Genomic DNA, 57,671 nt, shown 5'->3' with positions numbered 1-57,671 from the left:
CCCGTATGCTTCTTTGGCCAGTGTTATGACACGCGATGTAGAAGATCGCAGTCAACTCGCTACAACACGTCAGGCCGGTTCCATCGGGGCCCAGCTCATTACGGGTGTCGCTTTTATTCCGATTGTATTGATGTTTGACTCACCGCAACACGGTTATCTCATTGCCGCGATTGTTATGTCTATTATCGGCGTGTTGGGGTTTGCTATCTGCTACTGGACAACGAAAGAACATGTGCCGGTAAAACGTAATACGAAAGCGGAAAGCAAAGTAAGCTTCAAAGATTATGTAAAAGTTGTTTTCACCAATAAACCACTCTTTTGCTTGATTTTGATGACTTTATTTACAATTTCAGCTATGAATACGAACAATGCGATGATGGTGTTCTTCTGTCAATATAACTTAGGCAACATCGCCTTACAGCCGGTAGTTAACGGCATCATGATGGGGTGCTCTGTTGTGGGTATTTTGATGATTCCTAAATTGGTAGCCAAATTTGGTAAAAAACGCACAGCTATCGGTGGTTTAGTCATTGGTTGTGCTGCTAATATGTTGAATTTCTTCATTCCTACCAATGTGTATTCTTTTATCTTATTAGTTACGATTGGTTATGTAGCTCTCGCTATTCCAAACGGTATTACTTGGGCTTTGGTATCTGACGTAATCGACTACAGCGAATGGCACAACGGGATTCGTAAAGAAGGCACAACCTATGCGGCTTTCAACTTCTCTCGTAAAATTGCGCAGGCTATGGCAGCGCTCGTAAGTGCTCTTATTTTAAGCTTAACCGGTTATGTAGCCAACGCGATTCAAAGCGAAATGACCTTGACCGGTATTAAAGCAGCTATGACTTTGTATCCGGGGGTGGCTCTCGGTTTGGCCGCTTTAATTCTTTGGAAATTATATGATTTATCCGATGAACGTTACAAACAAATCGTAGCCGATTTAAGTAATGGTTTATGGGAAAAAGGTAAAATTGAATAATTGAATTATGTAAATAATTAATTATGTGAAATAAGCATAATTGAAAAAAGGAATTTGCAATTACGATATAGAATTTAGATGTATCAGCAACTTTTGTTGACTTGTTAGTTTAGACGTATTAGTTTAGACGTATTAGGGAATTCAAGTGAATGAGAGGCTATACTATGCAAACTACGTATGAAAAAGTTGTTTCGGTTTGTTCGTATTGCGGTTCCGGTTGCCAGATAGAATTTACTGTCGATAAAAAGGCTAACCGCATAATTTCTGCAAAAGGCGCTCCGGGTCGTACCAACGAGGGGCGCCTTTGTTTAAAGGGTTTTTACGGTTGGGATTACCTGAATGACCCTCAGCTTTTGACGCGGCGTATTACGAGTCCTATGATTCGTAAAGGTGGTAAAGGCAGCCCGTTGGAACCGGTTAGTTGGGATGAGGCCATTGCTTATACAGCCGAACGACTCAAAGCTATTATTAAAGAGTATGGTCCCGATGCCGTGATGGGGGCCGGTTCGGCTCGTGGTCCGGGGAATGAAGCAGGCTATATTACGCAAAAATTTATGCGTGCCGTAGTGGGCACTAATAATGTAGATCATTGTGCCCGCATTTGTCACGCTGCCTCCGTAGCCGGATTGAAAGCCTCCATCGGTGAAGGGGCCATGTCAGTCAGCGTGCCTGAAATTGAAGATGCGGAGGTTATTTTCAATATTGGATATAATGGAGCAACATCCCATCCGATTGTGGCTCGCCGCATTATTAAAGCGAAAGCTAAAGGGGCGAAGATTATTTGTGCGGATCCTCAAATTTCGGAAACGGCTCGTATTGCGGATATTCATTTGCAGCAAAAAGGGGGCACCAATTTGTTGCTCCTCAATGCGTTGGCCTATACGATAATTGATGAGCATCTGACGGATGATGAATTTATCAAGGCACATGTGAACGGCTATGAAGAGTTTGTGCCTAAGCTTGCCAAATATGCACCGGAAGCGGTAGCCGCTGAAATCGGCGTCAGTGCGTCCGCTATTCGTGAGGCAGCAAGGCTTTACGCATCGTCGAAACATTCCGTTATTCTTTGGGGCATGGGGATTACTCAGTTCTCTCAAGGCGTTGATAGTGTGGCGGCTTGTTCCAACTTGGCACTTTTAACGGGCAATTACGGTCATTATGCGACGGGAGTAGGTCCGGTGCGTGGTCAGAATAACGTACAAGGCACCTGCGATATGGGCATTTTGCCGGATGTTTATCCGGGGTATCAGTCGGTGACGGATGATGCGGTACGCGCTAAATTTGAAAAAGCCTGGGGTGTTTCCTTACCGTCCAAACCGGGTATTAAATTGACGCAAGTACCGGATTATGTGCTTGGTGAAGCGGATCCTAAGAAGCGGATTCATGCCTACTATATTCTCGGCGAAGATCCGGCCCAATCGGACCCTAATTTGGAAGAAATTCGTGAAACCTTAAAACAGATAGATTTAGTTATCGTGCAGGATATCTTTATGAATCGCACGTCGGAATATGCGGATGTTCTTTTCCCGGCTACGGCGTGGGGTGAACATGACGCCATTTATACCTGCTGTGACCGAGGTTTTCAGCGGGTGCGAAAGGTGATTGAGCCGCCTGAAGGGGTAAAACCTGACTGGGAAATTCAGAGCCTTCTGGCAACGGCTATGGGCTATCCGATGCATTACAACAACACGCAGGAAATTTGGGATGAAATGCGTAAGTTATCGCCTAAATTCACCGGTGCTACTTATGAAAAAATCGACGCCTTGGGCGGCGTACAGTGGCCTTGTTATGATGAAAGCATGGACGATAAAGGTACCATGTTCCTTCATGAAGGTGGTCATTTTGCTACCGAGGACGGTCGTGGGAATTTGCTTTTCACCGATTATGAGCCGGTGAAAGAAGAAGTGGATGCAGAATATCCAATGTCCTTCTGTACTGTTCGAGAAGTTGGTCATTACTCGGCTCGGACTATGACAGGCAACTGCCGCATGTTGGCAAAACTGGAAGATGAACCGGGCTGGGTAGCCATGAATCCTAAAGACTGTGAAGAACTTGGGATGGCGCAAGGAGATTTGGTTCGGGTTCGTTCACGGCGCGGCAGTCTCATCACACGCTGCTTGCCGACGGAACGGGTTAAACCGGGTTCGACCTATATGACCTATCAGTGGTGGATTGGTGCTTGCAATGAATTGACGAATACAGCGCTTGACCCTAAGAGTAAAACGCCGGAATATAAATATTGTGCCTGTCGCGTTGAAAAACTGGATGACCAGGCTGAGGCGGAAGCGTATGTACAATCACAATATGCATTGATTCGGTCAAAAATGGGGATAGAAAAGGCAGGTGCCAACGTATGAATCGATTTGTAAAAGGAAATCCTTTATTTTGTATAGGCTGCCGTACTTGCATGGTAGCCTGTGTAGTAGCTCATCGCGGTAACGGTATTTTTACGACCGATCCTGAGAGCGAAGATTTTTATCCGCGCATTCATGTGGTAAAAACGAAAACTAAGACGATGACGGTGCAGTGTCATCAGTGTGAAAATGCGCCGTGTGTCAAAGTGTGTCCCGTAGGGGCTTTGGAAAAAGGCACTGACAGTATACTACTTCACGAAGAACGATGCATTGGCTGTAAACAATGCACTATGGCTTGCCCGTTCGGGGCTATTCAAATGAAATCGGTAGTCGATGAAGGTACGGTGCGGGTAGTGGCCAATAAATGTGACCTTTGTGCCAATACGGAAGAGGGCGTCCCGGCCTGTGTCAGCCATTGTCCGACTGACGCGTTGACATTTTACGAAATCGACAGTGTGCAGAACGCGGTGGATAAGAAAAATCTCCAAACAGCATTAAATGCCTGGGCTGTAAAGGAGGGACAAGTATGAATCAGTTTGTCTACTGTGATGTGAATCTTTGCATCGGTTGCGGCATGTGTGAACGACAATGCATCATGTCCCATTACGATTTAAAGATGACGGAAGTGAAACTCAATGACCCATTGCAAAGGGCTCGTTGCAAGACCTATCGTCAGCCGGAACTGAAAGCGGCGGTTCACTGCAAGCAATGTGACAATGCATCCTGTATGGCCGCCTGTCCGGTAGGGGCTATCAGCAAACGGGATGATAAGATGATATTCATTGATGAAAGCCTTTGCATCGGTTGTCGCGAGTGCGTATTGGCTTGTCCGTTCGGCGCCGTCCGTATGGCACCAGTAGCAGACGGTCGGGTAGTGGCTACTAAATGCGATTTATGCGTTGATACGAAGGCGGGCACACCGGCTTGCGTCAAAGGCTGTCCGAAGAAGGCCTTGACTTTGATGAACGACGAAACATTAAAGGCATGGCTTTTACATAAACAGGAGCATTCGGCATAACTGCATTTTCTTATATTTTGTTGTATTTTTGCTATACTGAGAATTATGTAATAAGGCTAAAAACGGCTCTCTTGTAAAGTACGCTGTGAGGCGACTATACAGGAGAGCCGTTTAGTTTTTATTGCTAAGAATTAAGGTTTATAAGGGTTATAGGCTTATAGGACAAAATTTAGTACTAGGAAGCATAGATTAATTTAAGGGTATAGGACATACTTTATTAGTTCTACAGAAGTCCTTTAATCCGTTCCGGATGGGTAATACATTTAAAGGAATCGGGGCGCAACACATTACAGAGGGTAATGTTATATTTTTGGGCCAATTCGATTCCTAGTTCCGTCGGCATGGCACGGGAACAGAAAATCGGTACGCCAATGCGATGCACTTTCTTTATCACCGACTGGGGCACACGGCCGCTGAAGATTAAAATTTTGTCGGATGTATCAATCTTTTGGGTGGTTATAATGCCTAAGAGGCGGTCCAGTACATTGTGACGGCCTACATCTTCCGCATAGGCTACCACCTTACCGTCTTTTACGAGGGCCCCTTCATGAACGCCGTGCGACGTATGATGCGCTTTCGTGATGGAATCGAGGAGACCACCGTAATTACAAATTTCATCGGCACTGACCGTTAAATTGGCTTTGGCTGCCGGCGGAATGACCGGGGCCGATTCATTATAATAGGCTGTATTGTGGTTTAAGGTTACATCGATGCGATGGGAATCTGAATCCATGGCGATGTGAGCAATATCCTCTAATTGGCTGATATGACCTTCCATGAGGCAATAGCCGATGATTAAATCGCGAAAATCATGCGGTGAGGCAATGAGCGTTGTTATACGCTTGTTTTCAATAAAAAGCTTATAGGCCACTTCGTCAGAGATAGTAAGCTGTTCTTCGACGGCGCCTTTGCCTTTTTGATAGGAGATACAATTGTGATAATTAGTGTCTGATAAAGAATACATAACAAACCTCCTTGGATGATTCGCACTATGCGGACAATGTACCGGTGAGAATGTACTTGATTACTTTATTATACATGACTTGAGCATGTTATACAATTTTTATAGGAATTTACACTGTAAAAATAGCATAACAAAAGCCCTAAGTGTGGAGACTCAGGGCTTTTGCCGTTTTGTGAAGAAGATGAAGTTTGTATAGACTATCCTGAGAGGATATATTACTAAAGTTTGAAAAAACTATCCTAAGAGGATACATTAACGAAGAGTAGGGTGACAGCAGGATCCTCAAGGAATAAAGGAATCGACTCCGTGCAAGCGGACAAGACATAAAGTGTGTCCGGTTGTATTTGGAGGTTACCTATTTGAGCCTTGGCAGAGGGATCAAAAGGTAAATTTGGAACATAGAGGAAGCTATGTTCGAGAGGATTAAGTTGAGAAGAAGAAGTTAACACAGAGTAGTTAACCTTCATTCCTTGTTGGAACATAACATTAAAATCTGTTGCTTTCCCCTTGGAGTAGGTGTGATAAGCACCATCGAAGTAAGCTACTTCGTACGGTTTTAATAGGTATGTTTCTGCTGTTTCTTTAAAAGATAGGTATAACTGATTGTTTAGCGGAGTAATTAGACGTTGATAGCCCGGAAGCAAAGTAAATTCAGACGATTCAACATCAACTGTAGCGGAACTTATCCGAATGGCAAAATCTCTCTGGCTATAAGAGCTTTGCGGAGGATAAATATAAAACTCAGTTGTAGAACCACCGGACCAATTCGATGTGGTGGCGTCTTTACGACTAATCGCTGTAATTTCCATAGCGCCTCCTAAGCGTTCTCATCTATTCGCTACATACAATATAAGTCAGTTACGTCTAAAAACTGTCAAAAATCAAAACTTTTTTCAAAATTTGAAAATTAGATGTTTTTTTGGTTATTCTTGATGTATATTAGACGTATAAATTTAACATTCCTAATATATGTACGGGAAATATATGTGAGGAATAAGTTGTATTTTTTGAATGGAGGCAATCATATGGCTAAGTTAGTAGAATTCGTTCCAAATTTTAGTGAAGGTCGCGATAAGGCAAAAGTTGAAAAAATCGTTGATGAAGCACGTAAAATTAAAGACTTGAAGATTCTTGATTATTCCAGTGATGCCGATCACAATCGTTCCGTAGTTACCTTAATCGGTTCCCCTGAAGCGGTAACCGAAGCAGCCATCAATATGGCGAAAGTAGCGATTGAACTCATCGACATGCGTACTCATGAAGGGGCTCATCCGCGTTTTGGCGCCGTTGACGTTGTTCCGTTTACACCGATTTCCGAAGTAACCATGGAAGAATGTGTGGAAATTGCCAATAAAGTCGGTAAAGCCTATGGTGAAATGGGGATTCCGGTTTATCTTTATGAAGATGCCTGCACTAAAGAAGATCGCCGTAACTTAGCCTCCGTTCGTAAAGGGCAATATGAAGGCTTCTTCGACAAAATTAAAGACCCTAACTGGAAACCTGATTATGGTCCTGCCGAAATGAATGAAAAATCCGGCTGCTCCGCCGTTGGCGCTCGTGTATCTTTGGTAGCCTTTAATGTTAACTTAAATACCAGCGATCTTGCCGTAGCTGACGCTATTGCCAAGAAAATTCGTCACATCGGCGGCGGTTTACGCTATGTCAAAGCTATGGGCGTTATGCTTGAAGAACGCAATCAGGTACAAGTTTCCATGAACCTTGTTAACTACCATAAATCCTCCGTATATCAAGCGTTTGAAATGATTAAAATGGAAGCCAAACGTTATGGCGTATCTATCGTAGGTAGCGAAATCATTGGTACCGTACCTATGGCAGCTTTAATGATGGCCGCTGAATACTATTTACAAGTTGAAAACTTTGACATGAACCAAATTTTAGAAAAACAATTGTTAGACTAATATAGCTTCCATGATTTACAACGATTAAATTGCGTATCGCTGTGCAATGAGAGTTGAAAAAAGTCCATATTTAGTGTAAATTAAAGGGTATAAAGTTATTTATCAAAGATTAACAGCCCTACAGGAGGTGCATTTATGTTCAGCGATATTGAAATTGCGCAAGCCAATCAGATGGAACCGATTACCAAAATTGCCGAAGAATGCGGCATTTTGCCACAAGAATTGGAACAATATGGTCATTATAAAGCTAAAATTTCCCTCGACGTATTAAAACGTTTGGAAGATAAACCGGATGGTAAATTAGTTCTTGTAACTGCCATTACGCCAACTCCGGCAGGCGAAGGTAAATCCACTACCAGCATCGGTTTGGCACAAGCTTTAAACAAAATCGGCAAAAAAACTGTAGTTGCTTTGCGCGAACCTTCTTTGGGACCGGTATTCGGTATTAAAGGCGGTGCTGCCGGCGGCGGATACGCTCAAGTAGTACCGATGGATGATATTAATCTTCATTTTACCGGTGATATGCATGCCATTACGGCAGCTAATAATTTATTATCCGCTATGATTGACAATCATGTACATCAAGGTAATGAATTAAACATTGATCTGCGTCAAATCAGCTGGAAACGTGTTATGGATATGAATGACCGTGCTCTTCGCAACGTTGTTGTGGGGATGGGCGGCAAAGTATGCGGCTTCCCGCGTGAAGACCATTTCATGATTACCGTAGCCTCCGAAATAATGGCTGCATTATGCTTGGCAACAAGTCTTCAGGATTTAAAAGAACGTTTTGGCCGTATCGTTATCGGCAGTACCTATGATGATCAACCGGTTTATGTACATCAGCTCGGTTGTGAAGGCGCCATGGCTATGCTCATGAAAGACGCCATTAAACCAAACTTGGTGCAGACTTTGGAACATACGCCGGCCATCGTACATGGCGGTCCGTTTGCTAACATTGCTCACGGTTGTAACTCCATTTTAGCAACTAAAATGGCTCTTAAATTGGGCGATATCGTAATTACGGAAGCCGGATTCGGTGCCGATCTCGGGGCTGAAAAGTTCCTCGACATCAAATGCCCATACGGCAATTTATTCCCTCATGCCGTTGTTATCGTAGCCACTATTCGTGCGCTCAAAATGCATGGCGGTGTTAAAAAAGCTGACTTAAACGAAGAAAATGTAGAAGCAGTTAATGCCGGTTTTGTAAACCTTGCTAAACAGGTTGAAAACATCCGAGCTTTCGGTTTACCGGTATTGGTAGCCATTAATAAATTCTCGTCAGATACACCGGCCGAAATTGAGAAGTTATTACAGAAATGTGATAGCTACGGCGTAGACGTAAGCCTTAACGAATGTTGGGAAAAAGGCGGCGACGGCGGTATCGATATGGCTAAACAGATTGCAACTATGGTAGAAGGTACCGACTTCAAACCTACCACTATGTACGATAAGGAAGAAAGCATTCCGGAAAAATTGACGAAAATTGTGCAGAAAATTTACGGCGGCGACGGCGTTGAATTTACAGCCAATGCTAAAAAACAAATTAAACAGTTGGAAGACTGGGGTCTCGATAAACTACCGGTTTGTATCGCCAAAACACAATATTCTTTGAGCGATAATCCGGCCTTATTGGGCGCACCTAAAGACTTTAATATTACCGTACAAGACGTGCGTATAGCTAACGGTGCGGGCTTTATCGTTTGCCAGACCAGCAATATCATGGTTATGCCGGGCTTACCGAAGAAACCGGCAGCCCTCAATATGGATATCGATGAGGACGGCAAAATCACCGGCTTATTCTAAAATCAGCTTGCAAAAATTCATGCATACTGAACTTAATTGGGAGGAAACACATGGAATTAAAAGCTTTATCCGTAGAAGCATTTATCAATGAAACAGGTTCCGATTCGCCGGCTCCGGGTGGTGGCAGCATTGCGGCCCTTAACGGCGCAGCCGGTGCGGCTTTAATCGAAATGGTGGCAGCGCTTACCATCGGTAAAGAAAAATATGCCGCTGTAGAAGCCGAAATGAAAGACATTGAGGCAAAAGCTCATGAAATGAAAGCTCGCTTCTTGGCATACATTGATGAAGACAGTGCAGCCTTCAATAAAATTATGGCGGCTTTCAAATTGCCGAAAGAAACGGACGAAGACAAAAAAGCTCGTTCCGCGGCTATTCAGGAAGCTACCAAAGGGGCTGCTTTGGTGCCGTATCATATCGGTGAATTGGCGAATGAATTATTGCCACTCGCTGAAGCTGTTATCGTAAAGGGCAATCAAAATGCGGTTACTGACGGTGCCGTAGCTACGATAAATGCCAGAACAGCTGTACATAGTGCGTTCTTAAATGTAAAAATTAATTTAGGCAGCATCAAAGACGAAGCTTTCGTTGCCGATTTAAATCAAAAAATGGCAGCTATCGAAGAAGCTATTGATGCCAAAGAACAAAGTTTATTACAAAAAGTAAATTTATAAGCCGTGAATAAATCATAGCCTATAGTTTTACTTGAAACTTGATGGCATGTGATTTTGTGCCATTTCAAAGTGATGATAAACTTTAAAAGTAAATGAACAGAGCGGTTTTTTATTAAATCGCTCTGTTTTTTTAGGTATTTTTAACAACTTCCGGACTAAATATGCAAAAATGTAATTTTAAATATTACTCTTTAGAGTGTAAAATAAGTATTATGATAAGCACAATAATCATGTAAGATTGGTAGAATCTATAGTGTTAGGTAACAGGATCGGTGTAGGGAGTTGAGGCTCGACTACGAGGTCGCAGCCGCATATTAAAACCGGTCACAGGTATTTAGGTCCATAAAGGAGTGAGTTCTCTTGTTTAAAATCGTAAGAAAAATCATTTTACATGCTAATATGTACCAGTATGATATCTTAGCCCCACGTTTAGCGGAGTCGGCATTACCGGGGCAGTTTGTAATCGTAAAACACGGCGAATACGGTGAACGTGTACCGCTCACTATTACCGATTATGATCGCGAAGAAGGTACTGTGAGCATTGTTTTCCAAACATTGGGTGACTCCACACAAAAACTTGCCAAATTGGAAGAAGGCGACTTTTTGACAGACTTCGTAGGACCATTAGGGAATCCGACCGATTTGGCGGAAATGTCCGACGAAGAATTGAAAGAGAAAAAGATTTTATTCTTGTGCGGCGGTGTCGGTACGGCGCCGGTATACCCGCAAGTTAAATATTTAAAATCTCGCGGCTGCTCCGCCGATGTTATCATTGGGGCCCGTAACAAAGATTTAATTATTTATGAAGAACAAATGCGCTCCGTAGCGGGGAATTTGTATCTGGCCACCGATGATGGTTCCACAGGCTTCCATGGTAATGTAGTGGCTTGTATGAAAGATTTAATCGAAAAAGGTAAAGAATATAACCATATCGTTGCCATCGGTCCGATGATTATGATGAAATTTGTTACCATTGCGGCTAAAGAATTGAACATCCCAATCGTAGTATCCTTGAACTCCATCATGGTTGACGGTACCGGCATGTGCGGTGCTTGCCGTGTTACTATCGGTAATGAAGTGAAATTTACTTGCGTTGACGGTCCTGAATTTGACGGTTACTTGGTAGATTTTGACAATGCTATGCAGCGTCAGACCATGTACAAGACGGAAGAAGGGCGTAAATTAATTCGTGAAATGGATAAAGCTATGCCAAATCCTGACTGTACGTGCCGTTCGGAAGAAAGTGCGGAAACGACGGAACTTACAGATAAGGCTAAACGCATTCCGGTACGCGAACAGGATCCTAAGGAACGGGCGACGAACTTTGAAGAGGTTTGCTACGGTTACAGTCAGACAGAAGCCATGCTGGAAGCACAGCGTTGCTTGAATTGTAAAGTACCGCGCTGTGTTGAAGCCTGTCCGGTTCACATTAATATTCCGGGCTTTATCCAAGCGTTAAAAGCCGGCGATATTGAAGAAGCGGGTCGTATTATTGCGCAGCAAAGTGCCTTACCGGCTATTTGCGGTCGTGTTTGTCCGCAGGAAGAACAATGTGAAGGCGCTTGTGTAATGGGTATTCGTAATGAAGCGGTGGCCATCGGCAAATTGGAACGCTTTGTAGCTGATACAAACCTTGCCAACGGTGTTGTTTTTGGTGAAAAAGAAGCACCTAAAGGCATTAAAGTAGCTGTTATCGGTTCCGGACCGGCCGGTCTAAGCTGCGCCGGTGATTTGGCCAAAAAAGGCTATGACGTAACGGTATTTGAATCTTTACATAAATTAGGCGGCGTTTTGGCATACGGTATTCCTGAATTCCGCCTGCCTAAAGATCGCATTGTAAATAAAGAAGTGGAAAACATTAAGAATTTAGGCGTTAAGTTTGAAACCGACGTTATTATCGGTCGTACCGTAACCATCGATCATTTGATGGATAAAGAAGATTTCAAAGCCGTATTTATCGGTTCCGGCGCCGGTCTGCCTAAATTTATGCACATTCCGGGCGAATCGTCGAACGGCGTATTATCGGCGAACGAATTTTTGACCCGTGCGAACCTTATGAAATCTTATGATGACAGCTACGACACACCAATTGCCATCGGCAAAGTGTGCGTAACAGTCGGGGCCGGCAACGTAGCCATGGACGCCGCTCGTACAGCCCTTCGTTTAGGATCGGAATCTAAGATTGTGTATCGCCGCAGTGAAGATGAAATCCCAGCTCGTGCCGAAGAAGTTCATCACGCTAAGGAAGAAGGGGTTGAGTTCAATTTATTGACCAATCCGGTTGAAATTCTTCATGATGATAAAGGCTGGGTAACCGGTGTTAAATGTGTCAAAATGGAATTGGGCGAACCGGATGCATCCGGCCGTCGTCGTCCTAAGGAAATTGAAGGCTCTGAATTCGTTATTCCTTGTGATACCGTCATTATGTCCCTTGGAACGAATCCGAACCCGTTGATTCGCTCTACCACTAAAGGGCTTGATACGGAGTCGTGGGGTGGTATTATTGCCGATGAAAAAGGTGCTACCACCAGAGAAGGCGTTTTTGCCGGCGGTGATGCCGTAACCGGGGCAGCCACCGTTATCTTGGCTATGGGGGCCGGTAAACAGGCAGCCAGTGCTATTGATGAGTATTTATCTAAATAAGTAAAAAACATATATAAAGTTGTATAAAAAGCAGTTTCTAAATTCTTGCGCTTACCTATAAGTTTTGTTTATTTTGTGTCGGCCGGGATTTAGGAACTGCTTTATTATTTTCAAGTTGATTCATAGTTATTTTGTCAAATTTTTGGTGATTTACGGATAATTAGCTAAAAAAGCCTAAAATTAATCAAAGTCATAAATCAAGTTGGGTTGGATTTTCTTGGACGTTTTTCAGATTAGAATTATTTAAAATACAAGTAAGAAGGTAGTAAATATACGCATTAGTGTAATTGTAAGTACCAATTGATGTATGACAAAATAATTTGTCGGTCGTAATTTTGCAAAAGGGGTGGACCTATGAATAACGCAACTGTTCAATCTGCAATGACAATCAAACTTGACTTCTCCAAGGGCTTACCGGCGAAGAAAACCTTCCAGGAAGGCATTCGTCGGGCACCTGATCGCGGTTTTCGTTTGACACCGGAACAAACCGAAGTAGCTCTTAAAAATGCGTTACGTTACATTCCGGAAGAATATCATGATGAATTGATTCCTGAATTTTTAGAAGAATTAACGACACGCGGTCGTATTTACGGTTACCGCTTCCGCCCTGAAGGTAATTTATACGGCAAACCAATTGATGAATATAAAGGCAAATGTGTGGAAGGGAAAGCGTTCCAAGTTATGATTGATAACAACTTGGACTTCGCCGTAGCCCTCTATCCGTATGAACTTGTTACCTATGGTGAAACCGGTAGCGTATGTCATGACTGGATGCAATATTTGCTCATTAAACGTTATTTGGAAGAATTGACACAGGATCAGACGCTTGTAGTGGCATCCGGTCATCCGGTAGGTTTATTCCGCTCCAAACCGGAAGCGCCGCGCGTAATCATTACGAACGGTATGATGGTAGGCTTATTCGATAACTTAAAAGACTGGGAAATCGCCGAAGAAATGGGCGTTGCCAACTATGGTCAAATGACGGCCGGCGGCTGGATGTACATCGGACCGCAAGGTATCGTACATGGCACATTTAATACGATTTTGAACGCCGGTCGTATGAAACTCGGTATTCCGGTAGACGGCGACTTAAGCGGTAAATTATTCGTTACGTCCGGCCTCGGCGGCATGAGTGGTGCTCAAGGTAAGGCAGCTGAAATTGCCAACTGCGTAGCTATCATTGCGGAAGTAGACTATTCCCGTATTAAAACTCGTTTGGATCAAGGCTGGATTTCCGGCGTGTCCGATTCCATTCCTGAAGTGATTAAAATGGCGCAGGATTCCATGGCAGCCAAAGAAGGTAAAGCCTATGCGTACCATGGCAACATCGTTGATTTACTTGAATACATCGCTGAACATGACGTTCACGTTGATTTGATTTCCGACCAGACTTCCTGTCATAATGTATATGACGGCGGTTATTGTCCAAAAGGCATCACTTTCGAAGAACGTACCCAAATGTTGGCTGAAGATCCGGCTAAATTCCATGGCCTCGTAAATGAAACATTGAAAGCTCATTTTGCAGCGCTAAAAAAATTAACAGCTAAAGGCATTTACTTCTTTGATTACGGCAACTCCTTCATGAAAGCCGTATATGATGCGGGCGTTAAAGAAATTTCGAAAAACGGCGTTGATGAAAAAGACGGTTTCATTTGGCCAAGCTATGTAGAAGACATCATGGGTCCTCATCTCTTCGATTACGGCTACGGTCCGTTCCGTTGGGTATGCCTCAGCGGTAAACCGGAAGACTTACATAAGACGGACCAAGCCGCTATGGAATGCATCGAAGTGGATCGTCGTTATCAGGACCGCGACAACTATAACTGGATTCGCGATGCTGAAAAGAACCAGATGGTAGTCGGCACGCAAGCTCGTATTCTGTATCAGGACGAAGTTGGCCGTGTACGCATTGCGCTTCGCTTCAATGAACTTGTTCGTTTAGGTGAAATCGGACCGGTTATGCTCGGTCGTGACCATCATGACGTATCCGGTACAGACTCGCCATTCCGTGAAACATCTAACATTAAAGACGGCTCCAATGTTATGGCCGACATGGCTATTCAGACTTATGCAGGTAACGCAGCGCGCGGTATGAGCTTAATCGCACTTCATAACGGCGGCGGTACCGGTATCGGTAAAGCCATTAACGGCGGTTTCGGCCTCGTGCTTGACGGCAGTCATCGCGTTGATGAAATCATCCGCTCCGCTTTATCTTGGGACGTTATCGGCGGTGTAGCTCGTCGTTCCTGGGCTCGCAACGAACATGCTATGGAAACAGCTGTTGAATTTAACAAAACTCGTGCCGGCGTAGGCCACATTACGATTCCGTTCGTAGCGGACGATGCGAAAGTAAAAGCCGCTGTTGCTAAAGTATATCCGACAGCTAAAGTGATTAAAGACTAATAGAAGTCTATCAGCAGGCGATTGGCAGTCGAATAGAAGTTCCATAGAGCTTATTAACAAACAAATGAAAGACTATATGAAGAACGAAAGGAGCTGAATATGGGAGACCAATTATTAATAAAAAATGCTGCCCAGGTCGTAACACCGCTAGGTCATACGGCGATTAAAGGGGCAGCCATGAAAGATGTTAAAGTCTATGAAAATGCCTCTGTTCTCATCGAAGACGGTCACATTGTGGCCGTCGGCGATGGGGCGGAATGGGCGAAAACCGTACCGGCTGACAAACAGATTGATGCCACCGGTAAAACGGTGCTGCCCGGTTTCGTAGATTCGCATACTCACTTTGTGTTCGGCGGTTACCGTGCCGATGAGTTCTTGTGGCGCATGGAAGGCATGACGTACATGGAAATCATGGAACGGGGCGGCGGTATCAACAACACCATGAAGGCCACTCGCAATGCCTCAGCGGAAGAGTTGATTGAACACAGCATGGATATTTTAGAGAAAATGCTCGCTTTCGGTATTACCACGGTGGAAGGTAAAAGTGGTTACGGTATGGACCACGATACGGAGCTCAAACAGCTGGAAGTCATGAAAGAATTGGAACAGCGCCAGCCCGTAGAAATCGTGCGCACCTTCATGGGGGCGCACTCCATTCCCCCGGAATACAAAGGCCGTAACGAAGAATTCTTAGAATTCCTCGTTAAAAAAGTTATGCCGGACGTTAAAAAAGCGGACCTCGCTCAGTTCTGTGATATCTTCTGTGAAAAAGGCGTTTTCTCCATCGAAGAAAGCCGCAAATACTTGCAGCAAGCCAAAGACATGGGCTTTGACTTAAAAATCCATGCCGATGAAATCGTAACCTTGGGCGGTGCCGAATTGGGTGCTGAACTGGGGTGCACCTCGGCGGATCACTTATTACATGCATCTGATGAAGGTATTAAAGCGCTGGCAAACAGCGATACGGTAGCGACCTTGTTACCGACCACCGCATTTTGTCTCAAAGAACCGTTTGCACCGGCTCGCAAAATGATTGATGCCGGTTGTGCCGTAGCACTCGCTACCGACTTCAACCCGGGCAGCGGGTTCACCAACTCTGTACCTCTTATGATTGCTCTCGGTGTTATCTATATGGGAATGACGGCGGAAGAAGCCATTACGGCGCTTACGCTAAATGGGGCAGCTGCCGTAGGGCGTGCGGATACAATCGGCTCCCTTGAAGCCGGCAAACAGGCCGACCTGGTAATTCTCCAATATCCGTCCTACAAATTCTTGCCATATCATACGGGCGTGAACATTGTAGAAACGGTTATTAAAAAAGGCAAAGTCGTTCACCAGGCATAAGAACAACTTTACCTTAACAAATCCTCTAATATAAACTTCAAATAAAACTTCAAACTTCTTTATACCTCGTTTAAAACACTCTTTAGTCGTTTTTGATAGCTAATATGTCAGGTTGGCTACGATAAAAACGGCTGAAGGGTGTTTTTTTGTGATTTTTTCTGTGTTGACTCATACTGTCAGTGCCAATGCGCACCATTGGTGGAATTAAGCAGGAATAAAAAAATAAATAAAGAAATTCTCTTTTGTAGCCGGGTATAAAGGGGGCGATTATGTTTCAGGTTGAATTAGAATTGGACAAATTGATTAGTCAAGCGGTAAGGGAAAATGCCAGTGATATCCATTTTGATGCCACAAAGGAAGGTTTATTAATACGCTTTAGAATTGATGGAGTACTGGATATACATGAAAAGATAGATCAGGATTCAGCAGATAAGTTAATAAACAGAATTAAAATTTTAAGTGGTATGGACATTAGTGAAAAACGGTTACCGCAAGATGGGCGTTGGTGTTGGCAGGGCAAAGATAAAAAAGATGTTATGCTTCGTGTTTCGTCATTGCCTTCTGTTTATGGGGAGACAATAGTATGTCGTATTGTAGGTAGCGAAAACTGTTATAAAAGTTTAGAGCAATTAGGGATGACGGAAGAAGTACGACAAATCGTAATTAATTTATTGCAAAGGCCGTATGGTTTGCTTTTAATTTCAGGACCGACCGGTTCCGGTAAAACCAGTACATTATATGCTTTACTTAGGTTATTAAATACGGTTACGGATAATGTAATTTCGCTGGAAAATCCTGTAGAAGCAGATATTCCGGGTGCGATACAGGTGCAAATAAATCCAAAAGCAGGATTAACTTTTCCTAAAGCATTACGTGCTGTTTTGCGACAAGATCCTGATACGATTATGGTTGGTGAAATTCGTGATAGAGAAACTGCAGAATTAGCAGTTCAAGCAGCATTAACAGGTCACCGAGTGTTGGCGACAATACATACTAATACAGCATTAGGTGTACGAGAACGGTTATTGGATATGGGAATTGAAGATTATTTGGTTAGAGCAACTTTATTAGGTGCTATAGCACAGCGTTTGGTACGAAGAAAAACGAGTTGTGGCTTTTGTGGCCGATTGGCACTGTATGAATTATTAGCTTTACCGGATAATTCGGTAGATTGGACACATTGTGAACAATATGTAAGACCTACTTTATTGGAATCAGGAACGCTTGCTGTAAGAAAGGGGCTAACTACAGTTGATGAAGTAAGGCGTAACGGCATTGAAATTCGGGGAGTTTAATATATTGAAGGTGAGTTACTATGAGTTTAAGTGAATTGTTGCAGCGAGCCATTGCTGAAGGGGCAACAGACGTTCATCTTGAACTGCATCAGGAGCCTTATTTTCGCTTAGGTAATGATATTGTTAAGTGTAATGGGATTAAGGTATCAGATGCTTTGTTTACAGAAATTTTAAAAGCAAGTGAATGCGGCAAATTAAATAATGAAAATAGGGATAATGGTCATTTGAATGTAGTTACGACTTTGGAACATAAAGTAAGCGAGTCATTAGAACAAGTGGCTGATGCACGTAAATTATATGCGGCATTTTCGAAAGACAGCGCTTTTTCATTTAAAAAGATTAGAGTAAGGGTTCATTTATATCAAGCTAAACAACAACGTTGTGGTACATTGCGTATTTTATATAATCAGTCACTGATGATGCCGAATGGGGAAGCAGGTAAGTTATTGCATCGAATTGTTCATTTACAAGAGGGCTTAGTCCTTGTTACGGGGCCTACCGGTTCAGGCAAAAGTTATACTTTGGCTACCTGTCTACAATGCATTAATGATGAATGTCATAAGCATATTATTACCTTGGAAGACCCTATTGAATTTACATTTGAAAATAACCAAAGTTTGATTCATCAGCGTCAACTGGGACAAGATATGGAATCAATGGCTGCGGGCGTTCGCGATGCGTTACGTGAAGATCCGGATGTAATTATGATTGGCGAATTGCGTGACCGTGAAACCTTGGAAGCTGCATTACATGCGGCTGAAACGGGACATTTAGTATTTGCTACTTTACACACACAAAGGGCAGTAATGGCTATTAATCGGATGATTTCGGTTTTCCCGGCTTCCCAACAGGAAGAAGTGAGAGCTCAACTATCTCAAGTATTAAGAGCTGTATTATGCCAGCGGTTATTAAGATTTGATAAACAATTTGTGGTAGTTAGAGATATTTTATTAAATACACCGGCTGTAGCAAATTTGATTCGTCAACGTAAAGAACCACAAATTGTATCAATTCAAGAAACACAACCGCCAATGCAGACAATGGAAATGGCAGTAGCAGCTCTTAAAGCTGAATGGGGAGAACGTAGTGAATTTAAGGAGGTTTTGGAACAGGCTTATGAAACAGTATAACTATAGGGCCTTTGACGCAAAGGGGGTGATACAAGAAGATACCATATGGGCTGAATCAAGTGAAGAAATAGTTCAAAAACTGCAATATAAAGGATGGCATATTATTGAAGTTGCATTAATAAAATCTTCTGAAGTAAATAGTGTTAAGTGGCGGTATAAAGATATTATAGAGTTTTCATATCGTATGTCTTTATTACTAGAAGCAGGTATTTCTATACGCCGTGTTATGCAATTTTTGAGCGCTAAGCCGATAAAGCATATTCCTTATGTGGTAATTAATGAAGCTATACAGCGAGGTAATCCACTTTCAAAGGTATTATCAGAGGTAGGGTTCCCTAATATCGGTTGCGCTTTACTGCAAGCCGGTGAGGCTGCGGGTACTTTAGCGCACAGTTTTTCTCAAATTAAAGAATACTATGAGAAACAATGGGCGTGGCAACGACAATTAAGTGGAGCAGCGGCGTATCCGGCATTTTTATTGTTACTCATGATGATATTCATAGGCGTGACGGTAGTGTTTATATTACCGGCTTTTAAAAAAGTATTCATGTCTATGCAAGTACCTTTGCCATTTATTACAAAAATATTATTTAGTTTCGGAGATTTTGTCACAACTCATGTAACTTTATGCATAGGTTTATTAGGCTTATTCATATTTGGGAGTTGGTGTATCTGGCAACAAGCTGATATTCGTTTAGTCGTGTTGAGATATATATGGCAACGCGGTAGTGGGCATGAATGGTTTGATTGCTTTTTTTTAGCCAGAATTACAAAGGTATGGGCTATTTTATTGGACAGTGGCTTAACAATTACAGATATGCTGATATTAACAAAGTCATTATGGGGTAATCCCTATGCTACTTTATTGCAAACACAAGTAAATAATTTATTAGCTAAAGGAACTACATTTGGAGACGCTTTAAAAAAGGCCAAATTGGGAAATGAATTTCTTTGGGAGTTAATTACTATAGGTGAAGAGACTGGGGATATGGTAGCCATGCTGAATCATGGTGCTTCCTATTATGATCGATTGACTTCCCGTTATATGGCAAAATTACAACAATTAATGGAGCCGATTATGGTATCTCTTATGGGGATAGGGGTAGCTATCTTAGTCATTGCTGTTATGTTGCCTATGTTTAATGCAGTGACGGCAATGCAGCATGTTTAGTAATCAGAGTGTTAGGAGGATTTTTTATGGATAATGTAACAAATATTTCACTTAGAGAACGCGTTAAACAGTGGTTAGCATCGTATCATAAGGCCTTACGTGATAAACGTAAAAAAGAAGGTGGTTTCACCTTAGTTGAGTTAATGGTGGTAGTAGCAATTATTGCTATTTTAGCTGCGGTGGCAATGCCACAATTTTTATCGGCCGGGGACAAAGCTCGTGAGGCTAAAATCAAAGCGGACACACAGACAATTGCAAATGCGGCTCAACTTTATATGGTTGATAGAGGGACTGATGAAGTTCCTTCAGTTGAAGATTTATATAAAGCAGGCTATTTATCTGAAGCTGTTAAAACACCAAAGGGTGGAGATTATGCGGTAACATCTGAAACCAATGCAGGTGGTACAGGTACTCATATTGTTGTAACAGCTACTGATAATACGAATGCAAATTAGGCGAGAATCAGAATTTAATTATGGGGATAGTTTAGAACGTCTAAAATAAGTAAATTGGTTAAATTGATTGATTAAACTCTATGAGTTTAATGGTATGTAAGCTCTGATGTATAAAAAAGGAACGTAGTGGTTAGTATATGTGGTTACAATACATTGTAGGTGGTATAAGTGGTGCATTGGCCGGATTAACCGGTTTCTATCTCTTAAAAGAAATTGTTATAGAACGAGAACGGCGTTCTATAATTTTGATGTTAATTTACATTCTTATAGGAATGCTCGGCGGATTAATTTGCAGCCATTTGACAGTAAATATAAAAGAAAGTCTTTTAATGATTATCTTCGGTTTCACTCTTTTTATGGGCGCTACCATCGATAAGTATTACCTGATTCTGCCTGATGAGGGTGCTGTTTTTTTGCTCATAGTTGGAATAAGTCGGATATGGTTATTGGGGATTTCTTTTTTTCAAACTGTTGAAATGGCAGGCATTGTATTAGTGGGAGGATATCTATTTAGTAAATTAACAAACGACGGTTTGGGTCTTGGGGATGTGAAATGGTGTAGTGTATTTACATTATGGTTATCACCATTGGCTTTGTGGCAAGCTATTTTATTGGCGCTTATCGGTGGAACCGGTTGGGTACTTTTGTACTATCTGTATTCAGGTAAGGTATTACGTATACTGCCATTTGGTCCTTTTTTATGTAGTGCAGCCGCTATTATGTATATTTGGGAAAATTTATGGTCAATATTATGAAACACTATATAAATAATTTGAGCATATATTATGGAAAAAATCATTGTAAGGGTGGATTTTTATTAATAGAAGTTTTGATTTATAGTACATTATTAATTTTATTATTGGGGATGGCACAGCTTGCTATATCAAAAACCATGAACGAAAACTGGCAATTTGATCGAGTGAGTAGACTATTTTATTACACAATTAAACGAACTCAATTACTTTCTTTTAATGGTGGTTCCGGAACACAGGGAAGACCACTTAATACAATATACGTAAGTGATTCGTCATATGAGGTGAATTTATATGCTACCTTATGGGGAGAACAAGAAATTTTTGTGCCTAATACTATGAAGTTGGTAAATAATTCGAGAACAAAACAATCGGCATATTTAGGTAAATATGATGGGCAGAGTGATTTATATAGTTTTGAAATCTATGATTATGTATTGCGAAAATATCGAAAATATATTTTTTCGCAACAAACACCGAGGATTCGTTGGATTGAAGGAACATTCTAAAGGATATTTATATGCTGAAACTTTAGGCGGTACAATGATTGTTGCCTTATTTATCCTGACTGTTACGGCGATGATGGGGACATTAATTATTCAATGGCGAAGCGCTAAAAGAGCACAAGTAATAGTGCCCATTGCTATTACAGCGATGGAACAGAGTAAATATAATTATCAACAATTTGGCGAACCGGGAGAACTTCCTAAGGTAAAAGCGCCATATAGATTAGTTAGAGCAATAAATTCTAAGCATGTGCATAATATGGAAGTTAAGGAGTTAGAGGTAACAGGATATTATGGAGATCAAGAAATACTTCATTTCTCAACGTATATTTGGCAGGGAATATCGGCTACTAATAAAGAGAGGTAATTCCGGATTTTTATTGGGTGAATTGTTAATTAGTACTACTGTTATTTGTATTGCCATGGGGGCCTTATTAAGCTTAATGTTAGTCTCTTTGCAATGGGCACAACGCTGGCAAATAGAAAATGAGGTTTTATTAGAAAGCATGACGATACGATTAACAATAGTTAACTTTACTAAACGTGCAGATAAGACTGTTACGGTTGGCCGTACAGGCCAATATATTCTATATGATGGTGTACGTTGGTTTGGTATTGAGGGCACAGAAGCCAAGCGTGTTTTAAGTGATGGTCAAAAACAAGCATTATCCTCACCTACTATTAGTCCTTCTTGGGGGAGGCTCATAGTGACACCTCTTATAGAGGGAAAATCGTTTGAACAATTTTCTCCAAAAAGTCCTATCCACATGAATTGGCAAGTCGAAGTAAAGGGAACACCTAATACAATGAATGCTAATCAATATAAGATAGGGACGGATATTACGGTACTTCCTAATTTAGACTATTTTCAATATTCGCCAACAAGGAGCTGATATATTGAAGAGTCCTTTTAAGTTTAAAAACAAGCCCTGTTACTATGGGCGAAGAAAGAGCAAATGCGCTAAGACTAATAATATAGGTGGTTTTTTCACATATATGGCACTTATTATAGGGACAATATTACTTTTATTTTGGTCGGCATTGAGTGATGAAATGAATATTATCGTGGGGATTACTCATGATGAAGTAGCATTAACGGCTATGAATTATAAAGCAGAGGGCATCATTGGTTGTTTGTTACGAGAATACAGCGAAAAAGGTGATTTAATGCCTACAGTTCAGGAAACAATATATGAAAATGATGGTAATTATACAGCGTCATATATATTAAACAGGCAGGCAAGTAGTAGTGAATTTAAGGTTCGATATCGTAATCGTGTTACGGGGCAAATCGTACAATATTTAGTAGTTTTTAGGGAAGACCCAGGGCCGTGGCCAAAAAATCTTAATGTAGAGTTAGTAAGATTTTTTTAACAGGCTGTTAATGAAGGGATGGTTAGCAAATGAAATCAGAATTTATAGGGGTTGCGATGGGAGAGACGCAAACAATTGCTATTAGTATGGCGAAGACTAAGAAGGGGATAATAATTCAAGATGCAATTGTTGAAAAACGCCAAGATTCATTAATGAATGATTGTAAGCACTTGGTAAGCAAATATTCCCTAGAAGATAAACCTATAGGTATAACGGCTCTTGGTGAATGTCAGGATAAAGTTATGATTATCCCACCACTATCACGTCTGGAGATTAATCAGATGCTACATTGGACAGTTCCTGAATTTGTTACATGGCCGGAAGATAGCTATTATTTTGATTTTGTAGCTATAAATTTACCAAATCAAGTTAGGTCTTCCGGGAATGATAAATTAGTATACGTAGTAGCATTAAAAAAAGAGCACATTAATGAATTGGCAACCGGTGTCTTAAAGGGTGGTGGAAACCTCAAAATTATAGATTATGCACCGGGACCGATAGCACATAGGTTTGTTGAAAAAGAAGGCGCTGTAATCGGGATTATACATGATGATATATTGGAATTAACAGCTTGGTATAAATTTGTATGTATTTGCAATCATAAAATTTCGCTTGAGTCGGTTGATATAATGAAAGAATTGGAAGATTTAGAGGTAGATTTATTCAGTTATGGTATAAGTGGAATTTCAGGATTTTATTTATACGGTGATATATATGGCAATCTATCGGACGATGATTGTGCAGCTGCTTATGAAAAGTATGGTAAGCTTACGGCTATTCCTTTTGAAGAAACAAAAGAAGTAGCGAAAACGGAAAAGATAATATTGGAAAAATCAGATCCTTTTTTGCGGGATATGGCGATAGGTCTGGCATATCGAGGTATACAAAAAATGAGAAATTAACAACCACGCATTGAATGATATATGAATCATTAATAGCTAAAAATATAGTTGGCAGGTGAAATGATGTGAATTTTTTGACTTGGCCGTTTCGGTGTGAACGGTACTGTAGGCATCATAAATCAGTAATCATACTGATTGGAATCTTAGCCTTGTTCTTAGTAATATTTCTATGGGGATTTGGTTTTTACTTATACTATGAAAGTCAGAAATTGCATGAAGATATATACGAAATGCAAGCGGTAGGCAGCGCTAACCACGAGGCAGTTCAAAAGTATGAAAAGGTTATTCAGCAACGACTGACAAGAGATTTAAAACATAGTACCGGTCAAAGTATATTATTGCACACTGTCGATTGTGCAAATTCACAGATAGTTCTGGATACAGTTAATTTTACTGATGATGGTTTTAACGTAACTGGTATATGTACAAAACCGGAGGTCGTATTGACGTATAGTCAACGGCTCAAGGGGAGTTTGAAAGGAGTTATTGTTAATGCAAAACAAGGAATTGATGCTACTCGTAAAATCCATACATTTCAATTATCTGGAAAGTTTGAAAAGGCTAAACCTCAACCCAAAAAGGATACACCAAATAGTCGGTAGCTACATGGTACTTACACTTTTAGGAGTTGGTATAGTTCTTTGGTTCCATCAGGAGAGAAATGACTTATTAGCGATACAGGAACAACAGACTTTACAAAATGAAGCAGAACAAGTTGTTGTGAGCAGTGAGGCTTACGAGATGATTATGGCGACCGATAAGAAAGAAATAACTGAAGAAGCCTTAAAGGATAAACTAATGAAATATTTGTCCGGTAAAGCGTTAACAATTACAGCGATGGAAGAAGCGGAGAATAAGAAGGGTAAGAGCTTATCTGTAGAAGTAACAGGAAATTTACGAGATTATTTCACATTGGTTGAAGAATTGAATGGAGATAGTCCTGAACTACAAATAGAGCCTAAACAACTGAATAAACAAAACAATCAACTTCACATTCAATTTGATATTATTTCTTAACCCAAGAGCCGTGACTTTTGTCATGGCTTTTTTTAATACGCTTTTCATCTAAACCTAAACATTTTATTAACTTCTTTAATTCCTATTCGTTTTATACTTTTACTAAATGCCGCGATGTAGTAGAATAGAATCAAATGGGTATCGTACATAATGAGAATGGAGTAACAGGTAATAGTTCGTTGTGATTATGTATGACACAATCTGTAATAGGCGGGATTAAGTAATGAAACGAAATATAATTTTAATCGGCACCATGGGGAGCGGCAAGAGTCATTTGGGACGCAATTTGGCGGAAGCTAAAGGTTGGCAGTTCGTTGATACGGATCGACTTTTGGAACGGCGCTATAATTTGCCCATAGCCGAAGTGTATGAGAAGCTGGGCGAGAAGCTCTTTCGTTCGGCGGAGCGTGAAATTTTAAAGAAAGTTTGCATGTATCATGAGTGTATTATTTCCGTAGGTGGTAATTTTCCCCTTGATGTACGGACGGTACGATATTTACAGCGGTATGCGTATATTATCGGTATTCGGGCTTCTGAATATCGCATCGTGAAGCGGGTGAATCGTCGTATTGGTAAACGGCCGACCATGGATTATGATGATGTGGCGGGCTTTGTAGAAACGATGATGCAACGCTGGAAACCGGTGTATAAGAAGTGTGATTGTGTCATAGATACGACGTATGGTCGCACTGAAAATTTAATTGATTCAATCCACGAAACGTTAGCACGTGAAGGTGTGGAGTTCAAAAAACGACGTCCTATGGGGGTAGAGCAACATGAAAAATATTGCGATTCTAACGAGCGGCGGTGATGCGCCGGGCATGAATGCGGCGGTGCGGGCCTTGGTACGTAAAGGGATTTACGAAGGTTTACACGTCTATGGCATTAGCCGCGGTTTTGAAGGGCTTTTAAAAAATGATTTTGAATCTTTGAATCGCCGTGATGTAGGGGCTATCGTTAATCGTGGCGGCACGATGCTCAAGACGGCTCGTTGTACGAAGTTTAAGGAGCTGGAGAACCAGGAAAAAGCGGCTCAGATTCTTCGGGACCGTGAAATTGACGCGCTCGTTGTTATCGGAGGTGACGGCTCTATGGCCGGTGCCATGGCGCTTGCCAAACAGGGGATTCCCACAATTACGATTCCCGGCACTATCGATAACGATATGTGCGGTACGGAGTATACCATTGGTTTTGACACGGCCCTTAATACGGTGGTTGATGCGGTTAGCAAGATTCGTGATACCACGACGGCTCATGACCGTGTAGCCATCGTTGAAGTTATGGGGCGCAGTGCCGGCCATTTGGCGGTGCGTGCCGGTCTTGCCTGTGGTGCCGAAATGGTGCTTATTCCCGAAAAGCCCATGAGTCTTGATGAAGTGTGTGATCAGCTTCGTATTTCCCATAATGCAGGCAAAACGAACAGCATCATCATGGTGGCCGAAGGGGCGTATCACAGTTTTGAAGTGTGCGGTTATATTAATAAACACCTCAATATTTCGCCGAGTGTTACCGTACTCGGTTATTTGCAACGCGGCGGGTCGCCGTCGGCTCGTGATGCGGCCATGGCGGCGCTCATGAGTGAAAAAGCGATTGATGCTCTCCTCGAAGGTAAGAGTAATTGTTTGACCGCTGTTTTAAACGGCAAGATTGAAATGGTGCCGTATGAAGAAGCCTGCACACGTTGTTATCCTATCAGTGAATCGGAATATGAGCTGATTTCGGTATTGGCTCGATAGGTTCATTAAGCACTCATTAGTGAAACCTATAATTATTATCGATTATACATATGAGCTGAAAAGCCCTTCTTTGCCGTATAGTCGAGAAGGGCTTTTTAATTATATGAAAATTGAGAGACCTGATTATTTTGTCTTTAAGTAAAGGAGTTAAGCACATGTGGCGGACAAAGAAATTTTGGGGGATCCTCATCCTCATATTACTGGTCTTGGGTGGCGCTTTTTATTATTTCAAAACAAAAGATAACACACAAGCGACCTCGTATACGACGGGGAAAGTAGAGCGGGGGAATATTGCCTCGGTTATTACTTCGACGGGTACTATCAACCCGACAAATTATGTAGATATTTCCACTAACGTGGCCGGCATGTTGGAACAGGTTTTGGTTAAAGAAAATGATCATGTAACGGCCGGTCAGGTGATTGCTACCATCGATGCCCGTCAATTACAGGCAACGGCTGATGATGCACGAGCTACGCTCGAAAATTCCAAAAATGATTTAGATCGTTACAGCACCTTGGTCGCGCAAGGGGCCATTCCGCAACAGACCTATGATACAGCCCTCATGAATTACCAGAAGGCTCAGGCTGCTTATGATCGGGCGGTAGCTAATTTATCCGATACGACCATTACATCGCCCATGGACGGTACGGTTATCGGTACGCCGTTAAAAGCGGGTCAGACTATCAGTACCGGGATTTCCACGCAGATGATTATCGCTACGGTTGCTGATTTGAGTAATCTTGAGATTTATTTGACCGTTGATGAAACAGATATCGGCAGTGTTAAAAAAGGTGCTCGCGTAGATTTCACGGTTGATGCTCATCCGGGCAAAACCTTTACGGGCTATGTCAGCGATATTGCCTTGGGGACCAAGGGTAATATGGGGACTACCAGCAGCAGTGTAGTGTACTATACGGTTAAGGTAGCCATTTCGCCGAGTGATGCTTCGAATTTCTTCCCGACTATGACGGCTCGTGCTACGATTTACGGCGATGAACGGACTAATGTATTGGTTGTGCCGTTGGCCGCCGTGCGTACCGATAAAGTGGGCGAATACGTGTATGTAATTAAAAACGGTAAACCGGAACGAACCAGTGTAACAACCGGTCTTACCGGCGAAACGACGATTGAAATTGCCAAAGGTTTAAATGAAGGCGATGAAATTGTTGTCAGTGGTGATGTAGGTTCCTCGTCGTCCAAACAGAGTAACTCCGGCGGGCCTATGTTCTAGGAGGAATGCAGATGAAACAAGCAGTCATTTCACTGGAAGGAATCACCAAGACTTATGTTAACGGTAAACTGGTAGTGCCGGTACTACACGGCATTGACCTCAATATTTATGAGGGCGAGTTTACTTCCATCATGGGTCCATCCGGTTCGGGGAAATCCACGTTTATGAATATTTTGGGCTGTTTAGACAGACCGACTTCAGGTTCCTATAAATTGGACGGCGAAGAAGTGGCCACGTTGAGTGATGATGAGCTCGCCTTCGTGCGCAATAAACGAATCGGCTTCGTTTTCCAGAGTTTTAACTTGTTGCCGAAGTTAACGGCCCAAGATAATGTGGCGTTGCCTATGGTCTATGCCGGTGTTCCCAAAAAGGAACGCAAAGAACGGGCCGCCTATCTTTTGGATTCGTTGGGGCTCGGTGAACGGCTCGACCATTTACCGGCGGAACTCTCCGGTGGTCAGCGTCAGCGTGTGGCTATCGCCCGTGCTTTGGCTAACGACCCGTCCATTATTATGGCCGACGAACCGACCGGTAACTTGGATTCCAAGTCCAGTGTTGATGTAATGAATATTTTTACCAATTTATATAATGAAGGGCGTACCATTATTTTGGTTACCCATGAACCGGATATTGCTACCTTTGCGAGCCGCAATATTGTGCTCCGCGACGGTTATATCGTAGAAGATAAGCAAAATCCGAATATGGCCGGCCTTCAATCGGTACAGGCTCCTACTGAATCGGTAGCCGTGTCGGCAGCAACGGAACAAAAGGCGGTTAAGTCGGTGATATCGAAAACTGTCACGGAAAAAGTAAATACGGAACAAACGAATAAAGGAGGGACGTCACATGTATAAAGAAGGCTTTTTGATGGCCTGGGCGTCCTTGGTGGCCAATAAGATGCGTTCGCTCCTTACCATGCTGGGGATTATTATCGGTGTAGCTGCGGTTATTGCCCTCGTATCTATCGGTTACGGTGTGCGCAGTCAAATACAGGACTCCATCTCCAGTTTGGGCAGTAATTTGCTCATGGTGTATCCGGGCGCGCCGCGGACGCCGGGCGTTCGGCCTACGGCGGATTCGCAGAAAACGCTTAAGCTTGAAGATTATACGACCATTTCCCATTTGCAGGATATCGATATGGCGTCGCCTGTATCGGCGGGCAGTTCGTATGTGGTTATTTATACGAATAAGAACTGGACGACCAGTGTTAACGGGGTCAATAGTGATTTCCAATATATTAACAATTGGACGGTTAAGTCCGGTCGTTTCATTACGGCGTCTCAGGTGGAACGGCGCGAACGTGTGGCCGTTATCGGGGCTACGGTAGCAACGAACTTATTCGGCACGGAAGACCCGGTGGGCAAGGATATTCGTATTAAAAATAATCCTTACAAGGTAATCGGCGTACTTGAAAGTAAAGGTTCCGGCAGTTTCGGCAATGACCAGGACGATGTCATCTACATTCCGTATACCACGGGGATGGAACGTTTGCAGGGTGTCGATTATTTGCGTATGATTTATATAAAAGCAAAAGACGGCGTGGATCTTGATCGCTTACAGACGGACGTAGAAAATATTTTGCGTGTACGCCATAATATTAAGAATCCGGAACTCGATGATTTTAACGTTCGTAATATGGCGACCATTATGGCGACCGTAGAAGAAACAACGGCTACGATGACCTTGTTCTTAGGTGCGGTAGCAGCCATTTCGCTGGTTGTCGGCGGTATCGGCATCATGAACATTATGCTCGTATCCGTTACGGAACGTACCCGTGAAATTGGGGTGCGTAAGGCTTTGGGGGCTACATATCGCGTTATCGTTATGCAGTTCCTCATCGAAGCGGTGGTAATCAGTCTTGTGGGCGGTGCCATCGGCATTCTGGTGGGCATCGGGGCTTCTAAGTTAATCGGTGCTTTGACGAGCATGAAGACGGTTATCTCCATGGGGCCGATTCTCTTATCGTTTGGTTTCTCCATGGCTATCGGCCTCGTATTCGGTCTTTATCCGGCCCGTAAGGCGGCTAAGTTGAATCCGATTGATGCTTTACATTATGAGTAATAGGTACAGTACATTGTCCCTAAAAAGAAAATGTACTGATTGCATACTGTTTATTTGATGCATTGCGCTGTAGAATAAATCACGGAAGGGAGTGTAGTGGTGAGTAAAAAACAAGGAATGCGTACGTTAGTTGATTTTTTTGACAAAATGTGTCATGAACATACTTTTGATTGGTCAAAGTATACTCGTGTAACCGGTGGCGATCCCGGTCATTTGGAAATACTGTTTGACACGGATGCAGTGAGACACGGTAATTTTATCGGCAATGTGCACGGTGGTGTCTACATGAGCCTCGCCGATACGGTTATGGGTGTATCTTGTTTTACCTTGGGTAAACGAGTGGTAACGCTTGAAATGAAAGGAAATTTCATCAAAGCTGTTAAAGCGGGTGAAAAACTGCGCGCCGTAGGCAATGTAGAACACAACGGCAATCATACTATGGTCACAACAGGCCGTTTATACAATACGGTGGGCGACCTTGTGTATATGAGTACCGGTACATTCTATGTAATAGACAAGTTTGACATGCCGGAACTTCCTTGGCGTGTGTAAAGCGTTTTACGTGTAAATACTTTTGACAGAATGCGTAAGAGTTGATATACTTACACATAGATTAATAAAAAACTCAGTCGTACCGGCGTTTTTCAAAGTTGCTTTTTAGGTTTGACGGATGCATTGGCATGACGAGTAGACATTACGGCGATGACAAAATCGGCGTTGCATAGGTGTTTTTCAGAGAGTGAAGCATTGGTGGGAGCTTCATAAATGCGATGCAAAGAGCCTTTCCTTTTGGAGCCATGGATTGAACAACGAGTAGATTCATCGTGAGACCGCGTTAAGGTTATTGAGTACTAATTAGGGTGGTACCGCGAATGTTATACCTTCGCCCCTTGCCGGGGCGGAGGTTTTTTTTGTTTTAGGAGGTTGTGACGGATGGAAGAATTATTAAAATCCCTGAAAGCGCAAGCGGCCGAGCTTATTCAAAAAGCTACCGATTTGCAAGCTTTACAAGATGCCCGCGTTAAATATTTAGGTAAAAAGGGCGAAGTAACCGCATTATTAAAAGGTCTCGGCAAATTATCGGCCGAAGAACGGCCACGCATGGGCGCCTTGGTAAATACGGTGCGTCAGGAATTGGAAGCTATGATTGATGATGTGCAGGCAAAATTGGAAGCGGAAGTGTTGGCTGCTAAATTGGGCGCTGAAGAGATTGACATTACCTTGCCGGGCCGTGCAACGCGCCAAGGTCATGTACATCCGCTGACAGCCGTTAACGATGAAATTGAACGGTTTTTCATGAAAATGGGCTACACCGTTGCGGAAGGTCCTGAAATTGAAAGCGATTATTTCAACTTTGAATGCTTAAATTTGCCGGCTGACCATCCGGCTCGCGATATGCAAGATTCCTTCTATATTACGGATTCTGTATTGCTTCGTACCCACACTTCGCCGGTACAGGCTCGTACGCTTCAGAGTCAGGAACCGAATAGCCCTGTACGCATGATTGCACCGGGCAAAGTATATCGTTGGGACTATGATGCCACTCACTCCCCGGTATTCCATCAGGTGGAAGGTCTCGTAGTGGATAAAGGCATTACGTTTGCCGATTTGAAAGGTACCTTGGAATTGTTCTTGCGCCACATGTTCGGCGAAGAAACAAAAGTTCGTTTCCGTACCAGCTTCTTCCCGTTCACGGAACCGAGTGCAGAAGTTGATATCTCCTGCTGTATGTGCGGCGGTGAAGGTTGCCGTGTATGTTCCCATACGGGCTGGCTCGAAATCCTCGGCTGCGGCATGGTTCATCCGAATGTGTTGACCATGAACGGCTACGACCCGAACGAAGTGCAGGGGTTTGCCTTCGGTATGGGTGTTGAACGTATTGCGATGCTCTTGTACGGCATTGGCGATTTACGTTTATTCTATGATAATGATATGCGTTTCTTGAAGCAGTTCTAGGAGGTACGACGATGAAAGCTAGTTTAACATGGATGAAGGACTATGTTCCTGTAGACACAACGAAACCGGCTCAGGAACTGGCCGATGTATTAACGCAGGCAGGGATTCCGGTAGAAGACGTTATCTTGATGGATCCCGGTTTGAAAAAGATTTTTACCGGTAAAATCACAGAAATTACAAAACATCCGGATGCTGATAAATTGCAGGTTTGCCAGGTTGCTTGTCTTGATGACAAAACGGGCGAAGAAATTACGAAACAAATCGTAACGGCAGCAACGAATGTGGCTGTTGGTCAGGTGGTACCGGTGGCGTACCATAAATCCCGTTTGGCTGACGGTACGGAAATTAAAAAAGGTAAACTTCGCGGTGAAGTATCTGATGGTATGTTCTGTTCCGTAGCGGAATTGGGCATTCCTAAAGATATGGTTATGCCGGGCGAAGGGGAAGGTATCTACATTTTGCCGGAAGGTACGCCAATCGGCATGGATATTCGTGATGCGGTAATGCTCAACGATACTGTCTATGAATTTGAATTGACCCCGAACCGTGCGGACTGCTTCTCCATGATCGGTTTGAGTCGTGAATTTGCGGTTTTGACAAAAACTCAGAATACGGAACCGACCGTTAAAGTGAATGAAAACGGCAATGCCGTGAACGATATGGTGAAAATCGGCATTGATGATGCTGAATTATGTAGTCGTTTCATGGCGCGCGTTATCAGCAATGTTAAAGTGGGACCGTCCCCATTATGGCTCCAGAACCGTTTGCGTAACGGTGGTATTCGCCCAATCAATAATGTGGTAGACGTAACAAACTATGTTATGCTCGAATACGGCCAACCGATGCATGCATACGACTACGATAAAGTAGCCGGCCATCAGTTGACGGCTCGCGCTGCTAAAGCTGGTGAAGTGTTAAAGACTTTGGACGGCACAGATCGTGAATTGACAACGGATATGCTCGTTATTGCCGATGCTAACGGCCCTGTAGGGGTTGCCGGCGTTATGGGCGGTCTTGATAGTGAAGTAACAAATGAAACGACTACGATTATCTTGGAAGCTGCTGTATTTAAAGGTTCTTCCGTTCGTCGTACCGCTCGTGCGTTGGGTATGCGCAGTGAAGCATCCGGTCGTTTCGAACGAGGTGTCAATGCGGAATACTCACCGGTAGCCCTTGACCGTGCGGCTCAGTTGTTGCAGGAATTAATGGAAGATATTACCGTAGCTAAAGGCGTGGTGGATGTATATCCGGCTCCGGCTGAAGCTCGTACTGTATCTTTCACGGTTGCCGCGGTTAACAGCTATTTGGGTACCGACATTTCTGCCGAACGCATGCAGGAAATTTTGACCACCTTGTCCTTCACTTGGACTGAAAAGGGTGATGAAATTACTGTTGGTGTTCCATCCTGGCGAGGTGACGTAACGGTTATGCCGGATATTGCGGAAGAAGTAGCTCGTATTTACGGTTACGATTTCATTCCTAACACGACTCCATGGGCCAACCTTAACAGCGGTACCATGAGCGATAAGAAATTGCTTACGAAAGCAATCCGTCAGACTTTGGTAACGCAGGGTCTCAGTGAAATTATTACGTTCAGCTTCATGCATACGGACAGCCTCAAGAAATTACTCATTCCGGAAACGGACAGCCGTTATCAGGCGGTGCCTATCTTGAACCCGATTACGGAAGAATTCCCGGTAATGCGTACCACCTTGATTCCAAGCATGCTTGATACGGCGGCACGCAATTTGGCACAGAAAAACCATGATTTATGGTTATTTGAAGCCGGTGCGGTTTACGAACCGAAGGCCTTGCCTATTACTGAACTTCCTGTGGAAAAATACCATGTAAGTGGTTTCATGATGGGCAAAACGACGGATTTGCAATGGGCACAGCCACAGCGTGATACCGACTTCTACGATGTGAAAGGTGTGCTTGAAGCGGTTCTTAAAGAACTTCGCATTGAAGCTACGATTGAACGCTCCAAAGAAACCTATCTCCATCCGGGCGTAAGTGCTCAGTATGTTGTAGATGGCACTGTTATTGCTACGCTTGGTGAAGTGCATCCGCAAGTAATGAAAGCTTATGATTTACCGGGTAAAGCGTATCTCTTTGATATCGACGTGACGGCTATCTTAGGATTGACTCGTGGTCAGCTTCGTTACCAAGGTATCAGTAAGTTCCCGGGCACCGCTCGCGACCTTGCCATCGTGGCACCTAAGACGGTGTCTTCCGAAGCTATCAGCCAGGTCATTTATGAAAAAGGCGGCCAGTATTTGGAACGAGCGTTCGTATTTGACGTGTATGAAGGGGCTCACATCGAAGAAGGTCATCGCAGCTTAGCTTACAATTTATCCTTCCGTAGCAATGAAGGTACTTTGACGGATGAAGATATTCAGCCGGCAATTGACGACATTTTGGCTGCGTTAGCTGAATTGGGTTGCAAATTGCGCTAATAGGAGAGGCCTATTTGACTATTGTGCCAATGCAGGTCTCAATTGGCTACTAGGGCGTCAAATGGCGCTAACAGTTGCAATTTGTCTCAATTAGTAGTAAAATACATTAACTGATTAAATAATTAATAAGCCGCTATATTGTGCGATGGCACAGTATAACGGCTTATTTTGCCATATTTTTTAAAGAATGTGATATAATTCTATATAGAAATATGGCGAATTGTGTCCTTAAGGAGGGCGTATGGAATTATTGGCACCGGCAGGCACGTCGGAAAATTTTTTAGCAGCTTTAGAAGCCGGAGCTGATGCAATTTATTTAGGCGGCAAGGCTTTTAATGCGAGAGCGAATGCAGCCAATTTTGAGATAGAAGAGTTGGCTGAAGCGGTTCGCTTGGCCCATTTGTTGGATGTATCCGTATTTGTTACGGTGAATATATTAATCGGTGATACCGAATTAAACGACTTAAAAGAATATTTGCGCGAGTTGGAACGGATCAACGTGGATGCCATTATTGTGCAGGATTTGGCGGTAGCCGAACTAGCAAAACGAGTAGCACCGAAGCTTCATTTGCACGCCAGTACGCAGCTGACGGCCACTAACATGGGAACGGTACGCTTCTTGGAACGCATGGGTTTTACCCGTGTTGTGTTGGCTCGTGAAATGAGCTTGGAAGAAATTAAGACAATTTGCCGCGAAGCGAAGGCGGAAATTGAAGTTTTTGTTCACGGTGCTCTTTGCGTATGCTATTCCGGTCAGTGCCTCATGAGTAGCTTTATCGGCGGTCGCAGTGGTAACCGCGGTGCCTGTGCGCAACCGTGCCGTTTGCCCTATGAACTTATCGATGGTGAGGGCAAGGTTATAAATACTGAAGACGAAGCGTATATCATGAGCCCGAAGGACCTTAATTACAGTGAGCACATGGCAGAACTTTTGGAAGCCGGTGTGGCTTCTTTCAAGGTAGAAGGACGCATGAAAAAAGCGTCCTACGTGAAAGAGGTTATCGGCACGTATCGTCAGATTATCGATAGAGCGGGGCAAACCTTGGCTGAAGACCAAGAACATTTGACGGCCGGCTTTAACCGCGGGTTCTCCACAGCTTATTTGGAAAATCGTTCCGGTCGTGAAATGATTACCGCTGTGGCTCCCGGCAATCGGGGGAAGCGTATTGGTCCATCCGATGAAGGCCCAAAGAAAACAGTTTGGCAGAATTTACAGGAATTTGGCCGTAAGTATGATGTGCATGCCTATTTGGATGGCCAGGAAGGTTCTGAGCCGACTTTGACACTTTTGATGGATGACGGCACCTCTGTTACGGTTAGCGGTGACTATGTGGTGCAACGGGCGCATAAAACACCGACCGGTCATGAAAAAGTTTCGGAACAGATTGGTCGTTTAGGTACGACGGTGTTCCGGTTGGCTTCTTTATATATGCCGGAAGAACCGTTTATGTGGCCATCCAGTGTGCTCAACCAGATGCGCCGTGATGCGGTTGCCCGCTTGGAAGATATATTGTTGGCAAAACACACTAAGGCCATGGCTGAGGTGTTAACACGCATCGAAGGTGCCATTGCAGCTGAATTTAAGGATAGACCAAGTTATAAGAGTATGATGGTGCGAGCCGGTAAAGCTACTCATAGCGTTAAGGCCGGGTCCATGCCGATTGTTTCGGTGCAGCTTGATGAAGAATGGCAATTAAAACCGGCCATTGAAGCGGGGGCGCAGAAGATTATTTTCGGCGGTGACCGTTTGCAGCGCAAACCGTACAATTTAGATGTATATAATCGCGTGGTAACTATTTGTCGTGAGCATCAGATTCGTTGTGTATTGGCAACGCCGCGCATCGTTCGAGAAAGTGAAATCGAGGCTTATCGCCCAACCTTAGAAGCGATAATCGCGGCTAAGCCGGATGCCATCAGCATTCACTTTTTAGGGGCTTTGGAATGGCTCCAAACGATGGGATATAAAGGCGAAGTGGAAGGCGATAGCAGTTTGCAGCTGTTCAATAAAGAAGCGGTGCGTGAAGTAGCCGAATTAGGTCTTTCAAGCGTTGTACTTTCCCAAGAAGCCACTTTACGTCAAATTGCGACCATCATTCGTCATAGCTCTATGCCCATAGAATGTGTTGTTCACGGGCTTACGGAGCTCATGATTTCCGAATACTGTGTTATCAGCAGTTTTGCCGGTACCGGTTGTAAAGCCAATTGTCCGGCCCCTTGTTTGAAAGACTCCTATCGCTTGCGTGACCGCATGGGCGAGGAATTTCCGCTTCGTACAGATCCCTATTGCCGTATGCATATCATGAACAGTCGCATGCTCGATATGCGCGCGTACATTCCGGATTTGGTAAAAAGAGGCATTGCGATTCTTCGCATTGACGGTCGTCAGCAGTCTAAAGAATGTCTGCGTGATACGATTGGCGCTTATCGCGGTATTTTGGCACACACCTTACCGGTACCGCCTAAGAATGAGTCTTTGCCGATTACACGGGGACATTATTTTAAAGGCATTTTTTAGAGATTTTTAAACATAGATTTAAATATTGCCAGGCAAAAAGCTGCCGTTGCAGTATACGGTGGCGCAGCAAGATTTTATGGCAATATATGGGGCCAAAGTAGTCAATCTTTGGCCATGTGATTACATAGGAGGGATTGTATTACCTATGAACAGTGAAAAACTGTTGGATTTTGATGTGATTCGAGAACGATTGGCCGCCGAATGCAGCTCTAAAGTAGCCAAGGAAATGGCCATGGAGTTGGAGCCTTTAACGGATCCGATTGCCATTAAAACGGCTCTCGATGAAACGGTAGAAGCGGTCAATTCGCTAAATACCGAAATCGAACAACCGATTGGCGGCACCCGCGATATTCGTGAAGCTTGTGCCAAAAGTCGCAAAGAAATTATTTTGACTCATGAAGAATTATGGGATTTATATACCACATTGAGCGCGTATAAGCGTATGTATGCATTTTTTCACAGCAAATATGCGAATTATCCGCTCTTATCATTGTGGATTCAGGATATGCATCGTCATGACGGCTTAGAACGCAAGTTTGAGCGTGTTTTTGACAAAAAAGGTAATTTAATGGATTCTGCATCGCCTAAATTGCAGCATTTACGCTCTACCATTGTGCGTACGAAAGACCGCATCAAGAATGATTTGCAGGCGATTATGCACGATCCGAACAACCAGAAGTATTTCCAGGAGGCTATCGTTACGCAGCGTAATAATCGCTACGTAATTCCGGTTAAACAGGAATATCGCTATGCTTTCGAAGGTTTGATTCACGACCGTTCGGCTACCGGTGCGACACTCTATATTGAACCGATGCGCCTTGTAAATCTGAACAATGATTTGCAGGAAGCGGAATTGGCGGAAGAGGAAGAAGTGCGCCGTATTTATCGGGAATTGTCGCAGGCAGTTCGCAAAGACAGCAATACCTTGATGGATGCCTGTGAACGCGTGTCCCATGTGGAATTCGTGTACGGTAAAGCTAATCTGGCGATAAAGATGAAAGCGGTTCCGGCCGAACTTAGCGGGGCACGGGAAGTAAAACTCTTAAATGCTCGTCATCCGTTGATTCCGGCCAATGTGGTAGTGCCTACGACGATTACGTTGGGGACGGCCTATCGGATTCTGCTCATTACGGGCTCAAATACAGGCGGTAAAACCGTAGCTATGAAGACGTTAGGCCTTTTGAGCCTCATGAATCAGGCCGGCTTATTTATTCCGGCCGAAACAGGCTCTATTTTACCGATTTTTAATAATATTTATGCCGACATCGGTGATGAGCAGAGTATTGAAGCTAGCCTCAGTACGTTCTCCGCTCATATGACCCAGGTCGTAAAGATTTTAAAAGTAGCCGGCGCCAAAGACCTGGTGCTCCTTGATGAGTTGGGGTCCGGTACGGATCCGGAAGAAGGAAGTGCACTGGCTGTTGCTTTACTCGAATACTTCCGTAAACGGGGACCGCTCATGATGGTGAGCACCCACTATAATGAATTGAAACGGTATGCGTACCATACGGATGGCATAGAAAACGGACATGTGGAATTCGATGAACGCACATTGCGGCCCACGTATCGACTTCATATCGGTGTGGCCGGCAGCAGTCATGCCTTGAGTATTGCCGCTCGTCTCGGCGTGCCCCGTGAAGTCATCGACTATGCTAAACAGGCTCACGAAGGTTCCGCTAATCGCGATATGGAAGCGGTACTCAGTGATTTGAACGAACAATTGCGTCGCAATCAGGAGCGGGAACGGGCACTCAAGAAGGAACTTGATGAAGCACGGCGCATGCGCACTCAGGCTGAGCGTGAAAAGAAACAGGTTAATGATCGCCGTAAACAGATTTTGGCAAAAGCTCAAAATGAAGCGCAGCAGCTTAAACAATCCATTCGTGTCGAAGGGGAACAGATTATTAAAGAATTAAAATCGCAGTTTTCAGAAACGGATAAGGGCAAACGGCAAGATGCCATTACGAAAGCGCGTAAAGATATATCCGGTGTTAATGTGCCTGAATTGGAACAGGAACGTCGTACGCCGGTGAATGTAAAAGAGTTGAAAGAAGGGCAGACTGTATTCGTGGTGTCCTTAAATGCAGTCGGTACGGTAGCAGCCGTGCAGGGCAAGCGTATTCAAGTGAGCGTTAACGGCTTAACCGCTAATGTAAAAGCCACCGATTTGGCCGTCGCCAGCCGCGAAGAGACTAATAATTTACGCCGCAAGGAAACGGCGGTACAACCAAAACCGCGTAAACGCGCCGGCGGTTCAGCCGTGGAACGTCAGAAACATGCTACTACTGAGCTTAATGTTATCGGTCAGACTGTGGATGAAGCAAATCAGAATGTGAGTCACTTTATCGACCAGGCGCTGATGGCGGGTATCTCCCCGGTTCGCATCGTTCACGGCAAAGGCACGGGTGCTTTAAGAGCCGGTATTCATCAGTATTTGAAGACATTGCCGCACATCAGTCGCTATGAAATTGCCGGCTATGATGAAGGCGGGGCCGGGGCTACTTTGGTGTATTTGAAGTAGCACGGTCTTACTGATACCATATGTAGCATAGTTATGCTATAATAAGCTATATGACTTATTATTCGTAATGAGAGGTGTCGTATGAGTTTACAAGGTTCGTCTCAAAATGGGCGACAAACACGACGTAGAACGACGGCGACTAAACCGCCCAAGAAGAAATCGCCAATGCGTCGATTCCTTTGGATTGTGGGTATTTTAGTATTCCTTATAATAGCCGGAGCCGGTTGCGGCTTCATTGGTGCCACCATGTCCGATTTGCCGGAAGTGGCCAATGTTAAACCGGCTGCTTCGTCGCAGATCTACGATGTGCATGGCAATTTGATTACAACTGTCCATGCTACTGAAAACCGGTTACCGGTGAAGTTATCACAGGTTCCGAAAGATTTACAAAATGCATTTATTGCCACTGAAGATAATCGTTTCTACAGTCACCATGGCGTTGACCCTATCGGGATTATGCGTGCTATTTGGGTTAATATTGCCCATGACGGCGTGGCCGAAGGCGGTAGTACTATTACGCAGCAGTTGGCTCGTAATGCGTTTTTAACCCAGGATCGTACGTTAAAACGTAAGATTATGGAAGCGATGTTGGCCATTCGTATTGAGCAGTATTATACGAAACAGGAAATCCTCGAAATGTATTTGAATCAAATATATTTCGGTCAAGGTGCTTACGGTGTACAGGCAGCAGCCCATGTATACTTTGGCAAAAATGTTCAGGATTTAGATTTGGCACAATCGGCTATGCTCGCCGGCTTGCCGCAAAGTCCTAACTATTATTCGCCGCTTACCAATTACAAAGCGGGTAAAGCTCGTCAGGCTGTTGTTTTGGGCCAGATGGTTAAATATGATTATATTGACCAAGCTACCGCAGATAAGGCGAAAGATGAAGATTTGGGTCTTCGTGAAAAATCCGAAGCCGCTCACAGCGATAACAATGCTTCGTACTTTATCGACTATGTTATTTCTGAAATCGCTGAAAAATACGGTGACGATGCTGTCTATAAAGACGGCTTGAAGATTTACACAACCATTGATATGAAGGCACAGGATGCAGCGGTTCAAGCTATGCATAATTTGCCGAACTTCTATACGGACGACAAAGGCTTAACACAGCCGCAAGGTGCGTTAATTGCGATTAATCCGCATAATGGCTACATTGTAGCCATGGTTGGCGGTCGTGGTGACGACTCCTTTAACCGTGCCGTATTGGCTGAACGTCAACCCGGTTCTGCATTTAAGCCATTTGTTTACTTGGCAGCTATTCAGGATGGTATGACGCCGGGCACCGTTATGGACGATAAGAAAATCGAATTTAATGGTTGGAGTCCTAAGAACTATGACGGTACCTATTCCGGTCAAATGACCTTGCGCTATGCCTTGCAACATTCCGTTAATACTATTGCCGTACAGCTTGCTGATGCGGTAGGAATGCGTAAAGTTCTTAATTTGGCAAGCAGCTTAGGTCTTACGACTTTAGATGACTCTAAAGATAATAACTTGGCTGCCGCGTTAGGTGGTTTGACTAATGGTGTGAAACCGATTGATATGGCCGTAGCCTATGGTACTTTGGCTAATGGCGGGGTTAAAGTTAAACCGGTTGCCATTACTAAAATCGTAGACCGCAATGGTCAGGTAGTGGAAGAGAACAGTACTGAAGAACAGCGGGTAGTAGATCCTAAATATGCCTATGTTATCACGAATATGCTTGAATCCGTAATGTCCGGCGGTACCGGTGGCGGTGCAGCTATCGGGCGTCCGGCAGCCGGTAAAACAGGGACTACTGATGAATCAAAAGATGCTTGGTTTGTAGGCTATACGCCTGATTTGGTAGCCGCTGTTTGGATGGGCGATGACTATGGTATTGAGACATTGGATGGTATCACCGGTGGTACCGTTCCGGCTGTTATTTGGCGCGATTTTATGTCCGAAGCCCTAAGTGCTATGGAAATTCCGTCCAGTGATTTCACAGTTCCGCCGGGAGCAGCATCTATTGCTAACCAAGGCTATGCGCCGGTGGCTCCGAAGGTAGATCCGAAAGATAAAGATAAGGACAAAAATAAAAAAGATGCTAAGGATAAGGACGATGCTACTGTAGAAAGTACTGACAATTCGGCAGAAAGCGGTTCCGATTCTGATAGCGGCAAATCCGGATCCGGCAGTTCCCGTAGTTCCGGTGGCGGTGCGTCTAAGTCCGGTAAAAGTGAATAATTAATTTTAAAGTACATATACATGCCTGTTAGGGGCAGTTCGAGGAGGAAGATTGATGAAGACATTGGAAGAACAGTTGCGTCTGATTAAACACGGCGTGGAGAATTTACTTCCTGAAGAAGAGTTTAAGAAGAAATTGGCAAAATCCATTGCCGAAAATAAACCGTTAACCATTAAATTGGGCCTTGACCCAACGGCTCCTGATATTCATTTGGGCCATACGGTTGTTTTGCGCAAATTAAAAACCTTCCAAGATTTAGGTCATCAAATCGTAATTGTAATTGGTGATTTTACAGCCCGCATCGGTGACCCGTCCGGCAAAAGCGTAACTCGTCCGCCATTGGATGAGGAAGCGGTGCTTCGCAATGCAGCGACTTATAAGGAACAGATTTTTAAAGTACTCGATGAGTCTAAGACAAAAGTTGTATACAACAGTGAATGGCTCAGCAAATTGTCTTTTGAAGATGTTTTAAAATTGGCAGCTAAATACACAGTAGCCCGTATGTTGGAACGTGATGATTTCCAAAAACGTTATACTGAAGGCCGTCCGATTGGCGTTCATGAGTTCATGTATCCGTTGATGCAGGGTTATGACTCCGTTGCGTTAGAGGCCGATGTTGAATTCGGTGGTACCGACCAAACCTTTAACTTATTGGTAGGTCGTCAATTGCAAAGTGAATACGGTCAAGAATCACAAGCTATCATTACCATGCCGATTTTGGAAGGTCTTGACGGCGTTCAGAAAATGAGTAAATCCTTGGGCAACTACATCGGCATCAGCGAACCGGCTACGGAAATGTACGGTAAAGCCATGTCCATTCCTGATGAGCTCATGATGCGTTACTTCATGCTTGTTACGGATATGTCCATCGAAGATCAGGAAGAATTGGCAAAAGCCTTGGAAAACGGTACGGCTCATCCGCGTGACACGAAAATGAAATTGGCTCATACCATTGTGCGCTTGTATCATGGTGAAGAAGCAGCTAATGAAGCACAGGAACAATTTATCCGCGTTTTCCAAAAACACGATTTACCGACTGATATTCCTGAATATGCTATGGCTAAACCAACTGAACCTGTATATGTGCCGCAGCTTTTGACCGATGCCGGTCTTACTGCCTCGAACAGTGAAGCCCGTCGTTCCATTAAAGCCGGTGCTTTTAAAATCAACGGTGAAAAATGTTCCGATGAAAATATCGAACTCGCTGAAGACATGGTTCTTCAGGTGGGTAAACGTAAATTTATCAAAATTAAATTTAACTAATAGTACAGTTAACCGATATTACATTTACTATTAAATGTATCTGTAGTTAATTGTATCTGCACATAAATGCATCTGCAATTAAATGTATGTGCAGTTAAATGTGTTGCACTAATTGACGCAATTATGTCAATACGTCAATAAGCTATTATAAATAGTCAAGTTAAAGAGCAATCCTTAGCGAATGAGAGCATTCCTAAAGGGTTGCTCTTTTCTTTTACCTATCGTTTATATGTGACACACTACTTTCTGTATATTCTATATAGTGCATCAGAATTTGAAAAAATGATTGACACATAATTAAATGTGTTATACTATTTATGTAGTTGATGTATTTCTTTTATTCAGGAGGTTTCATATAATGAATCGTGAAAATGCATATGTACTTTGGTTTGACGAATTAAAACGTGAAGATGTGGCGTTAGTAGGTGGTAAATCTTCGTCCTTAGGGGAAATGACGTCCTCCACCAATGTGCCGGTACCGTATGGTTTTGCTACCACGGCTCATGGCTATCGGTTCTTTATGGAGCAAACCGGTTTAGAAGATAAAATCAAAGCAGAACTTGATAAATTAGATGATGTGGAAAACTCTGCATTACTACGTGAAATTTGTGCGAATATTCGTAAATTAATCTGTGACGCTGAAATGCCTAAAGAATTGGCTGATGCTATTGAAAAAGCCTATGCCGAATTGGGTAAAAAAGTAAACGAAGAAAATCCGTTCGTAGCTGTCCGTTCCAGTGCTACCGCTGAAGACTTACCGGATGCCAGCTTCGCCGGCCAACAAGATACATACTTAAACGTACGCGGTGCAGACGTTATCATTCAGAAAGTTAAAGAATGCTACGCCTCTACTTTTACCGATCGTGCTACTTACTACCGTGTAAAACAAGGTTTTGACCACATGACGGTTGCTTTAAGTGCGGCGATTCAGATGATGGTATTCTCCAAAGCGGCCGGCGTTATGTTCACTGTTGACTTGGTAACCGGCAATGATGAAAGCATCTTGATTGAAGGTTCCTGGGGCCTTGGCGAATATGTAGTACAAGGTACGGTTACACCTGATAACTTTACGGTAGACAAGCAGAGCATGAAAATTGTTAACCGTATGATTAATGATAAAAATATCGCCTTAGTTCGTAATCCTGACGGTGATTGCGCCGAAATCGTAATTCCTGAAGACAAGGCGAGAGCGCAGGTTATTACGGATGAACAGGTTTTAGAATTGGCATCCTATGCTAAAGCCATTGAAAAACACTATGGCTGCTACATGGATATGGAATGGGGCGTAGACGAACGGGACAATAAGATTTGGATTTTGCAAGCTCGTCCGGAAACTGTATGGTCCCGTAAGAATAAAGATGTGAAACCGGTTGAAAAAGCGGCTGAAGCACCGACTACGACGACTCGTGAAATCGTGGTTAAAGGCTTACCGGCCAGTCCCGGTAAAGCTGCCGGCAAAGCTCATGTAATCCTTGATCCGGCCGATATCGACAGCTTTAAAGAAGGGGAAATCCTCGTAACAACTATGACGGCTCCTGATTGGGTACCGGCTATGAAAAAAGCAAAAGCTATTGTTACGGACGCCGGCGGTATGACTTGTCACGCTTCTATCGTAAGTCGTGAATTGGGCATTCCTTGTATCGTTGGCACCAAGAGTCGCAGTGAAGAAGCAACCCATCGCATCAGTGATGGTCAGTTAATTACGGTTGATGCCACTAATGGTATCGTGTACGACGGTATGCTTGAAGATGCGGTGAAACCTAAAGAAGAAGCTTCGGCGCACGTAGTAAGCGAATATATTCCGGTAACAGGCACTAAAGTATACATGAACTTGGGTGATCCTGATTTAGCTGAAAAATACGGCGTACTTCCATGCGACGGTATCGGCCTTATGCGTGAAGAATTTATTTGGACGACCTTCATCCATGAACATCCGTTACATTTAATTGAAACCGGCCGCAGTCAATTTGCTATTGATACGTTGGCTGAAGGTATGCGTAAAGTTTGTCAGGCTTTGGCGCCTCGTCAAGTAGTGCTTCGCCTCAGCGATTTCAAATCCAGCGAATACCGTGACCTTAAGGGCGGCGACAAACATGAACCGCATGAATCCAGTGCTTTACTCGGCTGGCGTGGTGCTTCTCGCTACTATGATCCTAAATACGCACCGGCATTCCAGTTGGAATTGCAGGCCATTAAAAAAGTGCGTGAAGAATACGGTTTTAAAAACTTGCAAGTTATGATTCCATTCTGCCGTACGGTACAGGAAGCAGCCGAAGTTACCCGTGTTATGGCTGAAAACGGCTTAGCTCGCAGTGCGGACTTCAAAATCTGGCTCATGGCTGAAATTCCTTCCAACATCATCTTGGCGGATCAGTTTAACCAATATGTTGATGGCTATTCCATCGGTTCCAACGACTTGACGATGTTAATCCTCGGTTGTGACCGTGATAATGAAACAGTTCAGCACATTTATGATGAACGCAATTTGGCTGTTCGCCGCGCTATTCATCATTTAATCGAAGTAGCTCACCGCGATGGCAAAACCGTATCCATCTGTGGCCAGGCTCCGAGCGTATACCCTGATTTCTGTGAATTCTTGGTACGTAGCGGCATCGATTCTATTTCGGTAAATCCTGATGCGGTAAAAGCAACTAAAAAAATGGTGGCTCAATTGGAACAACGTATTATGCTTGACGCTGTGACCGGTCGTGGCCGGAATCTTGGCAATGAATTAGAGTGGTAATACTACTGTGTAATGCGACAGGAGGCTACATGTAGCCTCCTGTTTTTTATAAAAAGTATAAAAGGAGGGGCTGTTTTGCAATTAACTAAACGGCAAGACCAAATTGTACATATTGTAAAAGAAGAAGGCCCGATTACGGGGAAAGCCATTGCCGCTAAATTAGATTTAACGCGTTCCGCCTTGCGCTCCGATTTGACCGTTTTGACCATGATGGGCCTCTTAGATGCGCGGCCTAAGGTGGGGTATTATTATGTCGGTCAGCAAGGTGTGAGTCCTATTGCCAATGAAATTCGTCAATTTACGGTAGGTCAGGTGATGGCGCAGGCCGTGGCTGTTACGGCAGATACGAATTTGTATGATACGATTGTTACCATGTTTACGGAAGATGTGGGGACCGTCCTTATTTGTGATGACGGCTACTTATTGGGGCTTGTATCCCGTAAGGACTTATTGCGAGCCGCCATCGGTCAAAATGATCCGAAGACTATGCCGATTTCCATGATTATGACGCCTGTGAGCAAGATGATTTCCTGCACCGCCGAAGACAGTGTGGTAGAAGCGGCACAGCGTATGATTGATTATGAGGTGGACTGTCTGCCGGTTGTGGAACGGGCGGAAGATGACGGCCGCCGTCGATACAAAGTGCTGGGCCGTATTTCTAAGACAACCGTAACTAAATTATTTTTAGATTGTGGTGTAAAGTAATATTGCACATTGTGAAAAGACATATTAAAATAAAAAGTGAAATGAGTTCGATTAATAGATTTAATTGAGGTGTGGCATGGAGAACAATAAAGTTATTTTTGCAATTTCCGACTCTTTGGGCGAAACGGCCGAGTCCGTAGCACGTGCGACGGCGAGCCAATTCGACAAGGAGAATATAGATATTATTCGCATTCCCTATATCAGTCAGGAAAGCCAGATTGATGATGTAATTAGTGAGGCCGCGAAGGAACAAAGTATTATTTGTCACACGATTGTATCGCCTACGTTACGCCAATATTTGCATAAAGAAGCCGAAAACATGGGGATTCAGGCAGTTGATATTATGGGGCCCGTTCTTGATGCAGTGGGCACCATTGCCGATACAAAACCTCGTTTGACGGCCGGTATGATTCATAAATTGGACCAAGAGTATTTTAAAAAGGTGGAGGCCATTGAATTTGCCGTAAAATATGATGACGGTAAAAAACCGTCCGGGTTTGAGAAGGCCGATATTGTTATCATCGGTGTTTCCCGTACCAGTAAAACACCGTTATCTATGTTCTTAGCTTATAAAAAAATCAAAGCCGCCAACTTGCCGTTGGTGCCGGAAGTGCCATTGCCGGAAGAATTATTCAAAATTCCTCCTAAAAAGGTAGTAGGCCTTATCATCGATCCATATAAATTAAATAATATTCGCAGTGAACGTTTACGCACTATGGGCCTTGACGGTGAAGCTAATTATGCCAATATTGCCCGTATTGAAGAAGAATTGGCCTATGCAAGGGCTGTTATGCGCCGCGTTCATTGTCCGGTACTTGATGTGTCCAATAAATCTATCGAAGAAACGGCTTCGTTTGTAATGCAGATTATTGAGCGCAATAAGCAACAGGAAGCGAGTCGGTAAAACAATACGGCATTGACGTTTGATTACGTTATGCCGTATTATTGCATTAAGTAATACTTATTAAAAGTGAGCTATATTAAAAAGAACTGCGATAATGGATGCGTAGTTGGCTCATAGCCCGGTGGAGGGTAAATATGGCAATAGGAGGCTATATGACAATCCGAGAAGAAATTGAAGCGAGAGAAGAAGTAATTTTATCCCCTTATGCAGCAAAGAGTAAGTTTGCGGTCCGTGATCGTGAAGAGAAGCCGGATTATTTGCGCACGGCGTTTCAGCGTGACCGCGATAGAATTATTCACAGCAAATGTTTTCGTCGTTTGAAGCATAAGACACAGGTGTATATTGCACCGGGGGATCACTATCGCACTCGGATGACACATACCTTGGAAGTCGGTCAAATCGGCCGTACCATTGCACGGGCCTTGCGTCTTAACGAAGATTTGGTTGAAGCCATTGCCATGGGGCATGATGTGGGGCATACGCCGTTCGGCCATGTCGGTGAATATGCTCTTCGCGATATGGTCGGTCATTTTAATCACAATGAGCAGAGTTTACGAACGTTGGAAATTCTTGAAAAAGACGGGCTCGGTCTTAATTTGACGAAGGAAGTGCGCGATGGTATTTTGGGGCATACGGGCACGCACATACCGCTTACTTTGGAAGGTCAAATTATTCGCATCACCGATAGAATTGCCTATTTATGTCATGATTTTGATGATGCTCAGCGGGCCGGCATGTTATCCTCTGACGATTTACCAAAATCGGTGCGTTCTGTTTTGGGCACAACGCCATCGCAGATGATTACTACCATGGTTATGGACATGGTGCGGGAATCGATGGATAAGCCGGAAATTCATATGTCGGAAGAAGTAACGGCCGTCATGAATGAGTTTCGCCGCTTCATGTTTGAGGCGGTATATCGGGCACCATCTTTAATTCCGGACCGCAATCGGGCGGCTCATGTGGTGAAGTATTTGTTTTTATATTATTTAGATAATCCGGAACTTTTACGCCATGAAGTGGTAAGACAGGGTGTAGATCCGAATAGAATCATTACGCTGACGGATATCGTGGACTATGTGGCGGGGTTGACGGATCAGTTTGCGATTAAGTTGTTTAAGGAGATATATATTCCGAAGATTTGGGATCCGGCCAATTAGATGCGTGACTTTTAAAAGGGACCTTCTCTTAGAGTACTAGTATTTCAACAAAAAAATATATCCTCACGCAAACTGGCGAGTCAAGCTCGAAAAGTTTGCTTAGAGGATATTATTTTTTTGTTTTAAAATTATCATAGTGCCTAGAGAGAAGGTCCCTTTTCAGTGCCAACGCAGTCTAATTTGGCCGGTGGAGGGGAATATATGTCTCCTTAAACGGGGGACGAGGGGATATGTTTTTTATGGGGGAGGTCTGATTTAGAGGAATAAGCGATGTATATAATTGTGGTAGAGGAATAAGCAACGCGTGTGAGAAGGGGCGGATTTAGTGGAATGAGCGGTGGTGTGGCTCCCTGTCTGCAGCGTTGCTGCAGAATCGGTCGCTGGTAGATTGTGCCTTAGTTATAGAAATCAGCAAAGGGTGTAATTTTTTTATAATAAAAAGAGGCGACCCCTTTGTTAGGGGCCGCCTCTTTTAGAGTACATGTACCTTCTTATTTTTTACGCGCGTGTAATTTTATCGGAACGAAGGCAGCGAGTGCATACATTTACCTTTTTGGTTTCGCCGTCTACAATTGCTCGTACTCTCTGGATGTTTGGCTTCCAGGTCCTTTTCGTGCGGATGTGAGAGTGACTCACGTTCATACCGCTAGCGGTGGTTTTGCCACATACTTCGCAAAGGTTTGCCATATTTTCCACCTCCAAGCATAATTTACAACATAACATATGTATTCTATCACAAGGGGATAGAATAAAGCAAGTAGCAATTTTTAATACCGGTTACATTCTTTTACTTCGTTTTTACTACTCTTATGTTACACTATATCTTAGTTTTAAGATATAATAATATTATAGCACAGTAGGGCAAACTTGTTTTTATAAAAATGGTCGGAAGGATTAGATGGGTATGGATGAATCATTATTGACGATAAAAGGCGTAGGTCCGGGGCGCGTGAAACAGTTAAATAAGCTCGGCATTACGGATGTGTCGTCATTATTGACTTATTTCCCGAGGACTTATGAAGATCGCAGTGTAAGTTATCTTATTGGGGCGTTGAAGCAAGGCGCCGTAGGTGCTACGAAAGGAACTGTTTTAAATATTCAGGAGAAAAAGCCGCGTCGCGGTCTGTCTATTTTGGAAATTTATATCGGCGATGCGACGGGCCGTTTAAAGGTTGTTTTATTTAATCAGGGCTACAAGAAGAATTTTTACAAAGTGGGGCAACGCTTGCATGTGTACGGCAAGGTTGAGTTTGCGTACGGGTCGTTGCAGATGAATACGCCCCACATTGAGATTTTGCGGGAAGGGCAAGTGGCGGAGGCCGGGATTGTGCCCGTGTATCCCCTTGTGGACGGCGTAAGTCAGTTTGTTATACGTCATGCCATTAGTAATTGGTTTGCCGCCAATGACAGTTTGCCGGAGTTATTGCCGACGGACATAACGAAAGAACATAATTTTATGACGCGTTATGAAGCGTTTAAAGAGATGCACAATCCGCTCACGGTGGAGCGGTACGGTTTAGCCCGCAAGCAACTGGCTTATGAAGAGCTGTTCATCATGCAAGCGGGGCTATTGTTATTGCGGGAACGGGAGCAGGCGGAATTGGGCATTAAGATGCAGCCTAACGGTGATTTGGTGCCGGCTTTTTTAAAAGCCTTGCCATTTGCTTTAACCGGTGATCAGCAAAAGGCTTTTAATGAGATTGCTGCCGATATGGAAGATGAACGACCGATGCGTCGTTTATTGCAAGGTGATGTAGGTTCCGGCAAAACGGTAGTGGGGGCGTTGTCCTTATTAAAAGCAGTAGAGAATGGCTACCAGGGTGCTTTAATGGCACCGACGGAAATCTTGGCACAGCAGCACTATGAAGGGTTGACGGAGTTGATGGCAGGTCTGAAGCCGTTAGCGCAGGCAGCTACGGAGCAGGGGCAAACAGCAGGGCTTGGACAGGTAAAAATGGCACTCTTAACGGGTTCTACGAAGCCGGCGGAGCGTCAGGTTATCTATGAAGGCCTCGCAGACGGCACGATTGATATCGTTATCGGTACGCACGCACTCATTCAGGATTCGGTGACGTTTAAAAAATTGGCCCTCGTTATTATTGATGAGCAGCATCGTTTCGGCGTGGAACAACGAGCGACTTTGCAGCGTAAAGGCCATCATCCGCATATGCTCGTTATGACGGCGACACCCATTCCGCGCACCATGACGCTATCTATTTACGGTGACTTGGAAGTAAGCCTCATTAAAGAGATGCCACCGGGGAGAAAGCCCGTTTTGACCTATGCGGTGGACTCAACCTACAAAGAACGGTTGCATCGTTTTTTTGAAAAAGAAATGACCGCCGGTCATCAGGTGTATGTGGTGTGTCCGCTTGTAGAAGAGTCTGAAAAACTGGACTTGGTAGCGGCAGAACAACTTTATGAAGAATTGGCGGAAAAGTATCATAACAAATTCGGTGTCGGTTTGGTACACGGCCGCATGAGTGCCGCCGATAAAGAAGCTATCATGGATGCTTATTATAAGGGAACGATAAAGCTCTTGGTATCTACTACGGTTATCGAGGTTGGCGTTAATGTGCCTAATGCAACGATTATGTGCGTAGAAGGGGCCGAGCGGTTTGGTCTGTCGCAACTTCATCAGCTCCGAGGACGCGTTGGCCGTGGCAGTACGCAATCCTATTGCATCCTCGTCAGCGACAGTCACAGTGAAGACAGCAAACAGCGGTTGGCCGTTATGACGAGTACGCAAGATGGTTTTGTAGTGGCGGAGCAGGATTTATTGCTGCGCGGTTCCGGTCAATTATTCGGATTGGCTCAATCGGGACTGCCGGATCTACGAATTGCCAATATTTTAAAAGATATTGATTTACTGATAGCGGCCCGTCAGGACGCTAAAGATTGGCTTGCGAAGCTAGGCTTTGATGAGGCGGTAAAATTGATGAAACCTGAGCTGTTACGACGATTTGGGGAAAGTTTTCAACGAATTTTGTACAGCTGATTTACTGTGAAATTTGATTTTGCTTTTCAATTAGCAGTTAGACGATTGAATTTGAGAAAAAGCTGTATTTTAGCATGTACAGAATAGGTCTTTTAAAGTATAATAATATGATAGAAAAGTCTAGTATAGATAAAGTCGTTTCTATATTGTACAAACTCGTTTTACGATGATGGAGGTTGAGAAGAATGCCAATTATTCATGTGGAGCTTGTTGAAGGTCGTACCTTTGAACAGAAGAAAAAATTGGGCGAAGCTATTACCAACGCAACGGTAGACATTGTAGGCGTACCAAAAGAAGCTGTTAAAGTTATTTTCACTGATATGAAAAAAGATAACTTTATGGAAGCCGGCGTTATGCGCTCTGAGAAATAAGACAAGTATTTAAAAATATGTCTTGCTAAGGAAACAGAAATTAAGGAGAAAGGAAGTTACCATGAGAGAAGATAAGTTTGGTTTACGCGGATTAACATTTGATGACGTTTTATTAGTTCCGGCGGCTTCGGATGTGTTACCGCATGAAGTAGACATCACTACAAACCTGACTCGTGATATTAAGCTCAATATTCCAATGATTAGTTCCGGTATGGATACAGTTACGGAATCCCGAATGGCTATTGCTATGGCACGTGAAGGCGGGATGGGTGTTATTCACAAAAATATGTCCATTGAGGAACAAGCTCATGAGGTGGACAAAGTAAAGCGCTCAGAACATGGTATCATCGTTGATCCGATTTACTTGAGCCCACAGAACTTATTAGCTGATGCGGAAGAGTTAATGCGTAAATACGCAATTTCCGGTGTACCTGTGACCGTTGACGGCAAATTAGTCGGTATCATTACGAACCGTGATATGCGTTTTGAAAATGAATTAAATAAACCAATCGGTGAAGTTATGACGAAGGAAAATTTGGTAACCGCACCGTTAGGTACTTCTTTGGAAGAAGTCAAAGCTATTTTGCGTCGCCATCGTATTGAAAAATTACCTTTAGTTGATGACAACGGCTATTTAAAAGGCTTAATTACCATTAAGGATATTGAAAAAGCAACGAAATATCCAAACTCTGCTAAAGACAGCAGCGGTCGTTTACTCGTAGGCGCAGCTGTTGGCGTAAGTAAGGATTTATATGACCGCATGGAAGCTTTGGTAGCGGCTAAAGCGGACGTAATCATTGTTGATACGGCTCACGGTCATTCTGCCGGCGTATTACGTACGCTTAAAGAAATCAAGAAAACATTCCCATTTATGCCTGTAATTGCCGGTAACGTAGCAACCGCAGCCGGTACGGAAGCATTAATTGAAGCCGGTGCTGACGCTGTTAAAGTAGGTATCGGACCGGGCTCTATTTGTACGACTCGTGTTATTGCCGGTATCGGTGTGCCACAGATTACAGCTGTTTACGAATGTGCCTCTGTAGGTCGTCGTTACAATATTCCAATCATCGCCGATGGCGGGATTAAATACTCCGGCGATATTGCTAAAGCTATTGCAGCGGGCGGCAATGTTGTTATGATGGGTAACATCTTGGCCGGTACGGATGAAAGTCCGGGCGAAACGGTTATTTATCAAGGTCGTAGCTACAAAGTATACCGCGGCATGGGTAGTTTAGGTGCTATGAAATTGGGGAGTAAAGACCGTTACTTCCAGTCGGAAGCTAAGAAATTAGTTCCGGAAGGCATTGAAGGTCGTGTACCTTACAAAGGTATGTTAGCTGATACTATTTTCCAAATGGTAGGCGGTTTACGTGCCAGCATGGGATATTGTGGTTGTCATAATATCCAAGAAATGATTAATGATACTCAGTTTATCCAAATTACTGCCGCAGGTCTTAAAGAAAGCCATCCGCATGATGTTAGCATCACGGTTGAAGCTCCTAACTATAGCGGCTGATTATTGAGGTGTATTTGTTTTGCGAAATCAATTGAGCATTCTCGATGTGCCGGTTGATGTCATAACCATGAAAGAAGCAGTTCAGCGTGTACAGAATTTATATTCTGAGCCGGGGCTACATACTGTAGTCACGGTTAACGCTGAAATGGTTATGCGCGCCCGTCACGATAAAGAATTGCACCAAATTTTAAAACAAGCAGATATGGCCGTCCCCGACGGGGCCGGCGTGCTATGGGCTGCCGAGCAATTAGGGCAGCACATTCCCGAACGTGTGGCCGGTTGTGATTTGGCGGTAGCCTTATTGCAAGAAGCAGCACAACATAAAACGCCTGTGTATTTTTTCGGCGCAGCCCCCGGTATAGCGGAGCAAGCTGTAAAGAATATGGAGGCTAGCATTGGTCCTTTACAGGTAGTCGGTATCCACTCCGGCTTTTTTGATGAGCAAGAAGAAGTTGAAATTATAAAAGCCATTGAAGATGGTGGAGCTAAACTTGTCCTGGTGGCCTTAGGTGTGCCAAAACAGGAAAAATGGATTACTTCCAAACTGTCTCATTTAGATAAAGTAGTCGCTATCGGCTTGGGCGGTTCCTTTGATGTTATGGCGGGCCATGTAAAAAGAGCGCCCGAATGGATGCAACGAAATCGTTTAGAATGGTTATATCGATTGCTCAATCAACCGCAACGCATCGGCCGAATGATGGCGTTACCTAAGTTTATGTGGGCGGTGAAGCAATCAAAAAAATAGAGAGGTGGTGCGAGATGCCCACAGGGTTTATTGTTAAAGATGGTTACCCTTTTATCGGCGTAACTTTTCTTATAGCATTTCTGGTGGGATATTTTATCTCCCCGTATGTGGCGATAATACCATTTATACTGGCTTGCTTTTTTACCTTCTTTTTTAGAAATCCGAAACGGGTAATTCCAAATGATCCGGACGTGCTGGTATCACCGGCTGACGGTAAGGTAATGGAAGTAAGTGAAGTGTATGAAGATTTATTCTTAAATACTGAATGTAAGAAGGTAACGATTTTTCTTTCCGTGTTTGATGTGCACGTAAATCGCGCACCGATGGAAGGGAAAATTACGTTCCGACAATATACATGTGGCGGATTTTTGCCGGCCTATAAAGATTCGGTCGGTTTTGAAAACGAACGTCACTCCATTGGCATTGACAATGGTAAAATTGAAATTTTAGTTACTCAAATCGCAGGATTATTAGCGCGACGTATTATATCGTGGACAGATTTAGGTAAGAATCTGGCCAAAGGAGAACTGTACGGGATGATTAAATTCGGATCTTGTACAGAAGTTTTCGTGCCTAAATCAGTAGAGATTACTGTTAAAAAAGGCGATTATGTACGTGGCGGAGAATCGATTATCGGGAGGCTGCAAAAAAATGGATAAGTCTATATTTCCAAATTTGTTTACGGCTGCTAATCTATCCTTTGGCGTCGTAGGCATAACTTTCGCGGCCCAAGGTGAATTTACGTTAGCAGCAATTTGTGTGTTATTATCCTTATTGTCTGACGGCTGTGACGGCCGTGTAGCTCGCGCACTGGGCGTATCCGGACCAATGGGGCGTGAATTAGACTCCTTGGCGGATGTGGTTGGTTTCGGGGTTGCACCGGCTTACATGTTATACATGTATCAATTGAGTCATACCGGCTGGCTTGGCTATGTGCCTTTGTTAGCTTTCTCCGTATTCGGTGCTTTCCGTTTAGCTCGTTTTAACATCATGACTGATGAAGTACATGGTTACTTCTTAGGTTTGCCGATTCCGGCTGCCGGCTGTATGGCCGCAACCTATGTTTTATCCGGCATTCGTTTACCGGAATGGCTTTTGATGGTTTTAATGGTGGTAGTCGGCTATTTAATGGTAAGTCGGGTGCATCATCCGGATTTCAAAGGCAAAGGTGCCGATCCGGTAAATACATTGGCTTTAATTATTGTTGCGATTCTTGGCGTGTTAGCTTTAGTGTGGGATTGGCATTCATGGCCGGTTCTTATCTTTGCCCTGTACGCCGTATTTGGTATTTGTAACACAACTATTAATCTTGTAAAACGGTGAGGTGAAGGACGTAAATGGATTATATTCTTGACCTTCTCATGATTCCGCTACAGGTAATAATCGTATTTTATACGCTTTATTATTTCGTGTTGGCCGTAGCGGGCATGTGGCGAAGGAAAGAAAAAAAGAATTATACGCCTAAGAACTCATTTGCCATTATTGTATGTGCTCATAATGAAGAGGCCGTTGTCGGTCAATTGGTAGAGAATTTGAAGATTCTTGACTATCCAAAAGAGCTGTACGATATTTTTGTAGTAGCTGATAATTGTACCGACAAGACAGCTGAGATAGCTCGCAATGCCGGTGCGATTGTGCATGAGCGTGAAAATAAAGAAGAGGTAGGTAAGGGCTATGCCATGGGCTGGATGTTTAACCGCATCTACGAAATGGACCGCGAGTATGATGCCTTCGTAATTTTTGACGCTGATAATCTGGTACATCCTCATTTCTTAGCTGAAATGAATTACCACTTAGAATTGGGAGAGCCGGTTATTCAAGGCTATTTAAATGCAAAGAACCCAACAGATACGTGGGTGGCAGGCACATTTGCGATTGCTTTCTGGCAAGTGAATCACATGTGGCATTTAGCTAAATATAACCTTGGCTTATCGACCGCGCTCGGCGGTACGGGTATGTGTATCCGTACGGACATTATTAAGACCTATGGATGGGATTGTAATTGTTTGACCGAAGACATGGAATTTTCCATGAAGCTTTTGATTCATGGGGTGAAAACAACGTGGGCTCATGATGCCATCGTGTATGATGAAAAACCGTTGACCTTTATGCAATCATGGCGGCAGCGTAAGCGTTGGGCACAAGGGCATTTTGATTGTGGCGAACGCTATATTCCGAAACTGTTTGTTGAAGGGATTAAGCAGGGGAACTTACGTATTTTAGACGGTATTATTCAGATTAGTCAGCCGTATTTCTTGTTGGTATCGACGTTCTATCTGATAATGACCTATATTAATGCGTATGTGCCGATTTATACGAATATTATTTACCAGATTTTACCGGTAACCGTGTGGACCATCATCGGTATCGGGCAGTATTTATTCCCGCTTATCGTGTTGGCAACTATTAAGGTTCCACCTAAAGTTTGGCTCTATTACTTGGTGTACCCGCTTTTCATGTACAGCTGGGTTCCGGTAACCTTCCTCGGTTATTTGAATCGACATGATAAAGTGTGGGCCCATACCCAGCATACACGCGGCGTTTCGCTTGGTGAAGTGAAATTGACGCGCATGGGTGATGCGGATAAATCGATAAAGAAATAAAACTGTTAAAAAGTGCCTAGTAGCGTAGGCACTTTTTTGCATATATGATATATAGAAGAAATTATTTATTGATATATTGTTACGATATAGAAGTTAGATACATTCGTTGCTGTCAATGTTCATGCTTTTTGGTGGACTTGTATTAAAAATCTCTATATAATAATAGATAGATGGCTATTATCTTATGAAGTGAGTAGCCTGTTTTATGGTGAAAAGAAAGGATCTATAAACGACTATGCACATTTTATTAACAAATGATGACGGCGTATGGGCCAACGGGATATTAGATTTAGGCGCGGAACTTGCCAAAGAGCATCGCGTAACGGTTATTGCACCGGAAGTGGAACAAAGTGCCAAATCGCATGCCATTACCATTCAGATGCCGGTACGGTTGCGCCGTTTTTCAGACGAGGAAGACAATCCGAGACGCTTTGCCGTAACGGGAACGCCGACAGATTGCATGAAATTTGCGTTGTCTCACTTTTTGAAAAATGACATGCCGGACATGGTAGTATCCGGTGTCAACAATGGTTTTAACTTAGGTTCTGATGCTTTATATTCCGGTACTGTCAGTGCAGCCATGGAAGCCATGTTCTATAAAGTGCCGGCCTTAGCGGTTTCCGTTGAACGGTATAGTAAAAAACGGAGTGCTGAAATTATGCCGTTCATTCGTGAATTCATAGGTGAAGTGTTTGAAAAACAGCAATTTAAGGGTCTGTTGAATATGAATTTTGCCAAAGAAGGACCGGTAGGTTGGGATAACTGTGAAATCCTCGACCAAGGCATGCAAATGTATTACGATATTATCGATCCGCGCGAAGATCGTAAAGGTCGTAAATATTATTGGATTGGCGGTAAATTATCTTTTGAACCGGAAGAAACTCCGACTGACGTAGCATCTATCAAAGAAGGTAAGGTGACGGTGGTAGCTCTTACTTGGAAACAACAGGATGACGAAGGTACCGCTCAAATGAAAGAAATTTTGGGGACGATTAAGAAGTGAGTATTGCTTTACTTGACGTGTATATATTATTGCGTTAAGATATATACAAGACGAGCCGTCATAGTGTTTCGTAGCGCTAGGCTCATCTCTGTGAAAACTTGGTAAAATGAGAAATGGCCTAGTCGTTACTTAACGATTAGGTCATTTTTCATGTAGAAGTAAGACCACTAGAGTAGCGAAAGCTATCATCAAGGATAAAGCTTCGAATACACTCATGATCTCACCTCCTTAACAGAGATGACCTAGTCACACTATAACGGCTCTT

At 43.5% G+C, this 57,671-nt stretch carries 50 protein-coding genes (1 of these 50 running past the window's edge); 46 read left to right on the top strand and 4 right to left on the bottom strand.

The features are described 5' to 3' along the window. The 4 genes from EO124_RS06900 to EO124_RS06885 all read left to right on the top strand — a co-directional run. Positions 1–982: the 3' portion of a glycoside-pentoside-hexuronide (GPH):cation symporter gene (locus tag EO124_RS06900; protein ID WP_241230685.1), read on the top strand. 512 nt of this gene lie to the left of the window's left edge; 982 of the gene's 1,494 nt are visible here — the last part of the coding sequence; its start codon lies off the left edge, out of view; its stop codon occupies positions 980–982. Between the two features lie 164 nt (positions 983–1,146). Beyond that, a complete protein-coding gene (gene fdhF / locus EO124_RS06895; protein WP_127058904.1) occupies positions 1,147–3,339 on the top strand; it encodes a formate dehydrogenase subunit alpha in 2,193 nt (730 codons plus the stop codon). Next, positions 3,336–3,866: a 4Fe-4S dicluster domain-containing protein gene (locus tag EO124_RS06890; RefSeq protein ID WP_127058903.1), complete on the top strand. Its 531-nt coding sequence runs from the start codon at positions 3,336–3,338 to the stop codon at positions 3,864–3,866. The genes fdhF and EO124_RS06890 overlap by 4 nt, the downstream gene beginning before the upstream one ends. Continuing rightward, positions 3,863–4,354: a 4Fe-4S dicluster domain-containing protein gene (locus EO124_RS06885; protein ID WP_127058902.1), complete on the top strand. Its 492-nt coding sequence runs from the start codon at positions 3,863–3,865 to the stop codon at positions 4,352–4,354. The genes EO124_RS06890 and EO124_RS06885 overlap by 4 nt, the downstream gene beginning before the upstream one ends. Before the next feature lie 223 nt (positions 4,355–4,577). On the opposite strand, the gene EO124_RS06880 is transcribed toward EO124_RS06885, so the two are convergent. Continuing rightward, a complete protein-coding gene (locus tag EO124_RS06880) occupies positions 4,578–5,318 on the bottom strand; it encodes a formate dehydrogenase accessory sulfurtransferase FdhD (protein WP_127058901.1) in 741 nt (246 codons plus the stop codon). A 239-nt stretch (positions 5,319–5,557) separates the two neighbouring features. Then, positions 5,558–6,127, bottom strand: a complete 570-nt coding sequence (locus EO124_RS06875; RefSeq protein WP_021842538.1) for a HutD family protein — start codon at positions 6,125–6,127, stop codon at positions 5,558–5,560. A gap of 216 nt (positions 6,128–6,343) precedes the next feature. On the opposite strand from EO124_RS06875, the gene ftcD reads away from it, so the two are divergent. From ftcD to EO124_RS06705, 34 genes are all read left to right on the top strand, one after another. Then, positions 6,344–7,237, top strand: a complete 894-nt coding sequence (gene ftcD, locus EO124_RS06870; RefSeq protein ID WP_127058900.1) for a glutamate formimidoyltransferase — start codon at positions 6,344–6,346, stop codon at positions 7,235–7,237. Positions 7,238–7,372: 135 nt separating this feature from the next. After that, the gene (locus tag EO124_RS06865) at positions 7,373–9,043 is read left to right on the top strand and encodes a formate--tetrahydrofolate ligase (protein ID WP_127058899.1); all 1,671 of its coding nucleotides are present in this window, start codon (positions 7,373–7,375) and stop codon (positions 9,041–9,043) included. Between the two features lie 50 nt (positions 9,044–9,093). After that, a complete protein-coding gene (locus EO124_RS06860) occupies positions 9,094–9,714 on the top strand; it encodes a cyclodeaminase/cyclohydrolase family protein (RefSeq protein WP_127058898.1) in 621 nt (206 codons plus the stop codon). A gap of 360 nt (positions 9,715–10,074) precedes the next feature. Next, on the top strand, positions 10,075–12,357 hold the full coding sequence (locus EO124_RS06855; RefSeq protein ID WP_127058897.1) for a bifunctional dihydroorotate dehydrogenase B NAD binding subunit/NADPH-dependent glutamate synthase: 2,283 nt from the start codon (positions 10,075–10,077) through the stop codon (positions 12,355–12,357). Positions 12,358–12,711: 354 nt separating this feature from the next. Next, on the top strand, positions 12,712–14,760 hold the full coding sequence (hutU, locus tag EO124_RS06850) for a urocanate hydratase (RefSeq protein WP_021842533.1): 2,049 nt from the start codon (positions 12,712–12,714) through the stop codon (positions 14,758–14,760). Positions 14,761–14,859: 99 nt separating this feature from the next. Further along, complete coding sequence (hutI, locus tag EO124_RS06845) at positions 14,860–16,104, top strand: imidazolonepropionase (RefSeq protein ID WP_127058896.1); 1,245 nt, start codon at positions 14,860–14,862, stop codon at positions 16,102–16,104. A 269-nt stretch (positions 16,105–16,373) separates the two neighbouring features. Beyond that, positions 16,374–17,399, top strand: coding sequence for a GspE/PulE family protein (locus tag EO124_RS06840; RefSeq protein ID WP_127058895.1), 1,026 nt, complete (start codon positions 16,374–16,376; stop codon positions 17,397–17,399). 20 nt (positions 17,400–17,419) lie between these two features. Further along, positions 17,420–18,529 carry a type IV pilus twitching motility protein PilT gene (locus tag EO124_RS06835; RefSeq protein WP_127058894.1) on the top strand — a complete coding sequence of 370 codons (1,110 nt, stop codon included), beginning with the start codon at positions 17,420–17,422 and terminating at the stop codon, positions 18,527–18,529. Beyond that, entirely contained in the window at positions 18,516–19,700 is a 1,185-nt protein-coding gene (locus EO124_RS06830; protein ID WP_127058893.1) for a type II secretion system F family protein, read from the top strand. The genes EO124_RS06835 and EO124_RS06830 overlap by 14 nt, the downstream gene beginning before the upstream one ends. A 26-nt stretch (positions 19,701–19,726) precedes the next feature. Next, positions 19,727–20,155, top strand: coding sequence for a competence type IV pilus major pilin ComGC (locus EO124_RS06825; RefSeq protein WP_127058892.1), 429 nt, complete (start codon positions 19,727–19,729; stop codon positions 20,153–20,155). A 137-nt stretch (positions 20,156–20,292) separates the two neighbouring features. Continuing rightward, the gene (locus tag EO124_RS06820; protein WP_127058891.1) at positions 20,293–20,910 is read left to right on the top strand and encodes a prepilin peptidase; all 618 of its coding nucleotides are present in this window, start codon (positions 20,293–20,295) and stop codon (positions 20,908–20,910) included. Next, positions 20,895–21,416, top strand: coding sequence for a hypothetical protein (locus EO124_RS06815; RefSeq protein ID WP_164726577.1), 522 nt, complete (start codon positions 20,895–20,897; stop codon positions 21,414–21,416). The genes EO124_RS06820 and EO124_RS06815 overlap by 16 nt, the downstream gene beginning before the upstream one ends. After that, entirely contained in the window at positions 21,400–21,780 is a 381-nt protein-coding gene (locus EO124_RS06810; protein ID WP_127058889.1) for a hypothetical protein, read from the top strand. Before EO124_RS06815 ends, EO124_RS06810 begins: the two co-directional genes overlap by 17 nt. Then, complete coding sequence (locus tag EO124_RS06805; protein ID WP_164726576.1) at positions 21,707–22,306, top strand: hypothetical protein; 600 nt, start codon at positions 21,707–21,709, stop codon at positions 22,304–22,306. Before EO124_RS06810 ends, EO124_RS06805 begins: the two co-directional genes overlap by 74 nt. A 103-nt stretch (positions 22,307–22,409) precedes the next feature. Next, a complete protein-coding gene (locus tag EO124_RS06800) occupies positions 22,410–22,787 on the top strand; it encodes a hypothetical protein (RefSeq protein WP_127058887.1) in 378 nt (125 codons plus the stop codon). A gap of 29 nt (positions 22,788–22,816) precedes the next feature. Continuing rightward, the gene (locus EO124_RS06795) at positions 22,817–23,689 is read left to right on the top strand and encodes a hypothetical protein (RefSeq protein ID WP_127058886.1); all 873 of its coding nucleotides are present in this window, start codon (positions 22,817–22,819) and stop codon (positions 23,687–23,689) included. Between the two features lie 209 nt (positions 23,690–23,898). Beyond that, positions 23,899–24,291, top strand: coding sequence for a hypothetical protein (locus EO124_RS06790; RefSeq protein ID WP_164726575.1), 393 nt, complete (start codon positions 23,899–23,901; stop codon positions 24,289–24,291). Between the two features lie 4 nt (positions 24,292–24,295). Next, positions 24,296–24,706 (top strand): hypothetical protein, encoded by a 411-nt coding sequence (locus tag EO124_RS06785; RefSeq protein WP_127058884.1) that lies wholly within the window; start codon positions 24,296–24,298, stop codon positions 24,704–24,706. Positions 24,707–24,929: 223 nt separating this feature from the next. Then, entirely contained in the window at positions 24,930–25,517 is a 588-nt protein-coding gene (locus EO124_RS06780; RefSeq protein ID WP_021842521.1) for a shikimate kinase, read from the top strand. After that, positions 25,483–26,442: a 6-phosphofructokinase gene (gene pfkA / locus EO124_RS06775; protein WP_021842520.1), complete on the top strand. Its 960-nt coding sequence runs from the start codon at positions 25,483–25,485 to the stop codon at positions 26,440–26,442. The genes EO124_RS06780 and pfkA overlap by 35 nt, the downstream gene beginning before the upstream one ends. Positions 26,443–26,597: 155 nt before the next feature. Next, positions 26,598–27,674, top strand: coding sequence for an efflux RND transporter periplasmic adaptor subunit (locus EO124_RS06770; RefSeq protein ID WP_127058883.1), 1,077 nt, complete (start codon positions 26,598–26,600; stop codon positions 27,672–27,674). A gap of 11 nt (positions 27,675–27,685) precedes the next feature. Then, complete coding sequence (locus EO124_RS06765) at positions 27,686–28,528, top strand: ABC transporter ATP-binding protein (protein WP_241230684.1); 843 nt, start codon at positions 27,686–27,688, stop codon at positions 28,526–28,528. Further along, entirely contained in the window at positions 28,521–29,735 is a 1,215-nt protein-coding gene (locus EO124_RS06760; protein WP_021842517.1) for an ABC transporter permease, read from the top strand. Before EO124_RS06765 ends, EO124_RS06760 begins: the two co-directional genes overlap by 8 nt. A 99-nt stretch (positions 29,736–29,834) precedes the next feature. Then, positions 29,835–30,287: a PaaI family thioesterase gene (locus tag EO124_RS06755; RefSeq protein WP_127058882.1), complete on the top strand. Its 453-nt coding sequence runs from the start codon at positions 29,835–29,837 to the stop codon at positions 30,285–30,287. 381 nt (positions 30,288–30,668) lie between these two features. Continuing rightward, a complete protein-coding gene (pheS, locus tag EO124_RS06750; protein ID WP_021842515.1) occupies positions 30,669–31,691 on the top strand; it encodes a phenylalanine--tRNA ligase subunit alpha in 1,023 nt (340 codons plus the stop codon). An 11-nt stretch (positions 31,692–31,702) separates the two neighbouring features. Next, positions 31,703–34,147 (top strand): phenylalanine--tRNA ligase subunit beta, encoded by a 2,445-nt coding sequence (gene pheT / locus EO124_RS06745; RefSeq protein WP_127058881.1) that lies wholly within the window; start codon positions 31,703–31,705, stop codon positions 34,145–34,147. Positions 34,148–34,388: 241 nt separating this feature from the next. Then, positions 34,389–36,662: a U32 family peptidase gene (locus EO124_RS06740; RefSeq protein WP_127058880.1), complete on the top strand. Its 2,274-nt coding sequence runs from the start codon at positions 34,389–34,391 to the stop codon at positions 36,660–36,662. Between the two features lie 145 nt (positions 36,663–36,807). After that, positions 36,808–39,183, top strand: coding sequence for an endonuclease MutS2 (locus EO124_RS06735; RefSeq protein ID WP_127058879.1), 2,376 nt, complete (start codon positions 36,808–36,810; stop codon positions 39,181–39,183). Between the two features lie 81 nt (positions 39,184–39,264). Next, positions 39,265–41,394: a transglycosylase domain-containing protein gene (locus EO124_RS06730; RefSeq protein ID WP_127058878.1), complete on the top strand. Its 2,130-nt coding sequence runs from the start codon at positions 39,265–39,267 to the stop codon at positions 41,392–41,394. A 55-nt stretch (positions 41,395–41,449) separates the two neighbouring features. Next, positions 41,450–42,658 carry a tyrosine--tRNA ligase gene (tyrS, locus tag EO124_RS06725; RefSeq protein WP_127058877.1) on the top strand — a complete coding sequence of 403 codons (1,209 nt, stop codon included), beginning with the start codon at positions 41,450–41,452 and terminating at the stop codon, positions 42,656–42,658. Between the two features lie 358 nt (positions 42,659–43,016). Beyond that, on the top strand, positions 43,017–45,401 hold the full coding sequence (gene ppsA / locus EO124_RS06720) for a phosphoenolpyruvate synthase (protein WP_127058876.1): 2,385 nt from the start codon (positions 43,017–43,019) through the stop codon (positions 45,399–45,401). Positions 45,402–45,476: 75 nt separating this feature from the next. Further along, positions 45,477–46,106 carry a CBS domain-containing protein gene (locus tag EO124_RS06715; protein WP_127058875.1) on the top strand — a complete coding sequence of 210 codons (630 nt, stop codon included), beginning with the start codon at positions 45,477–45,479 and terminating at the stop codon, positions 46,104–46,106. A 76-nt stretch (positions 46,107–46,182) separates the two neighbouring features. Beyond that, the gene (locus EO124_RS06710; protein ID WP_127058874.1) at positions 46,183–47,010 is read left to right on the top strand and encodes a pyruvate, water dikinase regulatory protein; all 828 of its coding nucleotides are present in this window, start codon (positions 46,183–46,185) and stop codon (positions 47,008–47,010) included. Positions 47,011–47,162: 152 nt separating this feature from the next. After that, the gene (locus tag EO124_RS06705; protein WP_127058873.1) at positions 47,163–48,170 is read left to right on the top strand and encodes a deoxyguanosinetriphosphate triphosphohydrolase; all 1,008 of its coding nucleotides are present in this window, start codon (positions 47,163–47,165) and stop codon (positions 48,168–48,170) included. A gap of 498 nt (positions 48,171–48,668) precedes the next feature. Here EO124_RS06705 and rpmB read toward each other — a convergent pair whose 3' ends face one another. Then, positions 48,669–48,857 carry a 50S ribosomal protein L28 gene (gene rpmB, locus EO124_RS06700; protein ID WP_006556543.1) on the bottom strand — a complete coding sequence of 63 codons (189 nt, stop codon included), beginning with the start codon at positions 48,855–48,857 and terminating at the stop codon, positions 48,669–48,671. Between the two features lie 217 nt (positions 48,858–49,074). Between rpmB and recG the strand changes: the two genes are divergently transcribed. The 8 genes from recG to surE all read left to right on the top strand — a co-directional run bounded on the left by recG (position 49,075) and on the right by surE (position 57,406). After that, positions 49,075–51,168, top strand: a complete 2,094-nt coding sequence (gene recG, locus EO124_RS06695) for an ATP-dependent DNA helicase RecG (protein ID WP_127058872.1) — start codon at positions 49,075–49,077, stop codon at positions 51,166–51,168. Between the two features lie 185 nt (positions 51,169–51,353). Further along, positions 51,354–51,539: a 4-oxalocrotonate tautomerase gene (locus tag EO124_RS06690; protein ID WP_021842504.1), complete on the top strand. Its 186-nt coding sequence runs from the start codon at positions 51,354–51,356 to the stop codon at positions 51,537–51,539. A 61-nt stretch (positions 51,540–51,600) separates the two neighbouring features. Beyond that, the gene (gene guaB, locus EO124_RS06685) at positions 51,601–53,055 is read left to right on the top strand and encodes an IMP dehydrogenase (protein WP_127058871.1); all 1,455 of its coding nucleotides are present in this window, start codon (positions 51,601–51,603) and stop codon (positions 53,053–53,055) included. A gap of 19 nt (positions 53,056–53,074) precedes the next feature. Further along, on the top strand, positions 53,075–53,800 hold the full coding sequence (locus EO124_RS06680; protein WP_127058870.1) for a WecB/TagA/CpsF family glycosyltransferase: 726 nt from the start codon (positions 53,075–53,077) through the stop codon (positions 53,798–53,800). Positions 53,801–53,814: 14 nt separating this feature from the next. Beyond that, positions 53,815–54,459 carry a phosphatidylserine decarboxylase family protein gene (locus EO124_RS06675; RefSeq protein WP_021842501.1) on the top strand — a complete coding sequence of 215 codons (645 nt, stop codon included), beginning with the start codon at positions 53,815–53,817 and terminating at the stop codon, positions 54,457–54,459. After that, a complete protein-coding gene (pssA, locus tag EO124_RS06670; RefSeq protein WP_021842500.1) occupies positions 54,452–55,123 on the top strand; it encodes a CDP-diacylglycerol--serine O-phosphatidyltransferase in 672 nt (223 codons plus the stop codon). Before EO124_RS06675 ends, pssA begins: the two co-directional genes overlap by 8 nt. 14 nt (positions 55,124–55,137) lie before the next feature. Continuing rightward, complete coding sequence (locus tag EO124_RS06665) at positions 55,138–56,403, top strand: glycosyltransferase family 2 protein (RefSeq protein WP_021842499.1); 1,266 nt, start codon at positions 55,138–55,140, stop codon at positions 56,401–56,403. Positions 56,404–56,638: 235 nt separating this feature from the next. Then, positions 56,639–57,406: a 5'/3'-nucleotidase SurE gene (surE, locus tag EO124_RS06660; protein WP_127058869.1), complete on the top strand. Its 768-nt coding sequence runs from the start codon at positions 56,639–56,641 to the stop codon at positions 57,404–57,406. 141 nt (positions 57,407–57,547) lie between these two features. Here surE and EO124_RS10440 read toward each other — a convergent pair whose 3' ends face one another. Next, complete coding sequence (locus EO124_RS10440) at positions 57,548–57,622, bottom strand: putative holin-like toxin (protein WP_369076504.1); 75 nt, start codon at positions 57,620–57,622, stop codon at positions 57,548–57,550. Positions 57,623–57,671: the final 49 nt, after the last annotated feature.

It is taken from the genome of Veillonella ratti, assembly GCF_003992115.1.
Lineage (GTDB): Bacteria > Bacillota > Negativicutes > Veillonellales > Veillonellaceae > Veillonella_A > Veillonella_A ratti.
Note: the sequence above shows the minus strand (reverse complement) of the source record. Positions and strands in the feature narration are given on the sequence as shown.

What these genes read in the sequence shown, in the direction of transcription:
- fdhF (WP_127058904.1), top strand. Translation starts at nt 1,147, where the DNA reads ATGCAAACTACGTATGAAAAAGTTGTTTCGGTTTGTTCGTATTGCGGT.
- EO124_RS06800 (WP_127058887.1), top strand. Translation starts at nt 22,410, where the DNA reads ATGGCACTTATTATAGGGACAATATTACTTTTATTTTGGTCGGCATTG.
- ppsA (WP_127058876.1), top strand. Translation starts at nt 43,017, where the DNA reads ATGAATCGTGAAAATGCATATGTACTTTGGTTTGACGAATTAAAACGT.
- EO124_RS06705 (WP_127058873.1), top strand. Translation starts at nt 47,163, where the DNA reads ATGACAATCCGAGAAGAAATTGAAGCGAGAGAAGAAGTAATTTTATCC.
- rpmB (WP_006556543.1), bottom strand. Translation starts at nt 48,857, where the DNA reads ATGGCAAACCTTTGCGAAGTATGTGGCAAAACCACCGCTAGCGGTATG.
- EO124_RS06840 (WP_127058895.1), top strand. Translation starts at nt 16,374, where the DNA reads ATGTTTCAGGTTGAATTAGAATTGGACAAATTGATTAGTCAAGCGGTA.
- tyrS (WP_127058877.1), top strand. Translation starts at nt 41,450, where the DNA reads ATGAAGACATTGGAAGAACAGTTGCGTCTGATTAAACACGGCGTGGAG.
- pfkA (WP_021842520.1), top strand. Translation starts at nt 25,483, where the DNA reads ATGAAAAATATTGCGATTCTAACGAGCGGCGGTGATGCGCCGGGCATG.
- EO124_RS06815 (WP_164726577.1), top strand. Translation starts at nt 20,895, where the DNA reads ATGGTCAATATTATGAAACACTATATAAATAATTTGAGCATATATTAT.
- pheT (WP_127058881.1), top strand. Translation starts at nt 31,703, where the DNA reads ATGAAAGCTAGTTTAACATGGATGAAGGACTATGTTCCTGTAGACACA.
- EO124_RS06780 (WP_021842521.1), top strand. Translation starts at nt 24,930, where the DNA reads ATGAAACGAAATATAATTTTAATCGGCACCATGGGGAGCGGCAAGAGT.
- EO124_RS06835 (WP_127058894.1), top strand. Translation starts at nt 17,420, where the DNA reads ATGAGTTTAAGTGAATTGTTGCAGCGAGCCATTGCTGAAGGGGCAACA.
- EO124_RS06830 (WP_127058893.1), top strand. Translation starts at nt 18,516, where the DNA reads ATGAAACAGTATAACTATAGGGCCTTTGACGCAAAGGGGGTGATACAA.
- hutU (WP_021842533.1), top strand. Translation starts at nt 12,712, where the DNA reads ATGAATAACGCAACTGTTCAATCTGCAATGACAATCAAACTTGACTTC.
- EO124_RS06760 (WP_021842517.1), top strand. Translation starts at nt 28,521, where the DNA reads ATGTATAAAGAAGGCTTTTTGATGGCCTGGGCGTCCTTGGTGGCCAAT.
- EO124_RS06785 (WP_127058884.1), top strand. Translation starts at nt 24,296, where the DNA reads ATGGTACTTACACTTTTAGGAGTTGGTATAGTTCTTTGGTTCCATCAG.
- EO124_RS06805 (WP_164726576.1), top strand. Translation starts at nt 21,707, where the DNA reads ATGGAGATCAAGAAATACTTCATTTCTCAACGTATATTTGGCAGGGAA.
- EO124_RS06770 (WP_127058883.1), top strand. Translation starts at nt 26,598, where the DNA reads ATGTGGCGGACAAAGAAATTTTGGGGGATCCTCATCCTCATATTACTG.
- pheS (WP_021842515.1), top strand. Translation starts at nt 30,669, where the DNA reads ATGGAAGAATTATTAAAATCCCTGAAAGCGCAAGCGGCCGAGCTTATT.
- ftcD (WP_127058900.1), top strand. Translation starts at nt 6,344, where the DNA reads ATGGCTAAGTTAGTAGAATTCGTTCCAAATTTTAGTGAAGGTCGCGAT.
- EO124_RS06865 (WP_127058899.1), top strand. Translation starts at nt 7,373, where the DNA reads ATGTTCAGCGATATTGAAATTGCGCAAGCCAATCAGATGGAACCGATT.
- EO124_RS06675 (WP_021842501.1), top strand. Translation starts at nt 53,815, where the DNA reads ATGCCCACAGGGTTTATTGTTAAAGATGGTTACCCTTTTATCGGCGTA.
- EO124_RS06820 (WP_127058891.1), top strand. Translation starts at nt 20,293, where the DNA reads ATGTGGTTACAATACATTGTAGGTGGTATAAGTGGTGCATTGGCCGGA.
- guaB (WP_127058871.1), top strand. Translation starts at nt 51,601, where the DNA reads ATGAGAGAAGATAAGTTTGGTTTACGCGGATTAACATTTGATGACGTT.
- EO124_RS06860 (WP_127058898.1), top strand. Translation starts at nt 9,094, where the DNA reads ATGGAATTAAAAGCTTTATCCGTAGAAGCATTTATCAATGAAACAGGT.
- pssA (WP_021842500.1), top strand. Translation starts at nt 54,452, where the DNA reads ATGGATAAGTCTATATTTCCAAATTTGTTTACGGCTGCTAATCTATCC.
- EO124_RS06890 (WP_127058903.1), top strand. Translation starts at nt 3,336, where the DNA reads ATGAATCGATTTGTAAAAGGAAATCCTTTATTTTGTATAGGCTGCCGT.
- EO124_RS06795 (WP_127058886.1), top strand. Translation starts at nt 22,817, where the DNA reads ATGAAATCAGAATTTATAGGGGTTGCGATGGGAGAGACGCAAACAATT.
- EO124_RS06880 (WP_127058901.1), bottom strand. Translation starts at nt 5,318, where the DNA reads ATGTATTCTTTATCAGACACTAATTATCACAATTGTATCTCCTATCAA.
- EO124_RS06730 (WP_127058878.1), top strand. Translation starts at nt 39,265, where the DNA reads ATGAGTTTACAAGGTTCGTCTCAAAATGGGCGACAAACACGACGTAGA.
- EO124_RS06765 (WP_241230684.1), top strand. Translation starts at nt 27,686, where the DNA reads ATGAAACAAGCAGTCATTTCACTGGAAGGAATCACCAAGACTTATGTT.
- EO124_RS06665 (WP_021842499.1), top strand. Translation starts at nt 55,138, where the DNA reads ATGGATTATATTCTTGACCTTCTCATGATTCCGCTACAGGTAATAATC.
- recG (WP_127058872.1), top strand. Translation starts at nt 49,075, where the DNA reads ATGGATGAATCATTATTGACGATAAAAGGCGTAGGTCCGGGGCGCGTG.
- EO124_RS06875 (WP_021842538.1), bottom strand. Translation starts at nt 6,127, where the DNA reads ATGGAAATTACAGCGATTAGTCGTAAAGACGCCACCACATCGAATTGG.
- hutI (WP_127058896.1), top strand. Translation starts at nt 14,860, where the DNA reads ATGGGAGACCAATTATTAATAAAAAATGCTGCCCAGGTCGTAACACCG.
- EO124_RS06740 (WP_127058880.1), top strand. Translation starts at nt 34,389, where the DNA reads ATGGAATTATTGGCACCGGCAGGCACGTCGGAAAATTTTTTAGCAGCT.
- EO124_RS06825 (WP_127058892.1), top strand. Translation starts at nt 19,727, where the DNA reads ATGGATAATGTAACAAATATTTCACTTAGAGAACGCGTTAAACAGTGG.
- EO124_RS06690 (WP_021842504.1), top strand. Translation starts at nt 51,354, where the DNA reads ATGCCAATTATTCATGTGGAGCTTGTTGAAGGTCGTACCTTTGAACAG.
- EO124_RS06710 (WP_127058874.1), top strand. Translation starts at nt 46,183, where the DNA reads ATGGAGAACAATAAAGTTATTTTTGCAATTTCCGACTCTTTGGGCGAA.
- EO124_RS06885 (WP_127058902.1), top strand. Translation starts at nt 3,863, where the DNA reads ATGAATCAGTTTGTCTACTGTGATGTGAATCTTTGCATCGGTTGCGGC.
- surE (WP_127058869.1), top strand. Translation starts at nt 56,639, where the DNA reads ATGCACATTTTATTAACAAATGATGACGGCGTATGGGCCAACGGGATA.
- EO124_RS06735 (WP_127058879.1), top strand. Translation starts at nt 36,808, where the DNA reads ATGAACAGTGAAAAACTGTTGGATTTTGATGTGATTCGAGAACGATTG.